The following is a 55,352-nucleotide window of genomic DNA, read 5'->3' as shown; positions in this document are numbered from 1 at the left end:
AGTTCGCCGGAGTCGCCAGAATGGTAGAAGCGCGGCGCCAGGTTAGGCTCCCCCGAGCAGCCACGGAAATGCGGCACCGCGCCCGACCAGCCGCGGCGCGAGATTTCCGCCATCAGCGCACGCGCGTAATGGCTGTCGGACGACCCTTCCAGTCCGTGGAACAGCACCACAAAGGGCTGGCCCGGGCGGCCGTCGACGAAATCGACATCGATGAAATCCGCATCCGGCGTCTGCCAGCGTTCACGCCGGAAACCGACGTCGGGCTTGGCGATGCAGGTCGCCGGATAGATGGTCTGTAAGTGGCCGCTTGGCAGCCAGAAAGGGGCGATGTAGTTCATGGCGCGGCTGGGATCGTCCCAGCGGGCACGATCCCCCTTTTTTTAGTGCAGAATTTGAGCGCGCGGATCGACGGGAACGGCTCCCGGCGCTACAGAGACATGATGCAACACAATGCGCCAACCCTTCGGTGTCTTAACGTACACATTGGTCGCAATCAGGTGCGCCGGCTCGCCGCTCGCTGCAGTGACGCCCTCGATGACAGTATGCACCGAACTCATCAGGTTGTGTGTCTCGTGCAGCTGGGAAGGACGGATTTGCAGGCCGCCATGTTCCAAAAGTGCAGCCCAGGAGGCACGGATCGCCGCATGGCCGATCAGGCGCGGCCCGCCAGGGTGGACGCAGACGATTTCTTCATCATCGGCCCACAGCGCCATCAAGGCTTCCAGGTCGGCCCGGTTCAAGGCATCGTAAAAGGCTGCTTCGACTTCTGCCGCACTGCCATTCTGGTGTTTACGCGCTGCCATCCGGGCTCCGGGTGTGATTAATGGTGGCCGACTTCGGTACCAGGCTTCAGTTTGTACTGGGTGCCGCAGTAGGGGCACTTCGCTTCGCCATGCTTAAAGTCCAGGAACACGCGCGGGTGCGAAGACCACAGCGGCATGGCCGGATTAGGGCAGTAGGCCGGCAGGTCTTTACCATCGAGTTCGACTGGCTGGGTGGCGTTGCTCATCTTATAACACTCCGCGATATCAAAAACCAAGATTTTAATCCATCCGCGCAATGATAAGAATTCACCGGTAAAATGTCGGGTTTCCGACATGGCAGCCAGCGAAGCCGTGGCATATACACCACATGAGTCATCCCGATAGCGAGCCCGATGTAGCGGCCCACCACGAACCCTCCTGGCGAGCAGGATTGAAAGACGGCACCCCGACCCTGTTCGGGATTGGCGCCTGGGGGCTGGTGGTCGGCGTCGCCATGGTCAAATCCGGCCTCACCGTGATGCAGGCGCTGGGCATGACCCTGGTTGTCTTCGCAGGTTCCGCGCAACTCGCCTCGCTGCCGCTGATTGCTGCGGCCGCCCCGATCTGGGTGATTTTCCTGACCGCCGTGGTGGTTAATCTGCGCTTCGTGATTTTTGCCGCGCTGCTGGCGCCGCATTTTGCCAAGCTGCCCGTGCTGCGCCGCTTCCTGCTTGGCTACGGCGCCGGCGATATGACCACCGCCATGTTCCTGCAACGCTATCCGAGTGAAAAGCCGGCAGAGGGCAAAGTGTCCTACCTGCGTGGCCTGCTGTATCCCAACTGGTTTGCCTGGCAGGCGGGTTCGATTGCCGGCATTTTCCTCGGCAGCGCGGTGCCGGCCGAATGGGGGCTGGGTTTTGCCGGCACGCTGGCGATTGTCTGCATCACCGTACCGATGGTCGCTACCCGCCCGGCGCTGGTGGGCGCCCTGGTCGCCGCCGGCACCGCCGTCCTCGCGCACGAACTGCCATACAAGCTGGGCCTGCTGGCCGCCGTGATTGTCGGCATGGTCACCGCCATGGTGATTGAAGAGCAAATCGAACGACGGAAGGCCGCCAATGTCTGATCTTGAAATCTGGCTGACGATTCTCGCCCTGGCCATCGCCACCGCCATCACCCGCTCCTCGTTCTGGGTAATCGGCGAGCACGTCTCGATCCCGACCCGCGTGCAGGAGATGCTGCGCTACGCGCCCTCGTGCGCCTTGGCCGCCATCATCGGCCCCGACCTGCTGCTTGGCGCGCAAGGCACGATCGAGTTTGGCTTCCATAACTACAAGCTAATCGCCGGCATTGCCGCCATTGCCTACTACCTGGCCCGCCGCAACATGCTCGAGACGATCATTTTCGGCATGGCCTGCTTTACCGCGCTCCGCCTGCTTTTGCCCGTTTGACAGACCTGGCACCGACTTTCCAGTCTGACAACTAAATATCGGCTTTACCCGAGGTTAACAAGCGGGTAACGGGGCGCGGCTTAAGGTAAAATAGCGGTCTTTCCAATTATGACCCTTGAGTAACCAATGCTGAAATTCAACCGTCTGGAAGACCTGGTGGCGCACAATGCGCTGCAAGGCAAGCGCGTCTTTATCCGTGCAGATCTGAACGTGCCGCAAGATGATGCGGGCAATATCACCGAAGATACCCGCATCCGTGCTTCGATTCCGGCGATTAAGGCAGCCTTGGGCGCTGGCGCCAAGGTCATGGTGACCTCCCACCTGGGCCGTCCGACCGAGGGCGAGTTCAAGGCCGAAGACAGCCTGGCGCCGATCGCCAAGCGTATGTCCGAGCTGCTGGGCCAGCCGGTAGAGCTGAAGCAGAACTGGGTCGATGGCGTGGAAGTCGCCGCCGGCCAGGTGGTGCTGCTGGAAAACTGCCGCGTCAACAAGGGCGAAAAGAAGAACTCCGATGAGTTGGCCGAGAAAATGGCCAAGCTGTGCGACGTGTACGTGAACGATGCTTTCGGCACTGCACACCGCGCCGAAGCCACCACCCACGGTATCGCCAAGTTCGCACCGATCGCTTGCGCCGGTCCGCTGCTGGCCGCTGAGCTGGATGCGCTGGGCAAGGCCCTGGGCGCGCCAGCCCGTCCGCTGCTGGCCATCGTGGCCGGTTCCAAAGTATCGACCAAGCTGTCGATCCTGAAATCGCTGGCCGACAAGGTGGACAACCTGATCGTCGGCGGCGGCATCGCCAACACCTTCATGCTGGCTGCCGGCCTGAAGATCGGCAAGTCGCTGGCGGAAGCGGACCTGGTCGCTGAAGCCAAGGCCATCATCGACATCATGGCCGCCCGCGGCGCGCAGGTGCCGATTCCGGAAGACGTGGTGTGCGCGAAGGAATTCTCGCCAACCGCAGCTGCTACCGTAAAGGCCGTGGCTGATGTGGCCGACGACGACATGATCCTGGACATCGGTCCCAAGACCGCCGCCAAGCTGGCCGCGCAAATCGCGGAAGCCGGCACCATTGTCTGGAACGGTCCGGTCGGCGTGTTCGAGTTCGACCAGTTCGGCGAAGGCACCAAGACCCTGGCCATGGCCATCGCCAACTCCAAGGGCTTCTCGATTGCCGGTGGTGGCGACACCCTGGCAGCGATTGCGAAATACGCGATCACCGACAAGATCGGCTATATCTCCACCGGCGGCGGCGCCTTCCTGGAATTCCTGGAAGGCAAGACCCTGCCGGCAGTGGAAATCCTGGCGCAACGCGCGCAGTAACATGGTAAAAGGCGCCCGCAAGGCGCCTTTTGAACTTTTTCAAGCTCAACACGAAGGAAACCTTCATGGCACGTGGTACCAAGATCGTCGCAACTATCGGCCCAGCATCGACCGACCTGAATATCCTGATCCAGATGATCAAGGCAGGCGTGGACGTGGTCCGCTTGAACTTCTCGCATGGCAAGGCGCAGGACCATATCGACCGCGCCAAGCTGGTGCGCCAGGCGGCTGCCGAGTGCGGCAAGGAAGTGGCGATCATGGCCGACATGCAGGGTCCGAAGATCCGTGTGGGCAAGTTTGAAAACGGCAAGATCGAACTGGCCAAGGGCGACAAGTTCATCCTCGATTCGAAGTGGGGCGAGAACGGCGAACTGGGCAACCAGGAGCGCGTCGGCCTGGACTACAAGAACCTGCCGACCGACGTCAAGCCGAACGATGTACTGCTGCTGAACGACGGCCTGATCGTGCTGACCGTGGACAAGATCAACGGCAGCGAAATCCACACCACCGTGAAGATCGGCGGCGAGCTGTCCAACAACAAGGGCATCAACCGCCAGGGCGGCGGCCTGACCGCGCCAGCCCTGACCGCCAAGGACATGGAAGACATCAAGACTGCGATGTCGTTCCAGGCAGATTACCTGGCGATCTCCTTCCCGAAAAACGCCACCGACATGGAAATGGCGCGCCAGCTGGCCAATATCGCCGGCGAGCCGTTTGGCTTCAAGCCGATGATGATCGCCAAGATCGAGCGCGCGGAAGCCATCCCTGCGCTGCAGGAAATCCTGAACGCTTCCGACGGCATCATGGTGGCCCGTGGCGACCTGGCTGTTGAGGTAGGCAACGCCGCCGTGCCGGCGCTGCAAAAGCGCATGATCCGTATGGCGCGCGAGTCGAACAAGATTGCGATCACCGCGACCCAGATGATGGAGTCGATGATCTTCAACGCCGTGCCGACCCGCGCCGAAGTGTCGGACGTGGCCAACGCGGTGCTGGACGGTACCGATGCGGTGATGGCCTCGGCCGAAACCGCTTCCGGCAAATACCCGGTGGAAACCGTGGAAATGATGGCGGCCATCTGTACCGAAGCCGAAAGTTCCGAATACAACAAGCAGGAAGCGGACTTCCTGAACGCCCGCTTCACCCGTATCGACCAGTCGATCGCCTACGGCGCCCTGTTCACCGCGCACCACCTGCGCGTGAAGGCGATTGTGGCCCTGACCGAATCCGGCTCCACCGCGCTGTGGATGAGCCGCCACAACATCGACACCCCGATTATTGCGCTCACGCCGAGCACCATTACCCAGCGTAAGCTGGCCTTGTACCGTAACGTACGCACCCACCAGCTGATGCAGGACGCGCCGACCGACGTCGTGTTGCGCGCCGCTGAAGACCTCCTGGTAAAACAGGGTATCGCCGAGAAGGGCGATATGATTGTGGTTACCTGGGGTGCGCCGATGGGCAAGGTGGGCGGCACGAACGCACTGCGTATCGTGAAAGTAGGTGAGTTTACTCACCGCGCCGATTCGGCTCGATAACGAACGCTAACGATTTCTTTATTGTTTGGAGTACTACCATGTCCCTCGTATCCATGCGTCAACTGCTGGACCACGCCGCTGAACACGGCTATGGCATCCCGGCTTTCAACGTCAACAACCTGGAGCAAGTGCAGGCCATCATGGCCGCTGCCGACGCGGTCAACGCGCCGGTGATCATGCAAGCTTCCGCCGGCGCGCGTAAGTACGCTGGTGAAGCCTTCCTGCGTCACCTGATCGACGCAGCGATCGAAGCCTACCCGCACATCCCTGTCGTCATGCACCAGGACCACGGCCAGTCGCCGGCAGTCTGCATGGCTGCAATCCGCTCCGGCTTCTCGTCGGTGATGATGGACGGCTCGCTGATGGCTGACGGCAAGTCCGTGGCTTCCTACGAGTACAACGTCGACGTGTCGCGCGAAGTGGTGAAGTTCTCCCACTCCATCGGCGTGACCGTGGAAGCGGAACTGGGCGTACTGGGTTCCCTGGAAACCATGAAGGGCGACAAGGAAGACGGCCACGGCGCGGAAGGCACCATGACCCGCGAACAGCTGCTGACCGACGTGGCGCAAGCTGCCGACTTCGTGCAGAAGACCCAGTGCGATGCGCTGGCCATCGCGATCGGCACCTCGCACGGCGCCTACAAGTTCACCCGCAAGCCAACCGGCGACATCCTGGCGATCGACCGCATCAAGGAAATCCACGCACGCATTCCTAACACCCACCTGGTGATGCACGGTTCGTCGTCGGTTCCTCAGGAACTGCTGGCGATCATCCGCGAATTCGGCGGTGATATGAAGGAAACCTACGGCGTGCCGGTGGAAGAGATCCAGGAAGGTATCCGTCACGGCGTGCGCAAGATCAATATCGACACCGATATCCGTCTGGCCATGACCGCCGCTGTGCGTAAGTACATGTTCGAGAACCCATCGAAGTTCGACCCGCGCGACTTCCTGAAGCCAGCCCGCGCTGCTGCGGAAGAAGTGGTGAAGGCGCGCTTCCTGTCGTTCGGCTGCGAAGGCCGTGCGTCGCTGATCAAGCCAATTCCATTGGAGAAGATGGCTGAGCGTTACAAGGCCGGTGAGCTGGCCCAGATCGTTAAGTAATTTAAACCGGTAAGGCAGGGTCAGACCCAAGGGTCTGACCCAGACACGCAGCCGCCGCCGGTCGGGTCTGACCCTTGGGTCAGACCCAGGTTTACCGGTTCAAAAATCTCAAGATAGCCCCCGCCATGAACAGCCTGTACAAATCCTCCATCAAATCCCTCCCTCTGCTCGGCCACGGTAAAGTGCGCGACAACTACGCCGTTGGCGACGACAAGATCCTGATTGTCACCACCGACCGCCTGTCCGCCTTCGACGTTGTGATGAACGAACCGATCCCTGGTAAAGGCATGGTCCTGAACCAGATGTCCGACTTCTGGTTCGAGAAGCTGGGCCACATCGTCCCCAACCACCTGACCGGCGTAAGCCCTGAGTCCGTAGTGGCAGCCGACGAAGTAGACCAGGTGAAAGGCCGCGCAGTCGTCGCGAAGCGCCTGAAGCCAATCCTGGTGGAAGCAGTGGTACGTGGCTACATCATCGGCTCCGGCTGGAAAGACTACCAGGCGACTGGCAGCATCTGCGGCATCAAGCTGCCGGAAGGCCTGCAGCAAGCCGACAAGCTGCCAGCCCCGATCTTCACCCCGGCCGCCAAAGCCGACCTGGGCGAACACGACGAAAACATCTCCTTCGAAGAGATGGAAAAGAAAATCGGCGCCGAACTGGCCGCCAAGATCCGCGACGTTGCGATCAAGCTGTACACCACCGCTGCCGACTACGCCGCCACCAAGGGCATCATCATCGCCGACACCAAGTTCGAATTCGGCCTGGACGACAACGGCGTGCTGCACCTGATGGACGAAGTGCTGACCGCCGACTCCTCGCGTTTCTGGCCGGCCGACTCCTACCGTCCAGGCATCTCGCCACCGTCCTACGACAAGCAGTTCGTGCGCGACTACCTGGAAACCCTGAAAGACTGGAACAAGGCTCCGCCGGCGCCAGCCCTGCCAGCGGAAGTGATCGAAAAGACCCAGGCCAAGTACTTCGAAGCCATCGAACGCCTGACCGGCGAGAAGCTGAAGGTATAAGCCATGTCGGACAACAAACCATTGGTCGGCATCATCATGGGCTCGTCCTCGGACTGGGACGTGATGAAGAACGCCGTCGACATGCTGAAACAGTTCGGCGTGCCGTATGAAGCGCAAGTGATCTCCGCCCACCGCATGCCGGACGAGATGTATGCCTACGCCAAGAGCGCGCGCGAGCGCGGCCTGCGTGCCATCATCGCCGGCGCCGGCGGCGCGGCCCACCTGCCAGGCATGGTCGCTGCAATGACCATCGTGCCGGTGCTGGGCGTGCCGGTGCCGTCCAAGTACCTGCGCGGCGAAGACTCGCTGCTGTCCATCGTGCAGATGCCGAAGGGCGTGCCGGTATCGACCTTCGCCATCGGCGAAGCGGGCGCCGCCAACGCGGCCCTGACTGCCGTGGCGATCATCGCCACCACCGACGACGCGCTGGCCGGCAAGCTGGAAGAGTTCCGTGTGGCGCAAACCAACGTCGCCAAAGCAATGACCCTGCCGTTATGAGTAATGTGAAGAACCCTCCGTCGTGGCTTGGTGTGATGGGCGGCGGCCAGCTTGGCCGCATGTTCGCGCACGCCGCGCAGAGCATGGGCTACAACGTGGCCGTGCTGGAGCCGGCATCTGACTGCCCTGCGGGGCAGGCCGCCAACCGCCTGATCAACGCCGGCTACAGCGATGCCGCCGGCCTGGATGCACTGGCTGCGCAATGCGTGGCCGTCACCACCGAGTTCGAGAACGTACCGGCCGACAGCCTGTCGCGCCTGGCGCAATCGGTCTTCGTGGCGCCGAATGCGCACGGCGTGTCCGTGGCGCAGGACCGTATCGCGGAGAAGAGCTTCTTCGTCGCCAGCGCCGCCAAATCGGGCGTGATGCCTGCGCCGCACAAGGTGATCGCCACCGATGCCGACATCGACGCCATCAGTGAAGACCTGCTGCCAGGCATCCTGAAAACCGTGCGCATGGGCTACGACGGCAAAGGCCAGGTGCGTGTGAAGTCGCGCGACGACGTGCGCGCCGCCTTCGAAGGCATGGGCAAGGTCACCTGCCTGCTGGAGAAGATGCTGCCGCTGGCGTATGAAGTGTCGGTGCTGACCGCGCGCGGCGCCGACGGCAAGTCGGTGGTCTATCCGATCGCCGAAAACGTCCACCGCGACGGCATCCTGTTCACCACCACCGTGCCGGGCCCGAACATCACCGCCGACTGCGCTGCCAAGGCGCAGCATGCAGCGCAGGCGCTGGTGGCGGAGCTGGGTTACGTGGGCGTGCTGTGCATCGAGTTCTTCGTGCTGGCGGATGGCTCGCTGGTCGTGAACGAGATGGCGCCGCGTCCGCACAACAGCGGCCACTACACCATCGACGCCTGCGTCACCAGCCAGTTCGCACAGCAAGTGCGCGCCATGGCCGGCCTGCCGCTGGGCGATGTGCGCCAGCATTCGCCGGCCGTGATGCTGAACATCCTGGGCGATATCTGGTACGACGGCGACACCGTGCGCGAACCGGCGTGGGACAAGGTGCTGGCGCTGCCAGGCGCCAACCTGCACCTGTACGGCAAGGAAGAACCGCGCCGCGCCCGCAAGATGGGCCACCTGACCTTCGTCGCACCGACGCTGGCGCAAGCGCAGCAGCAGCACACCGCTGCCTGCGCCATCCTGGGTATCGAGCCATGAGCGACGCCGCATCCCGCGACATCTCCAGCGCAGCTGCCGCACTGGAGGCTGGCGACCTGGTGGCGTTCCCCACCGAGACCGTGTACGGCCTCGGTGCGGATGCCGAAAACCCGGAAGCCGTTGCCAAGATCTACGCCGCCAAAGGCCGCCCGCAAGACCATCCGGTGATCGTGCACGTCGCCCCCGGCGCCGATCTTGATTACTGGACCACCGATGTACCGGACGAAGCGCGCGAGCTGGTAAAGCATTTCTGGCCTGGCCCGCTGACCCTGATCCTGAAGCGCAACGCCCACATTCCTGACGCCGTTTCCGGCGGCCAGGATACGGTCGGCATCCGCTGCCCATCGCACCCGGTGGCGATGGAGCTGCTGAAAGCCTTCAAGGGCGGCAAGGGCGGCGTCGCTGCGCCGTCGGCCAACAAGTTCGGCAACGTCAGCCCGACCACCGCGCAGCATGTGCGCGATGAGTTTGGCGATGACCCGCGCCTGGCCGCCATCCTCGATGGCGGTTCAAGCCAGGTCGGCATCGAGTCCACCATCCTCGACCTGTCGCGCCTGGGCACGCATGGTCCGGTGCTGCTGCGCCCCGGCCACATTACCGCGATGCAAATCGCCACCGTGATCGGCATCCTGGTGGCCCAGCCCGACCAGGCCGCACCGCGCGCTTCCGGCACGCTGGAATCGCATTACGCACCGAAGGCGCCGGTGGCGCTGTTGCCAACCGGCGACATCGAAAAAACCCTTGCAGAACTCAAGCTGCGTGGGCGTAGTGCCGCGCTGATCCACTACACGCCGTTCCCGGACGCTCAGCCAAATGTGGCGCTGCCTGCCGAGCCAAAGGGGTATGCTTATGGTGTGTATGCCGCGTTGCGCGCCATGGACCAGCAGCAAGTTGATCTGATCCTGGTGGAAGCACCGCCGACCGATGATGCCTGGCTGGGCGTCAACGATCGTCTGCGCCGTGCCGCCTTCGGCTCGACCGGCATCATCGAACGTTTCCTGAAAACGTAACCGCAACGGGGCAGCCCGCCTCCTGCGCAAGTGAGGAGGCTGCCATGTCCCGCATCGCCTTTGCCCTGCTGGTTGCTGTCGCTGCGGCTGCGCCTGCGTTCGCCGCAGAGTCCTCATCCGGCGCCCGCAGCATGCTCGTCTTCGAGCGCGGCACGCTGTTGTCCGGTCCCACGCTGTCGCGCATCGAGACCGGCGTCTTCACCACCTCCAAGCGTATCGATCCGGCCATGCTGTCCGAAGTGCTGGAAAAAGCCGGCGACGCCCTGGCCGACGTGGCCGGCAAGCCGCGCTGCACCATCACCACCTATAGCCTGCGTTATTCAACCGTTGGCGGCAGCGGCGAACCGACCGACGCCAGCACGGCGTTGATGCTGCCATCCGGCAAAGACCCGGCCTGCCAGGGCCCGCGCCCGGTGCTGCTGTACGCCCACGGCACCTCGCCCCTCAAGGACCACAATATGGCCAGCCTGCGTGGCGAAGCGAAGCTGGTGGCGGCCTTGTTCACGGCGCAGGGCTATATCGTCGTCGCGCCCAATTACGCGGGTTACGAGGGCTCCTCGCTGTCCTACCATCCCTACCTGAACGCCGAGCAGCAGGCGGCCGACATGATCGACGCCCTGCGCGCCGCCCGCACTGCGATGGTGAAGCTGAAAGCCCAGTCTGGACCCCAGCTGTTCCTGACCGGCTACTCGCAAGGCGGCTATGTTGCGCTGGCCACCCAGCGCGCCATGCAGCACGGCAGCGAATTCAAGGTCACCGCCGCCGCCGGCCTGTCCGGCCCCTACGCCATGGCGCGTTTTGCGGACATGGTGTTTGGCGGCGCACCGAGTGCCGGCATCACGCTGTACCTGCCGCTGATCGCCACTTCCGCCCAGCGCGCCGGCGCCGCCATCTACAGCAAGCCGGACGAGCTGTACGAAAGCCAGTACGCCAACGGCATCGAATCGCTGCTGCCCAGCCGCCTGAAACCGCGGGAGCTGGTCAAGCAGGGCAAGCTGCCCAAGCGCGCCCTGTTCGCGCGCGATGCGCAGCCGCACCTGGTGCGCACCAGCTACCGCGAAGCTTACCTGCAGGATGTGGCTGCCAATCCCTGCGATGGCAGTGAATGCATGCCAGCCAACAACCTGCGCAAGTGGATGCTGAAGAATGATCTGCGCAACTATGTCCCGCAAAGCCCGCTGCTGCTATGCGGCGGCAGCAAGGACCCGTCGGTACCGTTCTTCAACGCCACGGCAGCGGCCGAATACTTCAGCCAGCATGGCGCACCGCCGACCGTGGTGGATCTGGAGGAGCAGGATGCGCCCGACGACTTCCGCTTGTCCCGGCTGGCGTTCGGCCTGATCCGTGACGAAGTCGCGCAGCGGGCGAAGGAGGAGGCGGCCAAATCCGGCCGCAGCGTGCAGGAGCTGCTGATGGAGAACTACCACACACGCATGGCCGGCGCGCCCTGCCTGCTGGCGGCACGCAGCTACTTCAATTCCCTGTTGCGGCAGGATGCTTTAGTAGCGCATTGACCAGCGCCTGGCGGTCGAACGGATCGTCGGCCAGCACGATATCCGGCTGCACCAGCGCCGGCTCGCGTTTGCCGGAAGGGCGGTCGAGCACAAAGCGCGGCACCACCACTTCCAGCCCGGTGTGGGGCAGGAGGTGCTGTTTCTGGATGCCACCCGTCTGGCGCACATAGGCATAACCGCCAGCGCCCACCAGCTTGGCAAAGCCGTGGTCCTGCACCGTATTGCTGAACAGGATGGCGGATGAGTAGGTCATGTCGCCCACCAGCACGAACACCTTGCCATTGAAGTGCAGCGGGTGCGCCGGTTCCGGCTGCACCCAGCTGTCGACCTGGCCCGTCACCACATCGCCGACTTTTTCACCGGGACCGGCGCGGCCCGCGATCACCTTCTTGATGTAGCTGGAGCCGTTGCGATAAGGCTTGTCCGCGATATAGCGCAGGATGCCGGTCTTCCACATATCGTCATCGCCGCCCGTGTTCTCGCGCACATCGATCAGCAGGGTCTGCGCGCCGGCCTCGCGCAGCGTAGTGAAGGCGCGCTCGGTAAAGGCGTAGAACAGCTTCTTGTCCGGCCAGCTGAAATCGTTGACGGTCAGCAGGCCAACGCCACCGGGCAGCAGGCGGAACTGGAAGGTCTGTTCGAACGACGTGTCGCGCGCCATCACGGCCGGCGTCGCCGACGCCGCAGGCATGCTAAGCGACTTGCCGCCAATGCCCAGAGTGAATTGCCCCACTGCGCCATAGCGTTTCCAGTAATACAGCCACAGGCGCCGCTCCAGTATCTTGTTGCGGAAGGCAGGCGTGTCGCCATGCACCAGCGCTCCCAGTTCGGCCAGCACCCGTGCGGCAGGGACGCCGTTGATGCTGTCCACCTGCCGGCCCGCCAGCGCACTGGCGCCGCCGCCCAGCGCGGCCGTGATCACCAGCCGGCCCAGACCGTCAATGGCGACTTCGAACGGGAACAAGCGGCCGCCCGCCGCCAGGTATGCGCGCGTCTCCGAGCGCCAGTCAGGAAAGACCACACCCATGTGGGCATCGCTGAAGACCGGGTTCATGGCCGCCAGCGCGCGCCACGCCTCGTCGCGCGACAGCGGCTGCTGCAGCCGCGCCTGGGCCGCCTTGAAGGCTTGCTCATAGACCGCCCGGCCCGAACGCAAAGCTGGATCAGGATGGGTGTTTTCAATGGCTTGCCGCAGGAATTGCAGATCCTGCTGCAGTTGTGCGGGCGAGAAGCTCGCCGTGCCGGCATGCAGCGGTGCGGCGTACCAGACGCCGAGGGCGAAGAGCAGGTGATGGATTTTCATTGCCAGAATTCTAATGGTTGAAATATAGTTCGTGCTTAAGCTTTCCTGATAGTTGATTTAAGCAAGGACTTAATGCTCTCCACTGACGACCTGCGCTTTTTCTATGCGCTTGCCAGCCAGCCCTCGCTGTCCGCCACGGCGCGCCTGCTGGACGTCACGCCGCCCTCGGTTACCCAGCGCCTGCAAGCCATTGAAGACAAATTGCAGCTCAAGCTGGTCAACCGGCACGGGCGCGGCATGGCGCTGACGGAAGAAGGGCAATTGCTGGCCGAGCGCGCCCACGCCATCCTGGCCGAAGTGGAAGCTTTGCACATCGCCCTGCACGAACAGCGCCATGAGCTGGCCGGCCGGCTGCGTGTGCTGGCGCCGATGGGTTTCGGCAGCGCGCACATCGCGCCGCTGGCAGCGGAGTTCCGCACCCGCCATCCCGGCCTGTCGGTGGAGCTGGAATTATCGGACCGGCCCAACCAGCGCCTGCATGAAGGATGGGATGTGGTGGTCCACATCGGCGCATTGCGCGACTCCAGCTTGCGGCAGCAAGTGCTGGCCCGTAATCGGCGCTTCCTGTGCGCGGCGCCGGCCTACCTGGCGCGGCATGGCACGCCGCGCAGCATGGAAGAACTGGCCCGCCACGCTTGCCTGGCCCTGCGTGAAAACGATGAAGATGCGACGCGCTGGAAGCTGCTGCCGCCGGGCGCCAGCCAATACCGTACCTTGCGTATCGATCCACCGCTGGCCAGCAACGACGGCCGCATCATCAAGCAATGGGTGCTGGATGGCTACGGCATCATGCTGCGTTCGGAATGGGATGTGGCTGCGGAGCTGCGCAGCGGGGCGCTGCGCCAGGTACTGCCGGACCATATGCTGGCGGAGGCGGACATCGTGGCGCTGATGCCGGCGCACGCGCAGCAGCGGCCCTTGCGCACGCGGCGCTTCATTGATTTCCTGAAGCAGGAATTTACTGCGCCGCCGTGGTTGCTGCGGGGCTGCGACAATCACGCGCCACGATAGTGCACCGGGGAGCGCTACCAAGGCTAGCCGGTATACGGCCCCTTCACCTCGCCCCAGCCCCATTTGGGCATGGGCTGGGCGGGGTCGACGCTCGCGCCGGGCTGTGAATTGATCACGGCCAGGCGCGAGCCCCATTCCAGATAGCCCACCAGGGCAGAGCGGAATTCCGGATCGTCCGGCATGCCCAGTTCATCCGCCGTTTCCAGCAGCAGCGCTACCCAGCGGCGGCGCTTCTCCTGCGTCAGATGCCGGCCCAGGTGCTGCTGCACCATATGCGCGTGGCCGCCATGCGCCTCCGAATAGGCGGGCGGCCCGCCCAGCACTTCACCGAGGAAGGCCGCCACGTGCGCCGGGTGTTCCTCATTCATGTGGGCGAAGACTTCGCCCAGCAAGGCATCGGCCTTTACATGCTGGTAGAAACGGGTGGTGAGCTTGTTCAGCGCATCGCTGCCGCCAAGCCATTCGTACAAGGTTGGAACGCTATCCTGGGGCATGCTGTCACTCCACAAAGTCGAGGGATCGGCAAGCATGCTAGCACGCATAAAAAAGCCCCGCTCGAGGCGGGGCTGGTACGGAAACGTGTTACGTCCCTGTTTTGCTTACTGGAAGGCTTGGATGCCGGTCATCGCGCGGCCCAGGATCAGGGCGTGGATGTCGTGCGTGCCTTCGTAGGTGTTGACCACTTCCAGGTTCACCATGTGGCGGATGATGCCGAACTCGTCGGAGATGCCATTACCACCCAGCATGTCGCGCGCCACGCGGGCGATGTCCAGCGACTTGCCGCAGGAGTTGCGCTTCATGATCGAGGTGATTTCGACGGCGGCGGTGCCTTCGTCTTTCATGCGGCCCAGGCGCAGGCAGCCCTGCAGGCCGAGCGTGATTTCGGTCTGCATGTCGGCCAGCTTCTTCTGCACCAGCTGGTTGGCGGCCAGAGGGCGGCCGAACTGCTTGCGGTCCAGGGTGTACTGGCGGGCGGTGTGCCAGCAGGCTTCCGCTGCGCCCAGCGCGCCCCAGGCGATGCCGTAGCGTGCCGAGTTCAGGCAGGTGAACGGGCCCTTCAGGCCGCGCACATCCGGGAAGGCGTTTTCTTCCGGGCAGAACACTTCGTCCATCACGATCTCGCCGGTGATCGAGGCGCGCAGGCCGAACTTGCCGTGGATCGCTGGTGCGGACAGGCCCTTCATGCCCTTGTCCAGGATGAAGCCGCGGATCGCGCCTTCGTCATCCTTCGCCCATACGACGAACACGTCGGCGACCGGGGAGTTGGTGATCCACATCTTGGAGCCGGTCAGCGAGTAGCCGCCTGGCACCTTCTTGGCGCGGGTGATCATCGAGCCCGGATCGGAACCGTGGTTAGGCTCGGTCAGGCCAAAGCAGCCGATCCACTCGCCGGTGGCCAGCTTCGGCAGGTATTTCTGTTTCTGTGCTTCGGTACCGAATTCATAGATCGGCACCATCACCAGCGAGGATTGCACCGACATCATCGAGCGGTAGCCGGAATCGACGCGCTCCACTTCGCGCGCGATCAGGCCGTAGGCCACGTAGTTCAGGCCAGGACCGCCGTATTGTTCGGGAATGGTCGGACCCAGCAGGCCCAGTTCGCCCATTTCGCGGAAGATGGAGGTGTCCATCTGCTCGTGGCGGAAAGCTTCCAGGATGCGCGGCTGCAGCTTGTCCTGGCAATAAGCCGCGGCGGCATCGCGCACCATGCGCTCATCGTCGGTCAGCTGGTCGTTCAGCAGCAGGGGATCGTCCCAGTGGAATGCGGCTTTGGTCATTTCGTCTCTCTTTATAAAAAATCAATCATTTCAACAGGTCGCGGAACTGGCCGCCGTGGAACACCAGCGGCGCGTTCCCGGCAAACTCGCAGTGCTCGACCTCGCCCACGAAAATCACGTGGTCGCCTTCCGGGTAGCGGCTACGGTTGTGGCATTCAAACCACGCCGTGGCGCCCTTCAGGATCGGCTGGCCGGTGCGCGACAGCTCGAATTCGACCGTGCCGAAAGGGTCTTCGGTTCGGGTCGAAAACAGCTTGGCCAGGTGGGCCTGGTCGGCGCTCAGCACATTGATCACATAGTGCGAATTGCCGCTGAAAATGGGCAGGCTATTGGCGCCATTGCCCAGGCTCCACAGCACCAATGGCGGGTCGAGCGAGACGGAATTGAAGGAACTGGCCGTCAAACCTCGGAAACTGCCATCAGCCAACCGCGTGGTAATCACGGTCACACCTGTGGCAAATTGCGATAGTGCCTGGCGAAAGTGGGCACTGTCGAATTCACGCTCGGTGGCGCGTGGGGAGCTGGTATTCATGCGGGACCTGTTTGTTTCAAAGAGATTATGCCAAAGAACGATAGTCTAACCTTTGGCGAAAGCGACGGGGATTTTAGCTAAGGCGGCACTTTTTGAGCAGGGGGCGCAGTTTTGCGCTACAGTAATACTTCCGGTACGTGAGGAGGGCGATATGGCTGAAGTGGCAATCCTGGGCGGTGGATGCTTCTGGTGCACCGAGGCGGTGTATCTGGAGGTGCGCGGTGTAACCAAGGTTGAGTCCGGTTACACAGGCGGAGCACAGCCCAATCCGACGTACGAACAGGTTTGCACCGGGGAAACCGGGCATGCCGAAGTGGTCAGGCTGGAATTCGACCCGGAGCAGGTCAGTTTCCGCGACCTGCTGGAGATTTTCTTCACCATCCACGACCCGACCACCCTGAACCGCCAGGGTAATGATGTCGGCACGCAGTACCGTTCCTCGATCTTCTACCAGTCACCCGAGCAGGAAGCTATCGCCCGGCAAGTCATTGCCGAGATGGCGCACGTATGGGATGCCCCCATCGTGACCGAGCTGGCGCCGGCCGCGCCGTTCTACAAAGCCGAGGATTACCACCAGAATTATTTCGCCCAGCATCCGCTGCAGGGCTATTGCGCCTTCATCGTCGCGCCCAAAGTCGCCAAGTTCCGCAAGACCTACGCCAACAAGCTGCGCTAAAGCGGCTGGTAGAACTGCAGGCTGTTCCGGCCTGGATCCCAAACATGGAATTCACGCGTGCCCCAGGGCGTATTGGCCGGCGAGGCCCACGGGCTGCCTTGGGTGGTGGCGCTGCTTACGCCGCCGCTCGCGGTGAACTCCCGGTACAGCGCGTCCACGTTGCTCACTACAAAGCGGTAGGCTGGCCGGTCGGTGGGGTAGGTCCATTGTCCTGCATCGGCCCATTGCAGGTGGATTTCAACGCCGTCGCGCTGCATGCCCGCGTATTTCGGGTCGGCTGGGTTGTCCACGAAGGCAAGCGTGAAGCCCAGTTGCTGGTAGAAGCTTACCGACGCCATGACATCGCGCGCCGCCAGTACCGGGTGGACTTGCGTGATGCTCGCTTTCATGATGCGCGCGGACGGTGGCCGGTGCCTTCACCGGGAGTGATGAACAGTACCTTGGCCTCACGTGCGACGTTCGCGGTATGCCAGACGCCGCGCGGGACGAGCAGGAATTGGCCAGGCTCGGCCAGCGGGACTTTCCGCTCGCCGCCGTCGACTTCCAGCACGAACTCCAACGCGCCGGAAATCAGCACCACCACTTCTTCGCCTGCCGGGTGCATTTCCCAGCTGGGCCAATCGGCGGCGAAGTCGTAAGTCGATACCAGCCGTCCTGGGCCGAGGTGGTCGAAACCGCCGGTGCTGAGCTTTTCCCAGAACGATTCGTTGACCGCCAGCGGAACCGAAGTCCCTTCGGGGCCAAGGTGCAGATAGGTTTCAACGGCTTGGAATGGGCCAATCGCTTTGTGCATGGTTGATCTCCCTGAGAGGGCGCCACATATGGATTTTTGCCTTGAAGCCGTCGGCCGTGCGCATCGCCATCGGCTCCACGCCGAAGCTGCGGAAGCCGGCTGCTTCGTACAAGGCGATGGCCGCGGCATTACCTTCCGTGACGGTGAGCGTCACCACCTCGACGCCAGGCCGCTGCCGGGCATGATCGAGTGCCAGCTCCACCAGTTGTCGCGCCAGGCCCTTGCCGCGCCAGGCATCGTGCATATACATGCCGACCAGGAGCGCCTTATGGCTGGTCTTTGGCCGGCGCGAAAACTCCAGCGCTACACCGCCAACCAGTTGCCCATCCCCGAAGGCGCCGAAACCAAAGGAGTCCTGCGACGGAGCGGCAATACGCTGCTCCCACCAGGACAATGGCAACGCGGCCCGCTCGTCCGCCGCGGCCGTGAAGGCGTCCGGTTCCTGATCGTAGCCGTACAACATGAGTGCCCGATACTGCGCGGCGTGTTCTTGGTTCAGTGCCTGGACGAATGTGTTCATGGCTGGTCCGCCGGCAAGGTAAGCGGTGGTGGCGGGACGTTTGGCCTTCCATCCGGGCCGAGCGTGATCGGGGCGCGGGCCGGTTCGTCAGTTTTGGCCGGGATCGACTTCGGCAGCGCTGCGGCCAGGGCGATCAGCTGCGGCTTGAGCTGCAGGCGCGCAGCGTTCTTGTCCAGCCACAGCTCGTAATAGCGGCGGCCCTCCTGCCAGCTCAATACCGACACCGCCTCGCCGGAGCCAGCCTCCAGCACGACGAGACGTGCGGCCATGCCGTTGATGCGTTCCGGTTCATCCGCTGGCGCGCGGTAGGCAAGGGTGCCATCGGCCGACATATCGTGTTCGAACAAGGTGAGGACGTGTCCTTGCGGCGTGCGGAAGCCTCGATAAAGGCGCGATGGCACGCCGCTGACCGTTTCCATCATGCCGCCCAGCGCCTGGTACTGCGCCAAAGGCGTCGCAGCCAGGTCGACCGGCTTGAACGCCAGCTTCTCAGTGGCACGCTGCAGTGGGACGAAATCCGATGACACATCGTAGCGTTCCAGGTTGGCCTTGCAGACGCGCTCAAAGCCGTTGCGTTTGTTCTCTTCCGCCCGGCGCGCATTGTGTTCGGCAAAGCCTGGCGCATCCGGCGCCGGCCCCAAACCGCACGGCTCGTCGGGGCTGGATTGGCAGCCAGCCAAGGCTGCGGAAATCAGGAGAAGAAGTACAGGCGAGGTAATACGCATAGTGGCGCAAATGTTATCATCATTGCACACCTATGCGCCGGTGCGCATGATGCCGGGCGATTCCGGCACAGCGTAATCCGGTTGTCTGCTTCTGGCGACGCTTCAATTGAACTCCTCTTGAGGTAGCCCAGCAATTCCGAAATACTCATTCCTTGCAGTAGTTGTACTTCAATAACCTTTCAAATAAGAAGGCACGAATGACTACGCATATCCCCTTGAAGCTCGCGCTCGTGAGCGCCCTGGTCCTCAGTGCAGTAAATTCCCTGGCAGCAGACAACAACAGCAAACGCAACATCCCGGTGCAGGCAAGCGGCGCCTACTGGCGCGATGCGGGCGAGGCCGATGTGCAGCGCGCTCATGGCAAGAGCGCCGCCGCGCCGGCCCTGCCACGCCGCTATCACGCCGCAACGCTTGACCGGGCCGGCATGGCGCAGTTGCTGGCGCATGCGCCGCATGAACGCTCGCAATCGGCCAAGCACAGCGACATGATCATCTCGCTGCCGCATCCAGGCGGCGGCTACCAGCGCTTCCGCGTCGTCGATTCGCCGGTGATGGAGCCAGGGCTGGCGGCAAAGCATCCCGAGATCCGGACCTTCGCGGGGCGCGGCATCGACGACCCTTCCGCCACCTTGCGCATGGACCTGTCGCCGCTGGGCCTGCGCGCCTCGGTGCGCTCGCCCAATGGCGCCTGGTATGTGGATCCGGCGCATCATCTGGACGACAGCGTCTACACCAGCTACAGCTCGCGCGACCTGCCAAACCGCCACGGCCCTTTCAAGGAAGGTGAAATCAAGGCGCCGCAAGTGATCCTGACCCGCAGCTTCGTGCATGCGGGCGATGAGGTCGAAGTGCGCGGCGCTGGCTTCGCACCTGGCGCCACGGTCACCCTGAGCGTGCGCAGTGAAGGCTCGTCGTTCGGACCGGTGCACAGCATCGTGGTCGCTGCCGACAAGGATGGCGTGATATCGGCAAGCTTTGCCGCCGACCCGTCGCGCGGCCTCGGCGCCTATACCGTCACCGCCTCCGACGGTGCGACGGAAACGGTCAGCTCCTACCACGTGGTCGCCGATAACGTCAGCGCCGCCGCCGCAGCCGGCACGCAACTGCGCACCTACCGGCTGGCGTTGCTGACCGATCCCTCCTACGCCAACTACTTCGGCGGCAGCGCCAATGTCACGGCGGCCAAGGTGAGCCTGATCAACCGTGTGACCCAGGTCTACGAAGACGAGACCTCGATCCGCCTGGTCTTGATCAATAACACGGATGCCCTGAACCTGGACACCGATGCGCAAATGACCGGTGCCAATGGCCCATGCGGCGCAGCGGCCTGCTTCACGCCCGACCAGGCTTCCGGCTGCAGCGGCGCAACGCTGACGCGCAACCGCACCGTGGTCGGCCTGCTGGCCGGCGCCGGCAATTTCGATGTCGGCCATATCGCACTTGGCCTGAACGGCGGCGGCATCGCCAGCCTGGGCGTGGTGGGTGGCAGCTACAAGGCGCAGGGCTGCACCGGCATACCAACGCCGGTGGGCGACTTCTACGCGGTCGATTATGTGGCGCATGAACTGGGCCACCAGTTCGCCGGCAACCACACCTTCAACGGCACCAACGGTAGCTGCGCCGGCGGCAACCGCAATGCCACCACTTCGGTGGAACCTGGCAGCGGCTCGTCCATCATGGCTTATGCCGGCATCTGCGGCACGGACAACCTGCAGACGCATAGCGATGCCTATTGGTCGCAACGCAGCTTCGACGAAATCACCGCCTATACGTCGGGCGCGGAATCGAACCTGACTTCGGTGCAAATGGGAGTGCTGCGCAACTTCACAGCCAACGGACAGCAATTCACCTTGTCCTACAACGGCAATGCATCGGCGCCGATTGTTCGCGGCAGTAACTACACGGCGACCGGCATCAAGTCTGCGATCCAGGCCATTCCCGGCTGGCCGTCGGGAGCGACGGTCTCCGTCAGCTCCATCAGCGATGCGGGCTTCACCGTCACCTTCGGCGGCTCGCTGGCAGGTGTGGTCACGGGCATTCTGCAATTAGGGAATTGCACGGCGGGCTGCAGCGGCCATGTGAACGAGATCGTCGCAGGCGGTCCGACCCGCAAGCGCGGCGAAGTGGCGCAGACCGGACGCAGCACGCCGGTCGTCAGCGTGGCGCCAAGCTACACGATTCCGATCCGTACCCCATTCGCATTGACCGGCAGCGCAAGCAATGCGGAAGGCGACCAGATGACCTATATGTGGGAGCAGAGCGACCGTGCCGGCAACAGCGGCACCGCCCTCATGAGCAATGCCAAGGCCAATGGCCCGCTGTTCCGGCAATTCGGCATGCAGGCGGTGGTCAGCGACAGCGATACGCTGCTATACGGCTCGCCGGGCGAGAATATGGTGAGTACCGACCCGACGCGCGTGTTCCCGGATATGGCGCAGATCCTGGCCAATAACACCAATGCGGAAACGGGCAGCTGCCCGGCAGCCGCATCGCCGCCGACGGGCGCCAACATCGCCTGCTATTCGGAGTTCCTGCCGACTGCCAGCTATACCGGCTACAGCAAGGTGAACGCACGGCCTGCAACGCTGAACTTCCGCCTGACTGCGCGCGACGGTTACGGCGGCGTTGGCAGCGCGGCCACTGCACTGGTGCTGGCGACAGGCGCAGGACCATTCCTGGTGACAGCGCCCAATACGGCGGTGACGGTGGCACGCGGCTCGCAGATGAACGTGACCTGGAACGTGGCCAACACGTCCGCTGCACCGGTCAGCACGGCCAACGTCAAGATCAGCCTGTCGACCGACGGCGGCCTGACCTTCCCGCATGTCCTGGCGGCCAGCACGCCGAACAGCGGCAGCAAGACGGTGACGCTGCCGGCAGTGGCAACGACAGCGGCACGCATCAAGGTCGAGGCGGTTGGCAACGTGTTCTTTGACGTTTCAAACGCTAATTTCACCATCAATTAGACGATCCAATGTGCCGGGGCAGTTCGCTGGCCCGGCTTATGCCGAAACAAGCTGGTATGTTTGAGGTTTAATTGACTGGAGCGTTTGCTCAAGAGCTGGCACTAGTACTAGTAGTGATTCCAATTTCAGGTTTTTGTCCAGCGTGACGAAAGCGTCGAATTCACTTGCCGCGAACGCTAGGAGTTCTCCATTCCTTAATCCGGACCACCCCATGCTGACGACCGTCTGGACTTGATGGCATGTCAAGGCGTGTTGGAACTTGATTGGTATCGATTCATCAAGTAGCAGACGCATTGGCTGAAAGGTTCTCTTTGGACGTCTCAAGAACGGCTATTGCCATTTCCCGAGATACCGTTGGAAAGTCTCCGAGGAAGTCGTCTAAAGTGGCTCCGGCTTCCAAATAGTCGAAAAGACTCTTAACAAGCACGCGGGTTCCCATGAAGCATAGCGCTCCACTCATTATCTGTGGATCTCGACTGATAAAGGGCGCGTTCATGCATATAGTCTACTCGCAATTGCAGGCGGACTAAGTTTTGTACATATAGCGGCGCGACCAGGGGAGGGCGGCGGGGTGGCGGCCGGCTTTGGCGCAGACGATCTGGTACAGGCTGATCAAGTCCTGGTCGAAGGCGTAGGCGCAGCCGGCCAGGTAGACGTGCCAGATGCGGAAGCGCTTGTCGCCGCCCAGCTCGCGCACCTTCTCCTCGTGCGCTTCGAAATTCTCGGTCCAGATGGCGCAGGTGCGGGCGTAGTGGCGGCGCAGGTTTTCCACGTCATAGGCTTCCAGCTGGCCCTGCTGCATGGCGCGCAGCACTTCGCTGATGTGGGCCAGTTCGCCATGCGGGAACACGTACTTTTCAATGAACTCGCCGCCGCCATAAGGTGTTTCGCCATTGTCCGGGTCGGTGGTGGTGATGCCGTGGTTCATGGCCAGGCCGTCCTCGGCCAGCAGCCTGTTGATAATTGCGAAGTACTCCACAAGGTGTTTCACGCCCACGTGTTCAAACATGCCGACGCTGGTGATGCGGTCGAATGTGCCCTGCACGTCCCGATAATCCTGCAGGCGGATTTCAACGCGGTCGCCCACGCCGGCGGCTTGCACGCGCTGCTGCGCCAGGGCGAACTGGTTTTCGGACAGCGTGATGCCAACGCAGCGTGCGCCATGCTTCTGCGCGGCGCGGATCACCAGCGCGCCCCAGCCGCAGCCGATATCGAGCAGCGTCTGCCCCGGCTGCAGCTGGATCTTGGCCAGGATGTGGTCGATTTTCTTGAGCTGCGCGGTGGCCAGGTCCTCGTCGCCGTTTTCGAAATAGGCGCAGGAATAGACCATGTTCGGGTCAAGGAACTGCTGGTAGAACTCGTTGGAAACGTCATAGTGGTAGCGGATCGCTTCCGCATCGTGTTTGCGGCTGTGGTGGAAGGTGCGCACGATGCGGCCCAGGCTCCCGGTCTGGCGCAGCGAGCTGCGCGCGAGGGCGTTGACCACCTTGATCATGTCGGCCGCGCGGCCTTTGACTTCGATGAAGCCCTCGACATAAGCCGTGCCGAGGTTGGCCAGGGAAGGGGACAGCAGGTAGCGCGCCGCCGACGGGCTGGGCACCCGGATCGTCACGCGCGGCGCTTCGGGCGAGAAATCGAAGCTGCGCCCATTCCACAGCTCGATCCTCAAGGGCAGGGAAATTTGCGGGGCGACGCTGCTGATCCAGCTGTTGATGCGGTTCTGTAGGAACATGCGCCAGCCCCTTCCCTGTAGAGGGCGGATCAGGGCTGGATGCGTTCCTTGCTCCAGCTGCCATCCGCCTGCAGCGAGTACACGATCCGGTCATGGAAGCGCGAGGCGCGCCCCTGCCAGAACTCCACCCGTTCCGGCACCAGGCGGTAACCGCCCCAATGCTCGGGCCGATGCGGCTGCTCGCCGCTGGCCGCTTCCACAGCGGCATAGTTCTGCTCCATCTGCTCGCGGCTGGCGACCGGGCGGCTTTGCTGCGACGCGATCGCCGCCAACTGGCTCTTCACCGGACGGCTGTAGAAGTATTTGTCGCTTTCTTCCGCCGCCGTCTTCTGTACCCGGCCTTCGATCCTCACCTGGCGTTCGAGCTCGGGCCAGAAGAAGAGGATTGCCGCGTGCGGGTTTTCCGCGAGTTGCTGGCCTTTCTGGCTCTGGTAATTGGTGTACCAGGTGAAGCCGCGCTCGTCGTACTGCTTGATCAGGACGATGCGCGAGCTGGGCCGGCCATCGGAGCCGACCGTTGCCACGCTCATCGCGTTGGGCTCGTTCACCTGCGCCTTCATGGCTTCGTTAAACCATTTGGCAAACTGCGCAACCGGATCGGCCAGGGTGTCGGCTTCCGACAGGCTGGCGCGGCCGTAGTCCATCCGCAGGTCGGCCAGGGCGATCCCGCCGGCAATGGCAGCAGGCAAAATGCCACGGCGTTGCTGCATAGCCTCGCCCAGAATGGTCATCTGGGCGGGACTGAGAATCCGTTTGGCCATGGGGGCAATGTACGCCTCTTCCTTAGCCATGTGCGCGCTGTAGGCTTGTACGAAGCGATCGACATCGCTGGCATCCAGGGCGGCACTAGATCCATTGGCAATCTTATCAAGTTGTGCATTGAGTATAGTCCAGTCCTGATCCATTTGCTGGTGCTGTGCGAGGATCTCCGGGCCCAGTTTGGCCAGCAGTGCCGCGTCTTCGCCCTGCGCGGTGGCGGTCAGCAGCGGGAACAGGTCCAGCTCCTCATCCGCATGGTGCAGGTGGGCGGCCTTGTTGAAATATTTCTGCACCGCTTGCGCCGCCTGCTGGGCAGCGGCGTCGGCGCCATGCTGGGGCAGGTGGGACAGCAGGTTCTGCAGGGTTTGCAGCTGTTTGCGGATCTTGTCGTGGCAATGCTTGAGGACGGCGATCGGCTGGTCATAGCCGGGAGCGGTGTCGATCAGGGAGGTACTCATGGTCTTTAGGAACTTTGCAAGAGAAAACATTGTAGCCCGTGTCCGGTAAAATGACGGGATGAATTCCCCGCAAATAGTTGATCCAGTTCTGGAAGATATCGATTTTGACCGCCGCTTCGGCGGTATTGCCCGCCTGTACGGCGAAAAAGCCCTCGCACGTTTCCGTGGAGCACATGTGTGCGTGATCGGTGTGGGCGGCGTTGGCTCGTGGATCGTGGAAGCGCTGGCGCGCTCGGCGATCGGCAAGCTGACCCTGATCGACCTCGACAATGTGGCCGAGTCGAATATCAACCGCCAGATCCAGGCGCTGAGCGGCACCATCGGCATGGCCAAGATTACTGCGCTGGCCGAGCGCATTACCCAGATCAACCCGTTTTGCGAAGTGGTGCAGGTGGAAGACTTCATCACGCCGGATAACCTGGATGAGATGGTGGGCGCGCACAACTTCGATTACGTGGTGGATGCGATCGATTCGGCCAAGTCGAAGACGGCGCTGATCCATTATTGCCGCAGCAAGCAGATCCCGCTGATCGTGATCGGCAGCGCGGGCGGCCAGACCGACCCGACCCGGATCGAGGTGCGCGACCTGTCCAAGACCGAGCAGGAGCCGCTGCTGAAGAAGGTGCGGCGCCGCCTGCGCAGCCAGTTCAACTATCCGCCGAATTCCAAGAACAAGCTGGGCGTGGATGCGGTGTTCTCGATGGAGCCGCTGAAGTTTCCCGAAACGGGCGAAGTGTGCACGGTGGACGGCGACGAGCGTGCGCCGCAGCAGGGCGTAACGGGCATCAACTGCGCCGGCTTTGGCTCGGCGATGGTGGTGACGGCGACGTTTGGCATGGTGGCGGCGGGCCACCTGCTGCGCAAGCTGGCCGATCAGGTGGAAACCGGTGAACCTGTGTCAGGCACCAGTGCCTGACACTGACACGCGGCCGCCGCCGGCAAGTGTCTGACACTGGTTTACCGGTTTTCTGCGAGCGGAACGTAAGCGCCATTCGGCATGGACTCGACCAGCGCGAGTCCCGATACATTCCACACCACCGGCGCCGCGCTGAACTCGGCCGGCGCTTCCTTCGCCTCGCGCGCCAGCGTGATGTGCGGCTTGAACTCGCCGTGCGTCGCAGCGCTGAAACCGGCTGCCTCCAGCCGCTCCATCAAGTCAGCTTGCGCGTCCAGCAGGGCTTGCGGCGGCGCGCTCGGTCCGGCCCAGGCGATATGCGGGCGCTTGAAATAACCGTAGCAGTCAATGGTGAGCGCCAGCGCAGGCATCGTGCTGGCCGCAAGGATGCCGAGCAGGACTGGCAGCGCCTCGGCCGGCTGCTGGCCCAGGAAGGCCATGGTCAGGTGCAGTTTTTCCGGCGGGATCAGGCGTCCCCGCACCGGCTGTTGCAGGCGCACCAACGCTTGCCGCGCCGTTTCGTCCGGCCACAGCGCAAAAAACAGTTTGTGCGCGGGTTGTTTTGCTATCATGGCAGCCGCCTTAACATTTAGCAAAAAGAATACACGATGAAACGCACTTCGATTCTGTTCGCCATCCTGTGCGCAGCCGCCAGCCTGGCGCATGCACAGCAGCCAACCCAGGACACCACCCCGGCCCAGCCGGCAGCCCAGGCCGCGCCAGCCCAGGAAGGCCCGATTGTTCCTGGTTCCGCCCAGCCGGGCCCGGCCGCCGAGCAACTGATCATCACCGATACCAAGATCGGCAAGGGCGCTGAAGCGAATCTCGGCGCAACCGTCTACATGCACTACACCGGCTGGCTATACCGCCCGCTGGCCAAGAACCAGCGCGGCCGCCAGTTCGACAGCTCGCACAGCCGTGGCGAACCGCTGGACTTCAAGATTGGCACCGGCCGCGTGATCAAGGGCTGGGACCAGGGCATCATCGGCATGAAGGTGGGCGGCAAGCGCACCCTGATCATCCCGGCCGAACTGGCCTACGGCCCGCGTTCGGTGGCAGGCATTCCACCGAACTCCGCGCTGATCTTTGACGTGGAACTGATGGACGTCAAATAAGTTCAGTGGGCGTGGCCATGGTCGTGACCGTGGCCATGCTTGTGGTCATGACCATGGTCGTGGTCATGATCGTGCTCCGCGCCGCCGTGCCCATGCAGGCTGCACTCATGCTGCGTCGTACCCTGTTCGGTTTGCAGCGTGGTGTGGTGGATGCCGAACTGCTCCTTCAAGCCGCGCGCAATCTCATCGATCGCCACGTCGCCCGGGTAGCCACCCGGCATCACCAGGTGGCAGGTCAGCGCCACATCGGTCGTACTCATCGACCAGATATGCAGGTCATGTACGCCCGTCACGCCGGGGCGCGCCAGCAGATAGTTCTCCACTGCCAGCGCGTCCACGTTGCCCGGCACCGCGCCCAGCGTCATATCCAGCGCCTCGCGCAGCAGCCACCAGGTGCTGCGCATGATCAGCACCACGATCACCAGGCTGACCGCCGGGTCAAGCCATGCCCAGCCCGTGTACATCACCAGCAAGCCGGCGATCAGCACACCCAGCGAAATCGCCGCATCGGCCGCCAGGTGCAGGTAGGCGCCACGGATGTTCAGGTCATCCTTGCTGCCTTTCACGAACAACCAGGCCGAGATGCCATTCACCGCGATACCGATGCCGGCCACGATGGACACGGTCAGGCCCTGCACCGGGCGCGGATCCATCAATTGCTCGACCGCGCCCCAGGCAATGGCCCCGGTCGCAGCCATCAGCAGCATGCCGTTGAACAGCGCCGCCAGGATCGAACTGCTGCGCAGGCCGTAGGTATAGCGGCCGGACGGCTCGCGCTTGGCCAGGATCGCCGCGCCCCAGGCCAGGATCAGGCTCAGGACGTCGGAAAGATTGTGGCCGGCATCTGCCATCAGCGCGGTGGAGTTGGCCAGGAAGCCGTAGAAGAACTCAATCGCGACAAACAGCGCATTCAGCGTAATCGCGATGGCGAAGGCGCGGCCGTGGCCCGGATCGCCGTGGTGGTGGTGATGGTGGCCATGGTCGTGGCCATGACCGTGATGGTGATGATGGGCGCTCATGGCTCATTCCCGGCAGAAGGTTCGGCGATATGTTCCAGCATATCGCGCAGGACACCGCTGATGTGGGCATCGGCGGTGGAATAGAAGACCTGCTTGCCCTGGCGCTCCGACTTCACGATACGGGCGGCCCGCAGCAAGCGCAGATGGTGGCTCACCAGCGAGGAGCTGAGCTGAAGCGAACCCGCGATATCGCTGACCGCAATCGGCTGCTCCAGGCAAGCCAGCACGATACGCAGCCGGGTCGGATCCCCCAGCAAATGGAACAAATCCGCCAGCTCCGCCACGGAAGCGTCGTTATCAGGATAGATAGCCATAGCAAACAAATGAATAGGTATTCATATGTTAGCAGAAAGTCGGGGTCATGTCTGACATTCGGACACGGACTCAGCCGCATGGCGGCTGAGTCCGTGTCCGAATGTCAGACATGACCCCGACTTTATTTGGCGAGCTCGGCTTCGAAGGCGGTGCGGGATTTGGCGTCGAGGGTTTGCAGGGCGCGCTCGAGCTTGGCTGGCGGGATGCCGGCCGGTTTGCTGAAGATGGCCTGGCCGATCAGCACCAGGGCGGCGGTCAGTACGGCGACGCCGGCAGCGGCACCCAGCAGGCGCAGTTCGCGCCGGGAAAACGGTTCGTGCGAGGTGGGGATGGGGCGGGCGCCGGGTGGCGGGACGTAGGCGGCGCCGTGCGCGGCGGGGGCCGGGGCGTGCACGCCTTCCAGCCGCGCCAGGTGGCGCTCGACCGCTTCTTCCAGCACGGCTTCGTTCAGGGCCACCAGGGCGAAGATGGGGTCGTCCACGTCGACCTTGATGCCGGTCTTCTCAAATACGTGCAGGCGCAGCTTGTGCGGGTCGAGGGCCATTACCAGTTCACCAGGTCGAGTTGTTCGAACAGGTCGCGGAACACGACCTTGATGCGCTGCTTTTCCATCACATTGAATTTGTCGCTGGCTTTGACTTCGTCGATCGTCAGGCGGCCGGTGTTCATCTTCTTCACGTCGGCGCCGAAGGTGTCGGCATTGCGTGCGCTGAGCACGATGCGGCCGCGTACGCGCTGCGAGTTGTCCGAGTAGGTCTGCGATTCGAGGAAGGATTTGCCGCTGGCCGATTGCAGCAGGCCGAAATGCTCGTTCTCCCACAGCACCAGCGGCACCTGGGTCGACTTGGCCGTGGTGACGAAGCCCATCGCGGTGTCGTGCAGCGTGTCGCCGCCGCCGACGATGGTGTGGATGTACACCTTGCGCCCCGATTCTTCCAGCAGGTTGAAGCAGTCGTTCTCAATCAGGTAGGCCATCAGCGGCGAGAAGGTGTTGGCGCCGTTGTCGACCACGCAGTTGCCGTCCTGCTCCAGGATGTCGATCATCAGGGCGTCGAAGCGCTTGGGGTCGATGGTGCGCGACTCGGTCATCACCGGCACGTGCTTCACGTCCAGCGCCTTGTAGCGCGAGAAGGTGGTGTTTTCCTGGTCGGTGTCGAAACACCGCAGCGGGATGTCGCTCTTGGTCTTCAGCCATTGCGCGAGGATGGTCGATACATACGTCTTGCCGATACCGCCCTTGCCTTGCAGGACGAAGTGAACCGTGTTTTGCATTGATGCTCCTGTTATCAGTGGCAGTTGGCCGCGCCGCTGTCGCTGGCTTCCTGCTGCGGGTGTTCCGGCTGCGTCTTCAGTTCAACCGGCTGGAACTCCCATTCGTAGCTGTTCTCTTTCAAAACCAATTTCAGCACACCGGTGCGCCAGTTGATGCGCGCCTCGCTCTGGTCGTGGATCCAGAGATAAGGCGTGAGGTAGGCGCCGCCGGTGCCGACCACGAACTGGCGCACGCCGCGTGCGGCGTCGGGCTGCTCGTCGGCGTCCATCGGCGCCAGGCGTTCGTAGTCGTGGTCATGCCCGGACAGTACCAGCTCGGCGCCGGCGCCATGCAATGCGCGCCAGACGTCCTGCATCTTCTTCGACGGGGTGTGCCCGCCAGAACTATACATGGGTGCGTGCCAGTAGGCGAGGGTGCAGCGTGCCTTGCTGGCGGCCAGGTCGTCTTTCAGCCACATTAGCTGGCGCTGGTGGTCGGCCGGGTTCAGGTGGCTGTTCAAGGAGATGAAGTGCCAGCCGCCCTTGTCGAAACTGTAATAGCCGCGGCCGCGCGGGCCGGCCAGCTCGCCAAAGTAGTCGTAATAGGCGGTGGCCTGGCCGGTGCCGTATTCGTGGTTGCCCAGGGTGGGGCGGGTGCGCTCCCTGAACTGGCCCCAGGTGGGGGCGTAGCAGTCGCGGAATTCTGCGGCCGTGCCATTGGGGTAGGTGTGGTCGCCGAGGGAGAGCACCAGGGCGCTGGCGTCGCCTTTGGCGATGATGGCGGCGGTTTCGGCGGCGCCGGAGTAGGCGGCGCGGCTAAAGCGGCAGTCGGCGATGTCGCCGGCGGCGTACACCACCAGCGGGCGGGCGGCGCCAGGCGCGGCGGGCGCCAGGACGGGCGCGCAGGCTGCGAGGGCCAGCCAAGGTAGAATGCGTCTTTTCATTGGCACCATTGAACAGGCATGCGAGTTTCACCATCCAGCGAGCAGGAAGCGATCCTGAAATCCCGCGCCCAGACCTTGATGATCGAGGCGCGCGCCGGGACTGGCAAGACTACCACGCTGGCCATGCTGGCGGCACAGGAACCGGGAGTTGTCCTGGGTTTGTGCTTTTCGGAAGGTGCGCGCCTGCGCTTCTACGAAAAGCTGGCGCTGGAATGCCCCGGCCGCAAGGTGCAGGTGCTGACGGTGGAGGCCCTGGCGCGTTCCCAGCTGACCCGTATCGCGGAACATGGCAACTGGCTCGACCTGCCGGAGCGCTGGTCCAGCCTGGAGCAGATGCGGCCGATGCTGATCGCCGCCGCCAACGCGGTGTGGCAGCGCCACGAGGGCCGCTACACGGAATTCGATTTCGACTTCGAGCGCAGCACGCAGCGGGTGGAAATGATGCTGCAATTGCTGGCGCAGATGAAGGCGACCCTGGCCACCTTGCGCTTCGAGGACGAAGTCTTCGACGATTTCACCTTCGATGAATTGTGCAGCCAGTTCGAGCTGGACGACCGCGAGATCGTGGAAATCTTCCACGAGTTCGAACGCCGCCGCCAGCCGCAGGCGGGCCATATCCTGTGGCAGGCGCCGGTCGATTATGCGACCGACTTGGTGTCCATCCTGCGCCGCTTCCCCGAGGCGGTGCACGATATGCCGCAGGCCAACCTGCTGCTGGTGGATGAATGGCATGACGTGAACGCGGCCGAATTCGAGCTGCTGCAAATGTTCCGCCGCAATGCGCGGCTGGTGGTGGTGGGCGACCGCCACCAGGTCATCAACGCCGAACGCGGCGCCGATCCGCGCTTCTCGGGCGGCGGCTTCGAGCTGGCCTTCCCCGATGCCGAACGCCTGCCGCTGTCGCAGTCGCGCCGCTGCGGCGTGTCGCTGAAAAAGCTGCTGGAGCGCGCGCTGCCCAAGTGCGGCTTCGAGTCGCACCCGGACACCTACTCCGAAGTGCGCCACGTGGAATACGATCCCGCCGACGCGCAGGCCTGCGCCCGCGCCGTGGTCGAGCGCGCGCAGCAGCTGGCCAAAGGGCCGGACCTGGCCATCATCCTGCGCGAGGTGGACCAGAGCGTGGAAATTGAAAACGCGCTGCTGGACGCCGGCCTGCCCTACCAGTGCGACGGTTTCGACTCCTACCTGAAGCGCCCGGAAATCATGGCCCTGCGCGCCTTGCTGCACGTGGCCAGCGGCGACTACAGCACGCTGAAGGCCGACAAGGAAAGCTGCGAGCTGATGGTCGATGGCCTGCAAACCTATTTCGCCGTTTCCGGCGAGCGCCGCGACTATGAGTCCAGCCACGACCTGTACGGCTCGGGCGACGCCTATAAACAACAGAAAGAAGCCGTGGTGCGCGACCCGGAAACGCTGGAATTCATGTTCAGCGGCCTGCTATGCGCGGAGCAGTCCTACGACAACGGCGCCACGCGGCGCTGGAAGCAGCGCCTGGCCGCCGTGCTGGCGGAAATGAAGGCGCAGGCGCCAACGGCCAGCGCCGCGCAGCTGCTGCAACTGGCCAGCACCGGCCTGGACCTGCCGGCCGCCACCCGCCGCACCTTCGTCAACCGCGCCCATGCCGATTCGGTGCTGCGCACCCTGCGTGCCTTCCTCGACTTCGCCCAGCGCCAGGGCGATGCCAAGGCGCCGGCCTTCCTCGAGGAGCTGCGCCGCCGCCAGGTGGCGACGCGCGGCAAGAGCAGCGCACGCGGCGCCAGCAAGGCGCTGGCGCTGGCGACCGTGCAATCGGCCAAGGGCAGGGAATGGCAGCAGGTGCTGCTGCCGTATATGGAAGAAGGCCAGTTCCCGCGCGTGACGCGCAATGCGGAGGAATTCGCCGAGGAGCGGCGCTACCTGTACGTGGCGATCAGCCGCGCCATCGCGGGGCTGACCCTGTTCGAGCCGGACGCTGCGCACGCGGCGCAGCGCAGCCGCCTGCTTAATTAATAAAGCGCAGCAGGCCTTTCAGCGCGTGTTCGATGGTCTGCTGGCGCACCGCGTGGCGGTCGCCCGAGAACACCAGGCGCTCGGTGTGCACGGTGTCCGCATTGGCCCAGCCAAAACAGACGGTGCCGACCGGCTTGCCCGGCACCGCGCCGGTAGGGCCGGCGATGCCGGTCACGGAAATCGCCACATGGGCGTTGCTGCCGCCGACGGCGCCCTGCGCCATGGCGGCCGCCACTTCTTCGCTGACGGAGCCGAATTGCGCCATCATGGCGGCCGACACGTCCAGCATCTCGGTCTTGGAGGCGTTCGAATAGCACACGAAGCCGCAATCGAACCAGCCGGTGGAGCCTGCGATCTCGGTGATGGCGGTGGAGATGCCGCCACCGGTGCATGATTCTGCGGTTGCCAACAGCAAGCCTTTGTCCTGCAGGGCCTTACCCACCTGGGTGGCCAATTCGTTGATATCGGTACTCACTTGTGGCTCCTTTTGCAAACAAAAGCGGTTGACCCCATTCTAGCGCGCTGCTGTGCCAATTGACCACGCTGCAGCGCAATAATGTGGCATCACAATTAACTTGCAAGCCGGGGAGGGCTTGCGTGGTGCGGTAAATCAAGAATTGCGCCACTTTTTTCGGCTCAGCGATAGAATTGCCCAAGTCCCCTGTTCGCGAGGCATGGTGGTGAGGACTCTCCAAGGAAGATGTCCCGGTATCTGGCTGGTAGTGCTGCTGGCAGCGCTATGGCCCCTGTTTGCCCAGGCCCAGTCCAACAGCACGCTGGAGCGCCAGGTCAAGGCGGCCTACCTGTATAAATTCGCCGGCTTTGTGGAATGGCCGGAAGGCAGCTTCACCCGTCCCGATAGCGCGGTGGTGATCGGCGTGGCCGGCGCTGACGCGCTGGCCGAGCAGCTGGAACAGACCGTGGCGGGACATACCGCCAACGGCCGCCCGCTGCAGGTGCGGCGCATCCGCAAGGGCGACAGCCTGGCCGGGGTGCATATGCTGTTCGTGGCCTCGCAGGATAAGGGGCTGGCGCAGGAGCTGCTGGCCGCCAGCCGCGGCCAGCCGGTGCTGACCGTGACGGATGCCGATGAAACCTTCGGCCTTGGCAGCATGATCAATTTCGTCATTGCCGATGAACGGCTGCGCTTCGAGGTGTCCCTCAAGCCTGCCGCGGTATCGCGCCTGAAGATCAGCGCGCGCATGCTGTCGGCGGCGTACCGCGTGCAGCAGGTGGCAGGATGAATACCCGGCGCCGCTCCCTGCCGCAAAAACTGCTTGGCGTAGTCATGCTGGTCACGCTGGCGGCGCTGCTGGTGTCGCTGGGCACCATCCTGGCCTACGACTTGCGCGCCTACCACCAGTCGCTCAATTCCGACATGACCACCCAGGCCGAGCTGCTGGGGCATATGAGCGCACCGGCGCTGACCTTCGACGACCCGCGCCTGGCCAAGGAAAACCTGGCGCTGCTGCGCCTGCGGCCCAAGGTCAATGCCGGCGCGATCTATAACGCGCGCGGCCAGCTGTTCGCCACTTATGTGGCGCCGGGCCTGGATATCAATGTGCCGCGCACGCCAATGGCCGATGGCGTGGTGTTCGCTGACGGGAAAATGCTGCTGTTCCGGCGCATCCGCGATAACGGCGAGCTGCTGGGCACCGTCTACCTGCAGGCTGAGTACGAAATCCTCAGCCGTTTCGCCGACTATGTGCTGATCGGGATCATCGCCACCTTCCTGGCGATGGGCATCGCCTACCTGCTGATGCGGCCTCTGAACAAGGTGGTGACGCAGCCGGTGCTGGCCATTGCCGACGTGGCGCGCGAGGTGGTGGAGACGGGCGACTATTCGCGCCGTGCGGCCGGCACCAGCAACGACGAAGTGGCGGAGCTGGCGACCTCCTTCAACAAAATGCTGAGCGTGATCGAGAGCCGCACGCGCGAGCTGGAAACCTCCAACAGCGAGATTGCGCGCGAATCCGAACAGCGCAGCAAGGCGCAGCAGGAAGTCATGCGCCTGAACGAGGAGCTGGAAGAGCGCGTGCATGAACGCACCCTGCAGCTGGAGCAGGCCAACAGCGAGCTGGCCATGGCGATGGAGGAGGCCAAGAGCGCCAATCAGGCCAAGTCGGCCTTCCTGTCTTCCATGAGCCACGAGCTGCGCACGCCGCTCAACGCCATCCTCGGCTTCGCGCAAATCCTGACCTCCGAGAAGCTGCCGTCGACGCTGGTGCAAAAGCGCGAGTTCGCCAACCATATCCTGAAGTCGGGCCGCCACCTGCTTACCCTGATCAACGAGATCCTCGACTTGGCCAAGATCGAGTCGGGCGCGGTGGCGCTGTCGCTGGAACCGGTGGCGCTCAATGAAATCCTGCAGGAGTGCGAAAGCATGGTGGCGCCGCTGGCCGGCAACCGCGGCATCCGCCTGCTGTTCCCCGACAACTGCGCGGCCCATGTCACGGCCGACCGCACGCGCCTGAAGCAGATCCTGCTTAACCTGCTGTCCAATGCCATCAAGTACAACCGCGACGGTGGCGCCGTGGTGGTCGATTGCAGCCCGAGCGGCCCAGGCCTGGTGCGGGCATCGGTGCAGGACACCGGCATGGGCCTGAAGCCGGAGCAGATCAAGCAGCTGTTCCAGCCGTTTAACCGGCTGGGGCAGGAAAGCGGCGCGGAAGAGGGCACCGGTATCGGCCTGGTGGTGACCAAGCGCCTGGTGGAGCTGATGGGCGGCACCATCGGCGTCACCAGCAGCCAGGGCGTGGGCAGCATGTTCTGGATCGAACTGCAATCGACCGAGCCGACGCCGTCGCGCATCAGCCCGAACACCGAGCGCCCGGCCGAGCGCCACCACCATGTGGCGGGCGAGCCGGCCACCGTGCTGTATGTGGAAGACAACCCGGCCAACCTGAAGCTGGTGGAAGAGATCATCAGTTTCCGCCCCGACCTGAAGCTGATTTCGGCGCCGGACGGCCACCTCGGCATCGAGCTGGCGCGCGCCCACCAGCCGGACATCATCCTGATGGACATCAACCTGCCGGGATTGAACGGCATCGACGCGGTCAAGCTGCTGCACACCGATCCGCGCACCGCCCACATCCCGGTTATCGCCCTGACCGCCAACGCCATGCCGCGCGATGTTGAAAAAGGCCTGGCGGCCGGCTTCTTCCGCTACCTGATCAAGCCCATCAACATCGATGAGTTTACGGAAGCGATCAACAGCACCATGGCCTTCCTGGCGCGCAGGGAGGAGGAAGGGAGTACGTCCAAGTGATCAGCAAAGACGATATCCTGAACGCCAACATCCTGATCGTGGATGACCAGCCGGTCAATGTGCAGCTGCTGGAATACCTGCTGCAAACCAGCGGCTATGTGCAGGTCAGCTCCACCACGGATCCGCGCGTGGTGGCGCCCTGGCACGAAGAACACCGCTATGACCTGATCATCCTCGACCTGCACATGCCGGGCATGAGCGGCTTCGATGTGATGGAGGCCTTGAAGCCGCTGGAGCCGGAATATCTGCCGGTGCTGGTGGTGACGGCGCAGCCGGACCAGAAGCTGTCGGCGCTGGACGCCGGCGCGCGCGACTTTGTCAGCAAGCCCTTCGATCCGGTGGAAGTGCTGACGCGCATCCACAATATGCTGGAAGTGCGGCTGCTGCACCGCCAGGCGCGCGACTACAACGAGGTGCTGGAGGCCACCGTGCGTGCCCGCACCGCAGACCTGCAGCGCTTTCGCAGCGCGATGGACGCCACCGCCGACGCCATCTTCCTGATCGACACCGACACCCTGGCCCTGGTCGATGCCAGCGAGGGCGCCGGCCGCATGCTGGGCTACCCGCGCGCGCAGCTGCTGGCGCAGGAGCCGGCCCACCTTGGCCTGGGCGGGCGCGACGCCCTGGCGCAGCAGGCCGACCTGGCCGGACGGGCTGCCTCATCGCCGCACCGCGCGCCGGAACTGGACGAATCGGAACTGCTGCGCAGCGATGGCGCGGCGGTGCCGGTGGAGGTCTACTGGCAGCTGCAAAGCGAAGGCGAGTCGGCGCACCGCACCCTGATCTGCGTGGCGCGCGACATCTCCGAGCGCCGGCAGGCGGAGGAGCGCATGCGCCACATGGCGCACTACGACGCGCTGACCGGGCTGCCCAACCGTACGCTGTTCTTCCAGACGCTGGGCGAATCGATCGAACTGGCGCAGGACAAGGAATGGCGCATCGTGGTGCTGTTCATCGGCCTGGACCGCTTCCGCAAGGTGAACGATTCCATGGGCGCGGCCATGGGCGATCGCCTGCTGCATGAATTCAGCAACCGCCTGGTGCAGTGCGTGCGCCTGCGCGATACGGTGGGGCGGCTGGGCGGCGACGAGTTCGCGCTGATCCTGACCATGACGCGCGACCAGCAGGATGCCGTACTGGTGGCGAACGAGGTGCGCGAAGCCTTGCGCAATCCCTTCGAGCTGGAAGACCACCAGGCCACGCTGACCGCTTCCATCGGCATCGCCATGTACCCGGATGACGCCAACGACCCGGAAACCCTGGTCAAGTATGCCAATACCGCGATGGAGCGCGCCAAGGAGGCCGGCGGCGACGGCTACCGCTTCTTCACCGCCGGCATGAACGTGCAGGTGCTGGCGCGGCTGGACCTGGAAATGGCGCTGCGCCGCGCGCTGGAAAACAATGAGCTGGAACTGCACTACCAGCCCAAGGTCAACCTGACCACCGGCCGCATCAGCGGCGCCGAGGCGCTGCTGCGCTGGAACCGGCCGGGCTACGGGCTGGTGTATCCGGCCGAATTTGTCGGCGTGCTGGAAGATACCGGCCTGATTGTGCGGGTCGGCAGCTGGATCATCGAGACCGCTTGCCGCCAGATCGCGGCGTGGCTGCGCACCTCGGTGGGCGGGGTGCACGTGGCGGTCAACGTCTCCAGCCGCCAGTTCGTCGAGGGCGACCTGGAAAATGAGGTCAAGCAGGCGCTGGAACGGCACAAGGTGCCGCCGGAATTACTGGAGCTGGAGCTGACGGAAACGGCCCTGATGTCGAATGCCGAGCGCACCATCCAGGTGCTGACGGCATTGAAGGAGCTTGGCATCAAGGTGGCGATCGACGATTTCGGCACCGGCTATTCTTCGCTGGCTTATTTGCAGCGCTTCCCGATCGACAAGCTGAAGATCGACATCGCCTTCGTGCGCGACATCACCACCAATCCCAACGACGCGGCGATTGCGCTGGCCATCATCAGCATGGCGCACAGCCTCAAGCTGCGCGTGATTGCCGAGGGCGTCGAGACGCGGCCGCAGCTGGAATACCTGCGGCGCAACCGCTGCGATGAAATCCAGGGCTACTTCTTCTCGCGTCCGCTGGCTGCGGCCGAAATGGGCGCGCTGGCCGAATCGGGCAAGGCGCTGCCGCCCGACCCGAACGTCGCCGCCGAACCGCCGCAAACCTTGCTGCTGGTGGATGACGACGTCAATGTGCTGTCGTCGCTGCACCGGCTGTTCCGGCGCGACGGCTACCGGATATTGACGGCGGTGTCGCCGGCTGAAGGCTTCGACCTGCTGGCGCTGTATCCGGTGCAGGTGATCGTGTGCGACCAGCGCATGCCTATCCTATCCGGCACCGAGTTCCTGTCCAAGGTGAAGGAGATGTATCCGGACACCATCCGCATCATCCTGTCCGGCTATACGGGGCTGGAGGCGGTGCTGGACTCGATCAACCGCGGCGCGATCTACCGCTTCTACACCAAGCCCTGGGACGACACCCAGCTGCGCGACAACATCCGCCTGGCCTTCCACCACTACTGGCTGATGCACGGCAGCGGCCGCCGCGCCGGCGAACCGGGCGAAGACCACACCGCCCTGACCGGTTAAAAAAAAAGCCGCCCACGCGCAGAGGGGGGCGGCATAAGGCATTCATTGGGAGTTGGTAATGAATGTGGGACAGGGCGCATCATAGATGGCCCTTGTTACCGCCTGATGACATCATTTGGCCGCTGCGGGCAGGCTGTAGCTGAAGGTGTAGCGGTGCTGGCCGCCGGTGATGTCGATGCTCATCGTGCCTTGCAGGCCGGTGAGCTCGCCGCTGGCGGAGTCGGGCACCACGGTGACGGTCAGCGTCGGCGTGCCTTTATCCATCAGGCCTGAGTGTTGCAGGAAGAAGCTGCCGCTGCGGCCTTCCAGCGTGGCTTTGACTTTTTCCAGCGCGACGTAGCCGGCGGAGCCTTTTACCGCCGTGCGGACGGCGAGCATTTCGCCGCGGCTGGTGCCTTGCAGCGCGCCGTGGAATGTCTTCTCGATGCTGTGCCGGCCCCAGGGCTGGCCTTCCACCGCTGGCTGCGGCGTCAGTTTGACGTCGAAGCTGCCTTCGATTTTCATGGGTTTGTCTCCTGCGTGCGCCGCGGTTGCGGCCAGCGCAAATAATAATGGGATCAGTGTTTTCATGTTGTCCATTGTGTTAGATTTCCGGGCCTGATGATTGGAAAAACGCGACAAATTGACGCCGCTCCGCGCGGTATCCTGGTGCCAGCCTTCGCTGCCGGCGCTTTCCATCATGAGCGGATTGCGCCGTGCGCGGCGCTCGCTGGGCTGGTGGAGCATTACTGGTTCGTGGGATGGGATATGCAGGGGCAAGCGCCGCAGCTGCAGGAGACCTTGCCGCACCCGAATGTGCATCTGGTGGTTGAGCAGGATACGGATGGGGTGTATGGCGTCCATACGGCGCGCTATACGAAGGTGCTGGCGGGGCAGGGTTTTGCATTTGGGGTCAAGTTCCGCCCGGGCGGCTTCCGGCCCTTCCTCGGGCGCGCTGTCGCCGGGATCGCGGACCAGCGGGTGGCGCTGACGGAGCTGTTCGGCGCGGCGGGGGAGGATCTGGTGCGCCAGTTGCGTGCGTGCGGGGGCGCGCCGGCCACGCGGCCGGGGGCGCTGGCGGCAGTGGCGGAGGCCTTCCTGCTGGCGCGGCTGCCGCAGCCGGATGCGGAGGCGGAACGGGCGGCGGCGCTAGTGGCGGCGATTGCGGGCGATCCGGCGCTGCTGACAGTGGAGGCGCTGGCGGCGCAATCGGGCATGAATAAGCGCGCCTTGCAGCGGCTATTCCAGCAATATGTGGGCGTGGGTCCGAAATGGGTCATCAAGCGCTACCGCATGCACGAAGCGGTGGCGCAGCTGCAAGCCGGCGCTGCGCCGGAGCTGGCGCAACTGGCGCTGGGCCTGGGCTACTTCGACCAGGCCCATTTCATCCGCGAATTCACCGCGCTGGTCGGCAAGCCGCCCGGCGAGTACCGGCGCGGCCTTACTGGCTGAAGTGGTCGAAGCTCGCCAGGTCGAGCGCAAGCGGGGCGCCCTGGGCATCGGTCCAGCGCAGGCCCGCCTCGGCATCGATCCGGCCGATGCGGGTGACTGGCGTGCCGCTTTCAGCCGCCGCTGCGCGGATCGCAGCGTGGGCGGCGGCCGGCGCGGTGAAGCAGATTTCATAATCGTCGCCACCGGCAGCGGTGAAGGCGCGGCGCAGCGCGAGCGGCTGGGTGGCCAGCACCGGGCCGGCCGGCAGCGCGTCCACATCCAGCGTGGCACCGACGCCCGAACGCGCCAGAATGTGGCCCAGATCGCCCACCAGGCCGTCGGAAATGTCGATGGCGGCGTGGGCCAGGCCGCGCTCGGCCAGCAGCACGCCCAGCGCCACGCGCGGCGTCGGCATATGCATGCGGGTGCCGGCGGCAGCCAGTTCGGCGGCGCCCAGCGGCGTGCGCAGCGCAGGTTCGTGAAGGTAGCCAGCCAGCGCCAGGCGCGCATCGCCCAGCGTGCCGGACACCCATACCTCATCGCCCGCGCGGGCAGCGCTGCGGCGCAGGGCGCGGCCGGGAGCGACTTCGCCAAACACGGTGATGCAGATATTCAGCGGGCCCTTGGTGGTGTCGCCTCCGATCAGCTCGCAGCCATGCGCATCGGCCAGCGCGAACAGCCCGCGCGAAAAGCCTTCGAGCCAGGCGCGGTCGGCGGCCGGCAAAGCCAGTGCCAGCGTAAAAGCCACCGGGCGCGCGCCCATGGCGGCCAGGTCGGACAGGTTGACGGCGAGGCTCTTGTGCCCGAGGCGCTGGGCATCTTCGCCAGCAAAGAAGTGCCGGCCCTCGACCAGCATGTCGGAAGAAATGGCAGTCTGCATCCCCGGAGACGGGGTCAGCAAGGCGCAGTCGTCGCCGATGCCAAGGGTCGCGCGGCCCGGAACGGGGCGCACGAAGTATTGTTTGATCAGGTCGAATTCGGAAAGCATCCCGCCATTCTAGCGGGGCCGGCCGGGATCGACCTTATTCGTGATTGCGCAGGTAGACCCAGGTGCCGCCGGAAGCCAGCGCCGCCATGGCAAGCATGACAACGTAGCTGGAGTCTTGCGGGGTGAAGAACAGTGCGGCGACGCTCGCGGGGAACAGGACGCCGGACATGCGGGACCAGGAGTGCCAGAGTGCGTGGCGCATGGTATTTTCCTTCCGTAAAGTACCAATAAACTCAGTCTAGGAACAGAAATGCTATATGTAAAGTTGTTATCGACGAATATTCCAACTATTTGAGGTTTGGCGCAACAAGATTTTATGGTTTCGTGCCGCAAGTCAGCATTGTCGTCCCGGTGACAGAGTGTGGCGGTGGAAAATTGCGTTTCTGTAGGGCAATTGATGCTCCCCCGGAAGCCCGGCACACCGACGAAAATTCGGCATTCGTGAAAATACCTAGGTTTGCGTATGCTTTTCGTCTGCTAGAATCGAAGGCTTACGGACAGCACAAGAGAAGGGGCAGTACAGCATGGATTCCGGATCCGACAAGAAAGAAGAACTTCGCCAACAACTCCGCGCCGCAGCACTTGAGTACCATGAGTGCCCTAAACCCGGCAAAATCAGCGTCACCCCCACCAAGCAACTGACCAACCAGCGCGACCTGGCCCTGGCCTACTCGCCGGGCGTGGCTGCACCATGCGAAGAGATCGTCGTCGATCCCGCCAACTCTTATAAGTACACTGCACGCGGCAACCTGGTCGCCGTGATCTCCAACGGCACCGCCGTCCTCGGCCTCGGCAATATCGGCGCGCTGGCGTCCAAGCCGGTGATGGAAGGCAAGGGCGTGCTGTTCAAGAAATTCGCCGGCGTCGACGTGTTCGACATCGAAATCAACGAGAACGACCCGGACAAGCTGGTCGACATCATCGCTTCCCTGGAACCGACTTTCGGCGGCATCAACCTGGAAGACATCAAGGCCCCTGAGTGCTTCTACATCGAGCGCAAGCTGCGCGAGAAGATGAAGATCCCGGTCTTCCACGACGACCAGCACGGCACCGCGATCATCGTCGGCGCGGCCATCCTGAACGGCCTGAAATACATCGGCAAGGACATCAAGAACGTCAAGCTGGTGGTGTCCGGCGCGGGCGCGGCGGCGCTGGCCTGCCTGGACCTGATCGTCGACCTCGGCTTCCCGATCGAAAACATCCTGGTCACCGACCTGGCCGGCGTGGTCTACAAGGGCCGCACCGAGCTGATGGACCCGGACAAGGAGCGCTTCGCGCGCGACACCCCGCACCGCACCCTGAACGAATGCATCGACGGCGCCGACATCTTCCTCGGCCTGTCGGCCGGCGGCGTGCTGAAGCAGGACATGGTCAAGCGCATGGCGCCCAACCCGCTGATCCTGGCGCTGGCCAACCCGAACCCGGAGATCCTGCCGGAAGACGTGAAAGCCGTGCGCGGCGACGCCATCATCTGCACCGGCCGTTCGGACTACCCGAACCAGGTCAACAACGTGCTGTGCTTCCCGTACATCTTCCGCGGCGCGCTCGACAGCGGCGCCTCCACCATCACGCGTGAAATGGAAATCGCCGTGGTGCACGCGATTGCCGACCTGGCGCACGCCGAACAGTCGGACATCGTCGCCACCACCTACGGCATCGCCAACCTGGCCTTCGGCCCGGAATACCTGATCCCGATGCCGTTCGACCCGCGCCTCTTGACCAAGATCGCGCCGGCCGTGGCCAAAGCGGCGGAAGACTCCGGCGTGGCCACCCGTCCGATCAAGGACCTGGAAGCCTACGCCGACAGCCTGCAGCAATTCGTCTACCGTTCCGGCACCTTCATGAAGCCGGTGTTCTCGGTGGCCAAGAAGACTCCGCCGGAAATGAAGCGCATCGTCTACGCCGAAGGCGAAGAAGAGCGCGTACTGCGCGCGGTGCAGGTGGTGGTCGACGAGAAGCTGGCGCGCCCGATCCTGGTCGGCCGTCCGGCCGTGCTGGATGCGCGCGTGCAGAAATTCGGCCTGCGCCTGAAGCAGGGCGTCGACTACGACGTGATCAACCCGGACTTCGACGAGCGTTACCGCGAGTACTGGCACGCCTACTACGAGCTGACCGCACGCAAGGGCGTGACGCAGGAATACGCCAAGCTGGAAATGCGCCGCCGCCATTCGCTGATCGGCGCCATGATGATCAAGAAGGGCGATGCCGACGGCATGATCTGCGGCACCTTCGGCACCACCGACCTGCACCTGAAGTACATCGACCAGGTGCTGGGCCGGCGCCCGGGCGCCTGCGTCTACGCCGCCATGAATATCCTGGTGCTGCCTGAGCGCCAGCTGGCCATGGTCGACACCCACGTCAACGAAAACCCGAACGCCAACGAAGTCGCAGCCATCACCATCATGGCGGCGGAAGAGATGAAGCGTTTCGGCCTGGTGCCGCGTGCGGCCCTGCTGTCGCATTCGAACTTCGGTTCCTCCAACAGCGAATCGGCGCAGAAGATGCGCGCCGCGCTGGAGCTGGTGCGCCAGCGCGCGCCCGACCTGGAAGTGGACGGCGAAATGCACGGCGACACCGCGCTGGACTCCAAGTTCCGCAACAAGCTGATGCCGGGCACCACCCTGAAGCAGGACGCCAACCTGCTGGTGATGCCGAACATCGACGCCGCCAACATCGCCTACAACCTGGTCAAGACCGCGGCCGGCAACGGCATCGCGATCGGCCCGATCCTGCTGGGCTGCGCCGCACCGGTGCACATCCTGACCCCGTCCGCCACCGTGCGCCGCATCGTCAACATGACGGCGCTGTGCGTGGTGGATGCCGTGTCGGAACGCGCGTAAGGGGAGGCCGGCCATGGTCGACCTGCTGCTCGCGTACCTGCATCACCTGCTGGCCTTCGGCATGGCCGCCGCCATCACCGCCCAGCTGGTGCTGGTGCGGCCGGGCATGCAGCCGCCGGCCGTGCAACTGGCCGCCAAATACGATATCGCGCTGGGCATCATGGCCATGTCGCTGCTGGCGATCGGCTTCCTGCGCGTGTTCTTCGGCGCCAAGGGCTCGGAATACTACTTCCATAACCATGTGTTCTGGACCAAGGTGGTGCTGTACGGCGCCATCGGCCTGCTGTCGGTCAAGCCGACCCGCGCCTTCCTGCGCTGGCGCAAGGCGCAGGCGGCCGACGCCGGCTTCGCCCCGGAAGAGGTGGAAGTGCGCGCCATCCGCAAGGCGCTGATGATCGAAATCCACGTCTTCGCCCTGCTGCCGCTGGCCGCCGCCGCCATGGCGCGCGGCTACGGCTACGTCTAAAAAGTTTCCACGTAACAAGATGTAACACATGTAATGCCCCTGCTGCCCGAAGCGGGCGGCAGGGGCCCCTCTGTTACAATACTTCGTTTGAAAAATGATGCTGTTTGGATAAGACAATGCAAACCACGAAACGCGCCCTGATCACGGGCATCACCGGCCAGGACGGCGCCTATCTTGCACAGCTGCTGCTGGAAAAGGGTTACCAAGTCACCGGCACCTTCCGCCGTACCAGCTCCGTCAATTTCTGGCGCATCGAAGAACTGGGCATCCAGAACCACCCGAACCTGAAGCTGGTCGAGTTCGACCTGACCGACCTGGGCTGCATCCTGCGCCTGCTCCAGCAGGGCAACTTCGACGAGGTCTACAACCTGGCGGCGCAATCGTTCGTCGGCGTGTCCTTCGAGCAGCCGGTCACCACCGGCGAGATCACCGGCATCGGCGTGACCAACCTGCTGGAAGCGATCCGCATCGTCAATCCCAAGATCCGCTTCTACCAGGCCTCCACTTCCGAAATGTTCGGCAAGGTGCAAGCCATCCCGCAGCAGGAAGACACCCCGTTCTACCCGCGCAGCCCGTACGGCGTGGCCAAGCTGTACGCGCACTGGATGACCGTCAACTACCGCGAGTCCTACGGCATGTTTGCCTCCTCCGGCATCCTGTTCAACCACGAGTCCCCGCTGCGCGGCCGCGAATTCGTGACCCGCAAGATCACCGACTCCGTCGCCAAGATCAAGCTGGGCAAGCTGGACGTGCTGGAACTGGGCAATATGGACGCCAAGCGCGACTGGGGCTTCGCCAAGGAATACGTGGAAGGCATGTGGCGCATGCTGCAGGCCGATAAGCCGGACACCTATGTGCTGGCCACCAACCGTACCGAAACCGTGCGCGATTTCGTCACCATGGCCTTCAAGGCCGCCGGCATCGCCATCGAATGGCAGGGCAGCGCCGAGAACGAGACCGGCCACGACGCCGCTTCCGGCAAGGTGCTGGTGCGCGTATCGCCGAAGTTCTACCGTCCGGCCGAAGTGGACCTGCTGATCGGCAACCCGGCCAAGGCCCTGAAGGACCTGGGCTGGGAGCCTAAGACCTCGCTGGAAGAACTGTGCCAGATGATGGTCGAAGCCGATATGCGCCGCAACACCGCCGGCGTTTCGCTCTGATGGCGCATAGCCTGGCATTGCTGTCGCCGGTCCGCGAAGGCGCGGGCAAGCGCGCGCTGGTGACGGGCCTGCACGGCTTCACCGGCCATTACGTGCTGGCCGAGCTGTCGGCGGCCGGCTACGAGGTGGTCGGCACCGCAGCGCCGGGCCACGCGCATGCCATGGCGGGCGCGCGCACCATCGAAGTCGACCTGACCGACCGGATGGCCGTCGCCGCCGCCGTGCGCGAGGTGCAGCCGGACGTGGTGGTGCACCTGGCGGCCATCGCCTTCGTGCAGCACAGCGATGTCGAGCAAATCTACAAAGTGAACGTGGTGGCCACGCGCCACCTGCTGGAAGCCCTGGCCGCGCTGGAGAAGAAACCGTCCGCCGTGCTGCTGGCCTCCAGCGCGAATATCTACGGCAATTCCGAGCTCGAAGTGCTGCACGAAGACGTGCCGCCGGCGCCGGCCAACGACTACGCCGTCTCCAAGCTGGCCATGGAATACGCGGCGCGGCTGTGGATGGACAAGCTGCCCATCATCATGGTGCGCCCGTTCAACTACACCGGCGTCGGCCAGGCCGAGAACTTCCTGCTGCCGAAGATCGTGTCGCACTTCCGCCGCCGGGCCAAGGACATCGAGCTGGGCAACCTGCACGTGTGGCGCGATTTTTCCGACGTGCGCGTGGTGGCTGCGGCCTACCGCCAGCTGCTGGCGGCGGCGCCGGCCGGCGGCGTGTTCAACGTCAGCTCCGGCAAGGCTTACTCGCTGGGCGAGGCGCTGCGCATGATGGAGGAAATCGCCGGCTACCAGATCAATGTCCACGTCAACCCGGCCTTCGTGCGCGCCAATGAAGTGGTGCGCCTGACCGGCGACAACCGCCGCCTGGCCGGCGTGGTGGGCGCCATCGACCCGCTCCCCCTGGAGCAGACCTTGCGGTGGATGTACGAGGCGTGAGCGCGCTGCGCGTTGGCCTGTCCACCACGACGACTGAACCCGGACTGACCGGCGGCCGCCTGGATGGAATCGGCGTCTACAGCAAAGCCCTGCTGGGCGCCCTGCCCAGCGCGGGCGTGGCGGTGCAGCCTTACTCCTTCGGCGCGGCCAGCGCGCTGAGCGTCGGCCGGCGCATGCCGCTGCCCTTCCCCCTGTCCACGCTGCGCGACCTGGCCACGCCGGGTTTCGTGCGGCAGGGCATGGATGTGGATATCTTCCACGCCACCGACTACCGCATCATCCGCATGGACAAGCCGGTGGTCGCCACGCTGCACGACGCGCTGCCGATCGCCTATCCGCAGTGGTGCAACCCGAAACAGCGCCAGTTGAAGAACTGGCTGCAGGTCAAGGCGGCGCGCAAGGCCGACCATGTGATCGCCGTCTCGCAATTCGCGGTGGCGGAGCTGGTGCAGTGCTTCGGCGTCGACGAGCGCCGCATCAGCGTGGTGCACAACGGGGTCGACGAGGAATGGCTGCAGCCGCCCGCGCCGGACGCCATGGCCGCCACGCTGGCGCGCCACGGCCTGCGCCAGGGCTATTATCTGTTTGTCGGCACGCTGCAGCCGCGCAAGAACGTCGAGCGCATCCTGCAGGCCTACCTCGGCCTGCCCGCCGTGATCCGCGCCGCGCGCCAGCTGGCGGTGGTCGGCGCGCCGGGCTGGCGCAGCGAAGACTTGCAGCGCCAGTTGCGCGCCGCCGCCGAACGCGGCGAGAACGTGCGCTGGCTGGACCGCCTGACCGACGAGGAGGAACTGCGCCAGCTGTACGCCGGCGCCGGCGCCCTGGTCTTCCCTTCGCTGTACGAAGGCTTCGGCATCCCCATCGTGGAAGCTTTTGCCTCGCGCGTGCCGGTCATCGCCGGCAACGCCACCTCGCTGCCGGAAGTGTGCGGCGGCGCGGCGCTGGAAGTCGACCCGCTGTCGGTGCAGGACATCGGCGCCGCCATGCTCGACATCGTGCGCGACGACGCCCTGCGTGCGCGCTGCATCGCCGCCGGCGAACGGCGCGCCGTGCAGCTGACCTGGCGCGAAACGGCGCGCAAGACCGCCGCCGTGTATAAAACCATTTTGAAGCAGTAGATCCACCATGCGCGTGCTCCATTTTTACAAGACTTACTACCCGGATTCCTGGGGCGGCATCGAACAGGTGATCCGCCAGATGTGCGTGGGCACCGGGCGCCTGGGCGTAACCAATGAAGTGCTGACCCTGACCCGCAGCGGTGGCGCAGCCACCATCGAGATCGAGGGCCACACCGTGCACCGCGTGCCGCTGGACTTCGAGATCGCCTCCAACGCCTTCTCGTTCTCCGCCATCCGCAAGCTGGCGCGCCTGGCGCGCGAGGCGGACGTGATCCACTACCACTTCCCGTGGCCGTTCATGGACCTGGCGCATTTCATGGCGCGCGTGGACAAGCCGAGCGTGGTGACCTACCACTCCGACATCGTGCGCCAAAAGGCCCTGCTGCGCGTGTACACCCCGCTCAAGCGCCGCTTCCTGCGCGACGTCGACGCCATCGTGGCCACCTCGCCCAACTATTTCGCCTCGTCCGAAGTGCTGGGCCGCTACCGCGACAAGGTCAGCACCATCCCCTTCGGCCTGGACCGCTCGACCTATATCGAGCCGCGCGCGGAAGTGATGGAGAAATGGCGCGCGCGCACCAACGGCGAGCGCTTCTTCCTGTTCGTCGGCGTGCTGCGCTACTACAAGGGCCTGCACATCCTGCTCGACGCCGTGGCCAAGACCGACTACCCGGTGGTGATCGTCGGCGCCGGCCCGATCGAGCAGGAGCTGAAAGCCCACGCCGAGCGCCTCGGCCTGCACCATGTGCAGTTTGTCGGCGCGGTGGACGAGGAAGACAAGGTGGCCCTGCTCAAGCTGTGCTACGCCATGGCGTTCCCCTCGCACCTGCGTTCGGAAGCTTTCGGCATCTCGCTGCTGGAAGGGGCCATGTACGGCAAGCCGATGATCTCGAGCGAGATCGGCACCGGCACCACCTACATCAATATCGACAACGAAACCGGCCTGGTGGTGCCGCCCAGCGATCCGGACGCTTTTGAACAAGCCATGCGCACGCTGTGGGACAACCCGCAGCTGGCGGCCGACATGGGCCGCCGCGCCGAAGCGCGCTACTGGGAGCTGTTCACGGCCGAGAAAATGGCCGAGAACTACGCCGCCCTGTACCGCAAGCTGCTGGCCTGAGGCTCAAGACTTCTTCTGCAGGATGAACTGCGCGCGCAGGTCGCGCACGATGCGCCGCACGTCGGCCTGCGCGCCGTTGAAATCGTCCACCGTGCAGCTTGGGCCGCCGGCCTTTTCCAGCTTCAGGCTGCGCGTGATGCGGATGCCGCTATCGCGCCGCTCGTAGCGCGCGCGGTAGTGCAGCAGGGGACCGTCGATGGTCACATCGTCCGGCATCGCCAGCAGGGTCGCACCGCTCGGGAAGCGGTAGTCGGCCTGCTCTTCGAAATCGGCGCGGTGGCAGACGAAGGGCTGGGTGCGTTTGTTTTCCGCCGCAAAGCCCCACAGGCCGCCGCCGATCACCGTTTCCAGGCCGGTCACGGCGGTAATGCCCACCGTGCCGGGCAGGTAGGTCAGGTTTTCCGCCTTGCCGGAATAGGAGTAGCTGTATTCGGGCGCGCTGCCATCCAGCTGGCCCAGCTCGATGCTGCCGCTGCCTTGCATGCCGGCGCCCTTCAGTAATTCCTCGATGATGCGCTTGCGGTCTTCTTCGCGCCAGCGCGCGTGGTTGTAGCGGACCGGCTCGGCGTACGAGCCGAGGTCGCGCCGGGTGAAGGTGAAGCTGGCGCCGCCGTCGGCGTCGATCGTCACCTGGTAGCGGTTGCGGACGCCGTTGTGCTGGCTGGCCGGGGTGCGCGCCAGGACGCCGCTGCGCGTCAGCAGCACCTGCTTGCCCAGCTCATTGTCCGGCAGGAAGCCGCCGGCCACGCTGTCGGCGGTGGAGTCGAGGTACAGGTCCAGGCTCGGGATGTAGTTGATGGCGTGGTTGAAGACGCCCAGGCTGGCCACCGGCGACAGGCGGAAGGCCTGGTTGGCCGGGATCAGCACCGGGGTCGACTCGATGCCCACCGCGCGCAGCAGGGCTTCCATCAGGGCGGTGTGGTCCTTGCAGTCGCCGTAGCGGTTGGCCAGCACGCTGTCGGCGCTGTGCGGCACCACGCCGCCGTTGCCGATGTAGACCGCGACGTAGCGGATATTCTTGCGCACCCACTCGTTGATGGCGATGGCGCGCGCCCGTTCGTCCTCGATGCCGGCGGTGATGTCCTGCGCCTTGGCGCTGATTTCCGGCGTCACCACGGCGGCCGGCGCGGCCTTGCTGTCGTAGGCCTTGGCCAGCGTGGCGTAATCCTTCATGGTCGACACCACCAGGTGGCGGCCGTAATCCCAGTAGGCCACGGAGCCGGCTTCGGGACGGGCGTTGGGCGAGGGCGTGTAGTCCCAGCGGTACACCGTGCGCCCGCCGGCGCTGTGCGGCGCCCGGGCCGCGAAGCCGTCCGCCTCCACATACAGCGGCATGTCCTGCGGCAGGTCGTAGGTCAGCGTGAATTCCTCGGTCGGCATGAAGTAGGGCGAGCTGACGTCGGCGAAGTGGCCCTCGAACAGCGCGGTCTTGCGGGTGCGGCGCGTCTTGACATACAGCTTGTCGCCGATGCCGGTGTCGGAAAAGATCACCACCTTGACCTGCATGTCCTGGAACATGGGCGCGCCGCGGTAGGCCGGTTCCTGCTGCAGCTTGATCTGCTCCGGCGTGACCGCGATGCGGCGGCCGTCCGGCTTCTCGGTGTAGGCTTCGACGATGTCGAGCAGCTCGTGGGTGGCGTTGAAGCTGTAGCTGCGCTGGCCTGACGACTGCAGCGCGCGCTGGTCGTTGAGGCGGGTCAGGTGTTCGGTGGTGGCGACAAAGCTGCCGTCCTTTTGCACCACGATGTGCTGTGCTTCGCGCAGCAGGGTGATCGAGCGGTCGGTGCCGTCGTCGTTGGCGCGGGCGGGCCCGTGCAGCAGGGCGCCGAGCAGCAGGGCAAGCAGGGTGGGGCGCATTGTCGTTGGGAAAAATAGTGATTCTCCGCTTTTGCTTGTATATTTGTCAATGCTGGTTCCACGCCACATTTTCCGCACAGTTATCGCTTTTTTAATTTCCACACGGTAAAATTCTGGGCGGCTGCTGCCTGTTAACCGGGCAGCGGCTTTTATTATTTAAGTTACGTGAGGAATCGATCATGGGGCAGCAACAGGCGGTGATTATTGGCGCAGGTCCGGCCGGGTTGACGGCAGCGCTTGAGCTGATCCGCACCACCAACATCCGCCCCATCGTGCTGGAAGCCAGCAGCGAGGTCGGCGGTATTTCGCGCACGGTGTGCCACAACGGCAACCGCATGGACCTGGGCGGCCACCGCTTCTTTTCCAAGTCCGACTGGGTCATGAACTGGTGGCAGGAAATCCTGCCGATCGATGCCGCCGCCGAGTCCTCGCTCAAGCTGACCTACCAGAACAAGCAGACCTCGGTGCAGGTGGCGGGCAATGCGCTGGAAAGCGACGACGACCGCCGCATGCTGGTGCGTTCGCGCCTGTCGCGCATTTTCTTCCTGCGCCGCTTCTTCGATTACCCGATCAAGATGAATGCCGCCACCGCCAGCAAGCTGGGGCTGTGGCGCCTGACCAAGGTGGCGCTGACCTACGGCTGGATCACGCTGTTCCCGCGCACCCCGGAGAAGAACCTGGAAGACTTCATGATCAACCGCTTCGGCCGCGAGTTGTATGAAACCTTCTTCAAGGATTACACCCACAAGGTGTGGGGCATCCCGTGCGACCAGATCAGCGCCGACTGGGGCGCCCAGCGCATCAAGGGCCTGAACATCAGCAAGGCGCTGTGGCACGCGCTCAAGCAAGTCTTCAAGAGCAAGGGCGGGGTGGCGCAAAAGGGCACCGAGACCAGCCTGATCGAACAGTTCCTGTATCCGAAATTCGGCCCCGGCCAGATGTGGCAGGAAGTGGCGCGCATGGTGACCGAGGGCGGCGGCGAAATCCGCTACCAGCAGGCGGTGACGGGCGTCGAGACCCGCGACGGCAAGGTGGTGGCGGTGCGCGGCACCGACCACGCCAGCGGCCAGCCGTTCCGCCTGGAATGCAGCCATGCCATCTCGACCATGCCGGTGCGTGAGCTGATCAAGGGCATGGACCAGGTGCCGCCGGAAGTGCGCCAGGTGGCCGACGGCCTGATGTACCGCGACTTCCTGACCGTGGGCCTGCTGGTGCGCAAGGCCGACGTGCTGAGCACCGGCGGCCAGGCCCTGCCCGACAACTGGATCTACATCCAGGAAAAGGATGTGCGCATCGGCCGCCTGCAGATCTTCAACAACTGGAGCCCGCACCTGGTGCAGGACGAGGACACCATGTGGCTGGGCCTGGAGTACTTCTGCAACGAGGACGACGACCTGTGGCGCATGGACGATGCGGCCATGATCGCGTTCGGCGCCGCCGAGCTGCACAAGATCGGCATGCTGAACAACACCAATGTGCTGGACGGCACGGTGGTGCGCGTGCCGAAAGCCTACCCGGCCTACTTCGGCAGCTACGCGCAGTTCGACGTGGTGCGCCGCTACACCGACACCATCAGCAACCTGTTCCTGGTGGGCCGCAACGGCATGCACCGCTACAACAACCAGGACCATTCGATGCTGACCGCCAAGCTGGCGGTGGAGGCGATCGCCAGCGGCGCCACCTCCAAGGACCAGCTGTGGGACGTCAACATCGATGACGAGTACCACGAAGAGAAGAAATAAATGACGCAGACGCTCGCCCGCCAGCCGCAAGCGGCGCCGCCGCCGGCGCCGCACGCCTGGGACCACCGCCTGCCCTGGCTGCTGCTGTTGCTGGTCGGCGCCTGGCTGCTGTCCAAGCCGTGGATCGGCCTGCGCGGCGACGCCGCGCTGTACGCCGTGCAGGCGCTGCAGCTGCTGCACCCGGAGGCGTATAAGAAGGACCTGTTTTTCCTGTTCGGCTCGCAGAGCTCGTTCACCCTGTTCAGCCCGCTGTATGCCAAGGCCATCGCGGCCCTGGGCCTGGAACGCGCCGCCATCCTGGTGCAGGTGCTGGGCAACCTGCTGTGGCTGGCGGGCGCCGCCGCCCTGTTGCGCTGCTGCCTGCGCGGCTACCATTTCTGGCTCGGCCTGCTCCTGCTGGTGATGCTGCCGTCCGACTACGGCCCCACGCCGCAAGTGTTCATGCTGGCCGACGGCTTGCCGACGCCGCGCCTGCTGGCCGAGGGGCTGTCGATGGGGGCGCTGGCGCTGGCCCTGCGCGGCCGCTGGGCCTGGGGCGGCGCGCTGCTGCTGCTGGCCGGCCTGCTGCATCCGCTGATGGCGCACGGCGCCTTGCTGGTGGGCGTGCTGTACCTGGCCTGGGGCCGCTGGCGCCTGGCGGCGGCCCTGGCCGTGGCCGGCGCGGCGCTGCTGCTGCTGGCGGCGCTGCGCGGCATCGCGCCGTTCCACGGCCTGCTGCAGACGATGGACGCGGCCTGGCTGGACAAGCTGGCGTGGATGGCGCCGATGGTGAGCTGGGACGCCTGGCATGCCGGCGAATGGGTGGGCCGCACGCTGATGGCGCTGACCCTGGTGCTGGCCGCCGCCGGCCTGGCCGACGGCGCCCGCACGCGCTTCTTCGGCAGCGTGGCGCTGGCCGCGGTGCTGGGCGTGCTGGCCAGCTGGATCGGCAGCGGCCTGCTGCACAATGTGCTGCTGATCCAGGTCCAGCCCTGGCGCGTGCTGTGGCTGATGCATCTGGCCGCCGCCGTGGCGCTGGCCTGGCTGCTGGCGGCCTTCTGGCAGCGCGGCCGGGTGTTCCGCCTGCTGCTGGTGGCGCTGATGGTCGCGCAGCTGAACCGCGATACGTTTGGCGGCTTCCTGGCGCCGCTGGCGGCCTGGGGCCTGTACTGGCAAGTGCGCCGCCCACGCCCGCTGGACCTGCCGCTGCGCACCTACCGCCTGGCGCTGGGCGGCCTGGCTGCGATCGGCAGCATCTGGCTGCTGCAGTGGCTGGACGAGGCGGTGCGCAGCTATGCCGGCCCCTATGGCTCCGAACTGGGCCTGCATATCTGGCTGGCGCTGCGCGCCGGCTGGGGCGCCGCGCTGGGCGCCGGGGTGCTGTGGTGCCTGTGGCGCTGGAGCGCCCGCCCGCAGCGCGCGGCGCGCGTGCTGGCGGCCGGCCTGGTGCTGGCCATGCTGCTGGCCAGCCTGCTGTGGTTCACGCAGCGCGCCGCCGCCTCCCGCCATTTGTCGCCGGCCATGCAGCAGGCGGTGCAGCAGCACTTCGGGCCGCTGGTGCCGGAATCGGCCGTGGTCTATTGGGGCAACGACGTGCGCGCCAGCTGGTTTGTCCTGGGGCGTTCCAACTACGCCTCGTCGGCCCAGGTCTCGGGCGCCGTCTTCAACCGCGGCACGGCGCTGGAAGGCGCACGCCGCCTGGCCCTGCTGCGCCAGCTGGGCATGGCCGACGGCGTGCGCGAGCACGACGATACGCGCCGGCGCCTGCAGCTGGCGCGCCTGCCGCAAGCGGGCGCGGCCGGGCTGGCGGCGCTGTGCGCCGACCGCGCGCTGGATTTTGTCGTGCTGGCCGAGCCGTTCGGCAGCGGCGTGGTGGCGCAGCTGACCGACAGCGAACGCGACGTTACCTTCTACCTGCACGATTGCGCGCTGCAGCGGGCCAGCCTGGCGTCGCATTGAGGAAAGCCCCATGTTCAAGACACTCCTGGGTACCCAGCAAAGTTCCAGCGGCGCGGTGCAGTTCATCCGCTACGTCTTCGTCGGCGGCGCCGCGTTCGGCGTCGACTACCTGGCGCTGTTCCTGCTCGCGCATTTCCTTGGCCTGCATTACCTGCTGGCGGCCAGCCTGTCCTACCTGCTCGGCATGGTGGTCAATTACCTGATCTCGGTGCGCTGGGTGTTTGATTTCCGCCGCGTGCGGCAATGGGAGCGCGAGTTCGCCATCTTCTTCCTGATCGGGATCGCCGGCCTGATCCTCAACGGCCTGGCCATCTCGCTGCTGGTGGAAGCGGCCGGCGCGCCGTATATGGTGGCCAAGCTGATCGCGGCGACCGCCATCCTGTTCTTCAATTTCGGTGCGCGCAAGGCCCTGCTGTTCTCGGCCGCCCGCCGCGGGGCCTGAGCATGCGCCTGCGCGCGGCCGCGGCCAGCCTGGTGCTGCTGGCGCTCTGGCTGCTGACCCACCCGTGGGAAGGACTGTGGCACGACGCCCGCCTGTATGCGGTGCAAGCCTTGCGCCGCCTGGCGCCGGCCCAGTTCGCCGGCGACCTGTTCTTCCTGTACGGTTCGCAGGACGCGTTCACGCTCTTCAGTCCGCTGTATGCCGCCGCCATCCAGGCCATGGGCCTGGAGCGCGCCGCCGTGCTGCTGCAGGGCATGGGCAGCCTGCTGTGGGTTGGCGGCGCCGCCTTCCTGCTGGCGGCGTTCCTGCGCGGGCTGCCGCTGTGGCTGGGCCTGGCGCTGGTGATGGCGCTGCCGGCCGACTACGGGCCGCTGCCGGCCATGTTCCAGATCGGCGAGCCGTTCCTGACGCCGCGCCTGTTTGCCGAAGCGCTGGGCATGCTGGCCATGCGCTACGCGCTGCGCGGACGCTGGCTGCCGGCGGCGCTGGCGCTGCTGCTGGCGGCCGCCATGCATCCGCTGATGGCGGCCGGGGTGGCGCTGTTCTGCTTGCTATGCCTGGCCGAGGGCCGGCGCCGCGCCATGCTGCTGGCGCTGCTGCTGGCGGGCAGCGCGGCCGTGCTGGCGCTGGCCTGGCGCGGCATCGCGCCGTTCAGCCGCCTGCTGCTGGCCATGGACGATGCCTGGTTCGCGCAAGTGGTGGCGATGACGCCGGTGGTGACCTGGGACGGCTGGCGCCTGGCAGAATGGGGCGGCCGCGCGGCGCAGGCGTTCAGCCTGGTGGGCGTGGCCGCCGTGCTGGCCAGCGGCACGGCGGCGCGCCTGTTCCGTGGCGCGGCGCTGGCCGCCGCGCTCGGATTGCTGGCCACCTGGGCCGGCACCGGCCTGCTGCACAACCAGCTGCTGATGCAGGCGCAGCCGTGGCGCGCCTGGTGGCTGCTGCAGCTGGCCACGGCGCCGGCGCTGGTCTGGCTGTGGCGCGCGTACTGGCCGCGCGGGCGCGTGTTCCGCCTGCTGCTGCTGGCCCTGTGCGTCGCCATCCTGACCCGCAATAGCTTTGGCGGCCCGCTGGCGATGCTGGCCGCAGCGCTGCTGTGGCAGCAGGCGCGCTGCGCGCAGCCGTTCGAGCTGGCGCCGCGCGCCTACCGCCTGGCGCTGGGCTTGCTGGCCGTGCTGACCCTGGGGGTGGCGCGCGAAATCGAAGGCGGACCGGCCCTGACCGGCATCTTCCTGCCGGATGTGCCGCTGGCCAGCGGCGACACCTTGTGGCTCTTCATCTGGCTCAAGCGCGGCGTCGCCGATGGAAACCGTGGCCCCCAGCGCCGACAGGCCGCT

At 64.7% G+C, this 55,352-nt stretch carries 56 protein-coding genes (1 of these 56 running past the window's edge); 30 read left to right on the top strand and 26 right to left on the bottom strand.

Annotated elements, in window-relative coordinates; translation table 11 throughout:
• The 3 genes in view from AAHE99_RS13870 to AAHE99_RS13860 are tightly spaced (at most 42 nt apart) and all read right to left on the bottom strand, a layout consistent with a single transcriptional unit that may run on beyond the window.
• Positions 1-338: the 5' end (the start) of a YheT family hydrolase gene (locus AAHE99_RS13870; RefSeq protein ID WP_342117938.1), read on the bottom strand. It extends 616 nt beyond the left edge of the window; 338 of the gene's 954 nt are visible here — the first part of the coding sequence; its start codon is at positions 336-338; the stop codon falls past the left edge of the window.
• Positions 339-380: 42 nt separating this feature from the next.
• Complete coding sequence (locus AAHE99_RS13865) at positions 381-803, bottom strand: YybH family protein (RefSeq protein ID WP_342117937.1); 423 nt, start codon at positions 801-803, stop codon at positions 381-383.
• Positions 804-820: 17 nt separating this feature from the next.
• Positions 821-1,009: a zinc-finger domain-containing protein gene (locus AAHE99_RS13860; RefSeq protein ID WP_155454666.1), complete on the bottom strand. Its 189-nt coding sequence runs from the start codon at positions 1,007-1,009 to the stop codon at positions 821-823.
• Between the two features lie 122 nt (positions 1,010-1,131).
• On the opposite strand from AAHE99_RS13860, the gene AAHE99_RS13855 reads away from it, so the two are divergent.
• The 10 genes from AAHE99_RS13855 to AAHE99_RS13810 all read left to right on the top strand — a co-directional run bounded on the left by AAHE99_RS13855 (position 1,132) and on the right by AAHE99_RS13810 (position 11,359).
• Positions 1,132-1,869: an AzlC family ABC transporter permease gene (locus AAHE99_RS13855; RefSeq protein WP_342117936.1), complete on the top strand. Its 738-nt coding sequence runs from the start codon at positions 1,132-1,134 to the stop codon at positions 1,867-1,869.
• Complete coding sequence (locus AAHE99_RS13850) at positions 1,862-2,194, top strand: AzlD domain-containing protein (RefSeq protein ID WP_342117935.1); 333 nt, start codon at positions 1,862-1,864, stop codon at positions 2,192-2,194. The genes AAHE99_RS13855 and AAHE99_RS13850 overlap by 8 nt, the downstream gene beginning before the upstream one ends.
• A 126-nt stretch (positions 2,195-2,320) precedes the next feature.
• Positions 2,321-3,514: a phosphoglycerate kinase gene (locus AAHE99_RS13845; protein WP_342117934.1), complete on the top strand. Its 1,194-nt coding sequence runs from the start codon at positions 2,321-2,323 to the stop codon at positions 3,512-3,514.
• 65 nt (positions 3,515-3,579) lie between these two features.
• On the top strand, positions 3,580-5,049 hold the full coding sequence (gene pyk, locus AAHE99_RS13840) for a pyruvate kinase (RefSeq protein ID WP_342117933.1): 1,470 nt from the start codon (positions 3,580-3,582) through the stop codon (positions 5,047-5,049).
• Positions 5,050-5,087: 38 nt separating this feature from the next.
• Positions 5,088-6,152: a class II fructose-bisphosphate aldolase gene (fba, locus tag AAHE99_RS13835; RefSeq protein WP_342117932.1), complete on the top strand. Its 1,065-nt coding sequence runs from the start codon at positions 5,088-5,090 to the stop codon at positions 6,150-6,152.
• A gap of 125 nt (positions 6,153-6,277) precedes the next feature.
• Positions 6,278-7,174, top strand: a complete 897-nt coding sequence (locus AAHE99_RS13830) for a phosphoribosylaminoimidazolesuccinocarboxamide synthase (protein WP_342117931.1) — start codon at positions 6,278-6,280, stop codon at positions 7,172-7,174.
• Positions 7,175-7,177: 3 nt separating this feature from the next.
• Positions 7,178-7,672, top strand: a complete 495-nt coding sequence (purE, locus tag AAHE99_RS13825) for a 5-(carboxyamino)imidazole ribonucleotide mutase (RefSeq protein WP_342117930.1) — start codon at positions 7,178-7,180, stop codon at positions 7,670-7,672.
• Entirely contained in the window at positions 7,669-8,835 is a 1,167-nt protein-coding gene (locus AAHE99_RS13820; RefSeq protein WP_342117929.1) for a 5-(carboxyamino)imidazole ribonucleotide synthase, read from the top strand. Before purE ends, AAHE99_RS13820 begins: the two co-directional genes overlap by 4 nt.
• The gene (locus tag AAHE99_RS13815) at positions 8,832-9,845 is read left to right on the top strand and encodes an L-threonylcarbamoyladenylate synthase (protein WP_342117928.1); all 1,014 of its coding nucleotides are present in this window, start codon (positions 8,832-8,834) and stop codon (positions 9,843-9,845) included. Before AAHE99_RS13820 ends, AAHE99_RS13815 begins: the two co-directional genes overlap by 4 nt.
• A gap of 44 nt (positions 9,846-9,889) precedes the next feature.
• Complete coding sequence (locus AAHE99_RS13810) at positions 9,890-11,359, top strand: alpha/beta hydrolase family protein (RefSeq protein ID WP_342117927.1); 1,470 nt, start codon at positions 9,890-9,892, stop codon at positions 11,357-11,359.
• Here the strand turns inward: AAHE99_RS13810 and AAHE99_RS13805 are convergent.
• Positions 11,319-12,662, bottom strand: a complete 1,344-nt coding sequence (locus AAHE99_RS13805) for a S41 family peptidase (RefSeq protein ID WP_342117926.1) — start codon at positions 12,660-12,662, stop codon at positions 11,319-11,321. The two genes, AAHE99_RS13810 and AAHE99_RS13805, sit on opposite strands and share 41 nt — an antisense overlap.
• Before the next feature lie 72 nt (positions 12,663-12,734).
• Here AAHE99_RS13805 and AAHE99_RS13800 point away from each other — a divergent pair, with 72 nt between their 5' ends.
• Positions 12,735-13,673: a LysR family transcriptional regulator gene (locus tag AAHE99_RS13800; RefSeq protein WP_342117925.1), complete on the top strand. Its 939-nt coding sequence runs from the start codon at positions 12,735-12,737 to the stop codon at positions 13,671-13,673.
• A gap of 23 nt (positions 13,674-13,696) precedes the next feature.
• On the opposite strand, the gene AAHE99_RS13795 is transcribed toward AAHE99_RS13800, so the two are convergent.
• The 3 genes from AAHE99_RS13795 to AAHE99_RS13785 all read right to left on the bottom strand — a co-directional run bounded on the left by AAHE99_RS13795 (position 13,697) and on the right by AAHE99_RS13785 (position 15,983).
• Entirely contained in the window at positions 13,697-14,167 is a 471-nt protein-coding gene (locus AAHE99_RS13795) for a group II truncated hemoglobin (protein WP_342117924.1), read from the bottom strand.
• 105 nt (positions 14,168-14,272) lie between these two features.
• The gene (locus AAHE99_RS13790) at positions 14,273-15,451 is read right to left on the bottom strand and encodes an acyl-CoA dehydrogenase (RefSeq protein ID WP_342117923.1); all 1,179 of its coding nucleotides are present in this window, start codon (positions 15,449-15,451) and stop codon (positions 14,273-14,275) included.
• Positions 15,452-15,476: 25 nt separating this feature from the next.
• Positions 15,477-15,983 carry a flavin reductase family protein gene (locus AAHE99_RS13785; RefSeq protein WP_342117922.1) on the bottom strand — a complete coding sequence of 169 codons (507 nt, stop codon included), beginning with the start codon at positions 15,981-15,983 and terminating at the stop codon, positions 15,477-15,479.
• Between the two features lie 151 nt (positions 15,984-16,134).
• Between AAHE99_RS13785 and msrA the strand changes: the two genes are divergently transcribed.
• Positions 16,135-16,659 carry a peptide-methionine (S)-S-oxide reductase MsrA gene (msrA, locus tag AAHE99_RS13780; RefSeq protein ID WP_342117921.1) on the top strand — a complete coding sequence of 175 codons (525 nt, stop codon included), beginning with the start codon at positions 16,135-16,137 and terminating at the stop codon, positions 16,657-16,659.
• Here msrA and AAHE99_RS13775 read toward each other — a convergent pair.
• Genes AAHE99_RS13775 through AAHE99_RS13760 form a run of 4 tightly spaced genes read right to left on the bottom strand, consistent with a single transcriptional unit; the run spans position 16,656 to position 18,697 of the window.
• Positions 16,656-17,048 (bottom strand): bleomycin resistance protein, encoded by a 393-nt coding sequence (locus AAHE99_RS13775; protein ID WP_342117920.1) that lies wholly within the window; start codon positions 17,046-17,048, stop codon positions 16,656-16,658. The two genes, msrA and AAHE99_RS13775, sit on opposite strands and share 4 nt — an antisense overlap.
• The gene (locus AAHE99_RS13770; RefSeq protein ID WP_342117919.1) at positions 17,045-17,452 is read right to left on the bottom strand and encodes a cupin domain-containing protein; all 408 of its coding nucleotides are present in this window, start codon (positions 17,450-17,452) and stop codon (positions 17,045-17,047) included. The genes AAHE99_RS13775 and AAHE99_RS13770 overlap by 4 nt, the downstream gene beginning before the upstream one ends.
• Positions 17,418-17,972: a GNAT family N-acetyltransferase gene (locus AAHE99_RS13765; RefSeq protein ID WP_342117918.1), complete on the bottom strand. Its 555-nt coding sequence runs from the start codon at positions 17,970-17,972 to the stop codon at positions 17,418-17,420. The genes AAHE99_RS13770 and AAHE99_RS13765 overlap by 35 nt, the downstream gene beginning before the upstream one ends.
• Positions 17,969-18,697 carry a hypothetical protein gene (locus tag AAHE99_RS13760; protein WP_342117917.1) on the bottom strand — a complete coding sequence of 243 codons (729 nt, stop codon included), beginning with the start codon at positions 18,695-18,697 and terminating at the stop codon, positions 17,969-17,971. Before AAHE99_RS13760 ends, AAHE99_RS13765 begins: the two co-directional genes overlap by 4 nt.
• Positions 18,698-18,894: 197 nt before the next feature.
• Between AAHE99_RS13760 and AAHE99_RS13755 the strand changes: the two genes are divergently transcribed.
• Positions 18,895-21,663, top strand: coding sequence for a M12 family metallo-peptidase (locus tag AAHE99_RS13755; RefSeq protein WP_342117916.1), 2,769 nt, complete (start codon positions 18,895-18,897; stop codon positions 21,661-21,663).
• Between the two features lie 36 nt (positions 21,664-21,699).
• Here AAHE99_RS13755 and AAHE99_RS26800 read toward each other — a convergent pair whose 3' ends face one another.
• Genes AAHE99_RS26800 through pdxH form a run of 4 tightly spaced genes read right to left on the bottom strand, consistent with a single transcriptional unit; the run spans position 21,700 to position 24,612 of the window.
• Positions 21,700-21,957 (bottom strand): DUF5615 family PIN-like protein, encoded by a 258-nt coding sequence (locus tag AAHE99_RS26800; RefSeq protein ID WP_446728923.1) that lies wholly within the window; start codon positions 21,955-21,957, stop codon positions 21,700-21,702.
• Positions 21,941-22,159, bottom strand: a complete 219-nt coding sequence (locus AAHE99_RS13750) for a DUF433 domain-containing protein (RefSeq protein ID WP_342117915.1) — start codon at positions 22,157-22,159, stop codon at positions 21,941-21,943. The genes AAHE99_RS26800 and AAHE99_RS13750 overlap by 17 nt, the downstream gene beginning before the upstream one ends.
• A gap of 30 nt (positions 22,160-22,189) precedes the next feature.
• Positions 22,190-23,395, bottom strand: a complete 1,206-nt coding sequence (locus AAHE99_RS13745) for a cyclopropane-fatty-acyl-phospholipid synthase family protein (protein ID WP_342117914.1) — start codon at positions 23,393-23,395, stop codon at positions 22,190-22,192.
• A 29-nt stretch (positions 23,396-23,424) separates the two neighbouring features.
• Positions 23,425-24,612 carry a pyridoxamine 5'-phosphate oxidase gene (gene pdxH / locus AAHE99_RS13740; protein WP_342117913.1) on the bottom strand — a complete coding sequence of 396 codons (1,188 nt, stop codon included), beginning with the start codon at positions 24,610-24,612 and terminating at the stop codon, positions 23,425-23,427.
• Positions 24,613-24,670: 58 nt separating this feature from the next.
• Here pdxH and tcdA point away from each other — a divergent pair, with 58 nt between their 5' ends.
• Positions 24,671-25,528 carry a tRNA cyclic N6-threonylcarbamoyladenosine(37) synthase TcdA gene (tcdA, locus tag AAHE99_RS13735; RefSeq protein WP_342117912.1) on the top strand — a complete coding sequence of 286 codons (858 nt, stop codon included), beginning with the start codon at positions 24,671-24,673 and terminating at the stop codon, positions 25,526-25,528.
• Between the two features lie 41 nt (positions 25,529-25,569).
• Here tcdA and thpR read toward each other — a convergent pair whose 3' ends face one another.
• Entirely contained in the window at positions 25,570-26,079 is a 510-nt protein-coding gene (gene thpR / locus AAHE99_RS13730; RefSeq protein ID WP_342117911.1) for an RNA 2',3'-cyclic phosphodiesterase, read from the bottom strand.
• 36 nt (positions 26,080-26,115) lie between these two features.
• Between thpR and AAHE99_RS13725 the strand changes: the two genes are divergently transcribed.
• Complete coding sequence (locus AAHE99_RS13725) at positions 26,116-26,622, top strand: FKBP-type peptidyl-prolyl cis-trans isomerase (protein ID WP_342117910.1); 507 nt, start codon at positions 26,116-26,118, stop codon at positions 26,620-26,622.
• A gap of 2 nt (positions 26,623-26,624) precedes the next feature.
• On the opposite strand, the gene AAHE99_RS13720 is transcribed toward AAHE99_RS13725, so the two are convergent.
• The 5 genes from AAHE99_RS13720 to AAHE99_RS13700 form a co-directional block, all read right to left on the bottom strand.
• Positions 26,625-27,641: a cation diffusion facilitator family transporter gene (locus tag AAHE99_RS13720; protein ID WP_342117909.1), complete on the bottom strand. Its 1,017-nt coding sequence runs from the start codon at positions 27,639-27,641 to the stop codon at positions 26,625-26,627.
• Positions 27,638-27,955 carry an ArsR/SmtB family transcription factor gene (locus tag AAHE99_RS13715; protein WP_342117908.1) on the bottom strand — a complete coding sequence of 106 codons (318 nt, stop codon included), beginning with the start codon at positions 27,953-27,955 and terminating at the stop codon, positions 27,638-27,640. The genes AAHE99_RS13720 and AAHE99_RS13715 overlap by 4 nt, the downstream gene beginning before the upstream one ends.
• A 122-nt stretch (positions 27,956-28,077) precedes the next feature.
• Complete coding sequence (locus tag AAHE99_RS13710) at positions 28,078-28,500, bottom strand: hypothetical protein (RefSeq protein WP_342117907.1); 423 nt, start codon at positions 28,498-28,500, stop codon at positions 28,078-28,080.
• Positions 28,500-29,228: a hypothetical protein gene (locus tag AAHE99_RS13705; RefSeq protein ID WP_342117906.1), complete on the bottom strand. Its 729-nt coding sequence runs from the start codon at positions 29,226-29,228 to the stop codon at positions 28,500-28,502. Before AAHE99_RS13705 ends, AAHE99_RS13710 begins: the two co-directional genes overlap by 1 nt.
• A 14-nt stretch (positions 29,229-29,242) precedes the next feature.
• A complete protein-coding gene (locus tag AAHE99_RS13700; protein ID WP_342117905.1) occupies positions 29,243-30,151 on the bottom strand; it encodes a metallophosphoesterase family protein in 909 nt (302 codons plus the stop codon).
• An 18-nt stretch (positions 30,152-30,169) separates the two neighbouring features.
• On the opposite strand from AAHE99_RS13700, the gene AAHE99_RS13695 reads away from it, so the two are divergent.
• The gene (locus AAHE99_RS13695; RefSeq protein WP_342117904.1) at positions 30,170-32,140 is read left to right on the top strand and encodes an ATP-dependent helicase; all 1,971 of its coding nucleotides are present in this window, start codon (positions 30,170-30,172) and stop codon (positions 32,138-32,140) included.
• On the opposite strand, the gene AAHE99_RS13690 is transcribed toward AAHE99_RS13695, so the two are convergent.
• Complete coding sequence (locus tag AAHE99_RS13690; protein ID WP_342117902.1) at positions 32,133-32,615, bottom strand: CinA family protein; 483 nt, start codon at positions 32,613-32,615, stop codon at positions 32,133-32,135. The genes AAHE99_RS13695 and AAHE99_RS13690 overlap by 8 nt on opposite strands.
• A 205-nt stretch (positions 32,616-32,820) precedes the next feature.
• Here AAHE99_RS13690 and AAHE99_RS13685 point away from each other — a divergent pair, with 205 nt between their 5' ends.
• The 3 genes from AAHE99_RS13685 to AAHE99_RS13675 are packed head-to-tail and all read left to right on the top strand — an operon-like array spanning position 32,821 to position 37,999.
• The gene (locus AAHE99_RS13685) at positions 32,821-33,384 is read left to right on the top strand and encodes a YfiR family protein (protein ID WP_342117901.1); all 564 of its coding nucleotides are present in this window, start codon (positions 32,821-32,823) and stop codon (positions 33,382-33,384) included.
• A complete protein-coding gene (locus tag AAHE99_RS13680; protein WP_342117900.1) occupies positions 33,381-35,408 on the top strand; it encodes an ATP-binding protein in 2,028 nt (675 codons plus the stop codon). Before AAHE99_RS13685 ends, AAHE99_RS13680 begins: the two co-directional genes overlap by 4 nt.
• Positions 35,405-37,999, top strand: a complete 2,595-nt coding sequence (locus tag AAHE99_RS13675; protein ID WP_342117899.1) for an EAL domain-containing protein — start codon at positions 35,405-35,407, stop codon at positions 37,997-37,999. Before AAHE99_RS13680 ends, AAHE99_RS13675 begins: the two co-directional genes overlap by 4 nt.
• A gap of 111 nt (positions 38,000-38,110) precedes the next feature.
• Here the strand turns inward: AAHE99_RS13675 and AAHE99_RS13670 are convergent, their stop codons facing one another.
• Positions 38,111-38,503, bottom strand: coding sequence for a DUF3224 domain-containing protein (locus tag AAHE99_RS13670; RefSeq protein WP_342117898.1), 393 nt, complete (start codon positions 38,501-38,503; stop codon positions 38,111-38,113).
• Positions 38,504-38,599: 96 nt separating this feature from the next.
• On the opposite strand from AAHE99_RS13670, the gene AAHE99_RS13665 reads away from it, so the two are divergent.
• The gene (locus AAHE99_RS13665) at positions 38,600-39,430 is read left to right on the top strand and encodes an AraC family transcriptional regulator (protein WP_342117897.1); all 831 of its coding nucleotides are present in this window, start codon (positions 38,600-38,602) and stop codon (positions 39,428-39,430) included.
• Here the strand turns inward: AAHE99_RS13665 and thiL are convergent.
• Entirely contained in the window at positions 39,420-40,397 is a 978-nt protein-coding gene (thiL, locus tag AAHE99_RS13660; RefSeq protein ID WP_342117896.1) for a thiamine-phosphate kinase, read from the bottom strand. The genes AAHE99_RS13665 and thiL overlap by 11 nt on opposite strands.
• Positions 40,398-40,431: 34 nt before the next feature.
• A complete protein-coding gene (locus AAHE99_RS13655; RefSeq protein WP_342117895.1) occupies positions 40,432-40,599 on the bottom strand; it encodes a hypothetical protein in 168 nt (55 codons plus the stop codon).
• A gap of 322 nt (positions 40,600-40,921) precedes the next feature.
• On the opposite strand from AAHE99_RS13655, the gene AAHE99_RS13650 reads away from it, so the two are divergent.
• The 6 genes from AAHE99_RS13650 (at position 40,922) to AAHE99_RS13625 (ending at position 48,039) form a co-directional block, all read left to right on the top strand.
• Positions 40,922-43,237, top strand: coding sequence for an NADP-dependent malic enzyme (locus tag AAHE99_RS13650; RefSeq protein WP_342117894.1), 2,316 nt, complete (start codon positions 40,922-40,924; stop codon positions 43,235-43,237).
• A 13-nt stretch (positions 43,238-43,250) separates the two neighbouring features.
• Positions 43,251-43,703, top strand: coding sequence for a DUF2214 family protein (locus AAHE99_RS13645; protein WP_342117893.1), 453 nt, complete (start codon positions 43,251-43,253; stop codon positions 43,701-43,703).
• A gap of 116 nt (positions 43,704-43,819) precedes the next feature.
• Complete coding sequence (gene gmd, locus AAHE99_RS13640) at positions 43,820-44,863, top strand: GDP-mannose 4,6-dehydratase (protein ID WP_342117892.1); 1,044 nt, start codon at positions 43,820-43,822, stop codon at positions 44,861-44,863.
• Positions 44,863-45,801 (top strand): NAD-dependent epimerase/dehydratase family protein, encoded by a 939-nt coding sequence (locus AAHE99_RS13635; RefSeq protein WP_342117891.1) that lies wholly within the window; start codon positions 44,863-44,865, stop codon positions 45,799-45,801. Before gmd ends, AAHE99_RS13635 begins: the two co-directional genes overlap by 1 nt.
• Positions 45,798-46,919: a glycosyltransferase family 4 protein gene (locus tag AAHE99_RS13630; RefSeq protein WP_342117890.1), complete on the top strand. Its 1,122-nt coding sequence runs from the start codon at positions 45,798-45,800 to the stop codon at positions 46,917-46,919. The genes AAHE99_RS13635 and AAHE99_RS13630 overlap by 4 nt, the downstream gene beginning before the upstream one ends.
• 7 nt (positions 46,920-46,926) lie before the next feature.
• The gene (locus tag AAHE99_RS13625) at positions 46,927-48,039 is read left to right on the top strand and encodes a glycosyltransferase family 4 protein (RefSeq protein ID WP_342117889.1); all 1,113 of its coding nucleotides are present in this window, start codon (positions 46,927-46,929) and stop codon (positions 48,037-48,039) included.
• Between the two features lie 3 nt (positions 48,040-48,042).
• Here the strand turns inward: AAHE99_RS13625 and AAHE99_RS13620 are convergent, their stop codons facing one another.
• On the bottom strand, positions 48,043-49,896 hold the full coding sequence (locus AAHE99_RS13620; protein ID WP_342117888.1) for a DUF3857 domain-containing transglutaminase family protein: 1,854 nt from the start codon (positions 49,894-49,896) through the stop codon (positions 48,043-48,045).
• Positions 49,897-50,075: 179 nt separating this feature from the next.
• Between AAHE99_RS13620 and AAHE99_RS13615 the strand changes: the two genes are divergently transcribed.
• The 4 genes from AAHE99_RS13615 to AAHE99_RS13600 all read left to right on the top strand — a co-directional run.
• Positions 50,076-51,638: an NAD(P)/FAD-dependent oxidoreductase gene (locus AAHE99_RS13615; protein ID WP_342117887.1), complete on the top strand. Its 1,563-nt coding sequence runs from the start codon at positions 50,076-50,078 to the stop codon at positions 51,636-51,638.
• The gene (locus AAHE99_RS13610; RefSeq protein WP_342117886.1) at positions 51,639-53,576 is read left to right on the top strand and encodes a hypothetical protein; all 1,938 of its coding nucleotides are present in this window, start codon (positions 51,639-51,641) and stop codon (positions 53,574-53,576) included.
• Between the two features lie 10 nt (positions 53,577-53,586).
• A complete protein-coding gene (locus AAHE99_RS13605; protein ID WP_342117885.1) occupies positions 53,587-54,018 on the top strand; it encodes a GtrA family protein in 432 nt (143 codons plus the stop codon).
• A gap of 2 nt (positions 54,019-54,020) precedes the next feature.
• The coding region (locus AAHE99_RS13600; protein WP_342117884.1) for a hypothetical protein at positions 54,021-55,352 on the top strand (1,332 nt) is incomplete at its 3' end.

Source organism: Pseudoduganella sp. OTU4001 (assembly GCF_038440195.1).
Lineage (GTDB): Bacteria > Pseudomonadota > Gammaproteobacteria > Burkholderiales > Burkholderiaceae_D > Rugamonas.
Note: the sequence above shows the minus strand (reverse complement) of the source record. Positions and strands in the feature narration are given on the sequence as shown.

Coding starts and splice junctions, on each gene's coding strand:
- AAHE99_RS13865 (WP_342117937.1), bottom strand. CDS start 803: ATGGCAGCGCGTAAACACCAGAATGGCAGTGCGGCAGAAGTCGAAGCA.
- AAHE99_RS13860 (WP_155454666.1), bottom strand. CDS start 1,009: ATGAGCAACGCCACCCAGCCAGTCGAACTCGATGGTAAAGACCTGCCG.
- AAHE99_RS13855 (WP_342117936.1), top strand. CDS start 1,132: ATGAGTCATCCCGATAGCGAGCCCGATGTAGCGGCCCACCACGAACCC.
- AAHE99_RS13850 (WP_342117935.1), top strand. CDS start 1,862: ATGTCTGATCTTGAAATCTGGCTGACGATTCTCGCCCTGGCCATCGCC.
- AAHE99_RS13845 (WP_342117934.1), top strand. CDS start 2,321: ATGCTGAAATTCAACCGTCTGGAAGACCTGGTGGCGCACAATGCGCTG.
- pyk (WP_342117933.1), top strand. CDS start 3,580: ATGGCACGTGGTACCAAGATCGTCGCAACTATCGGCCCAGCATCGACC.
- fba (WP_342117932.1), top strand. CDS start 5,088: ATGTCCCTCGTATCCATGCGTCAACTGCTGGACCACGCCGCTGAACAC.
- AAHE99_RS13830 (WP_342117931.1), top strand. CDS start 6,278: ATGAACAGCCTGTACAAATCCTCCATCAAATCCCTCCCTCTGCTCGGC.
- purE (WP_342117930.1), top strand. CDS start 7,178: ATGTCGGACAACAAACCATTGGTCGGCATCATCATGGGCTCGTCCTCG.
- AAHE99_RS13820 (WP_342117929.1), top strand. CDS start 7,669: ATGAGTAATGTGAAGAACCCTCCGTCGTGGCTTGGTGTGATGGGCGGC.
- AAHE99_RS13815 (WP_342117928.1), top strand. CDS start 8,832: ATGAGCGACGCCGCATCCCGCGACATCTCCAGCGCAGCTGCCGCACTG.
- AAHE99_RS13810 (WP_342117927.1), top strand. CDS start 9,890: ATGTCCCGCATCGCCTTTGCCCTGCTGGTTGCTGTCGCTGCGGCTGCG.
- AAHE99_RS13805 (WP_342117926.1), bottom strand. CDS start 12,662: ATGAAAATCCATCACCTGCTCTTCGCCCTCGGCGTCTGGTACGCCGCA.
- AAHE99_RS13800 (WP_342117925.1), top strand. CDS start 12,735: ATGCTCTCCACTGACGACCTGCGCTTTTTCTATGCGCTTGCCAGCCAG.
- AAHE99_RS13795 (WP_342117924.1), bottom strand. CDS start 14,167: ATGCCCCAGGATAGCGTTCCAACCTTGTACGAATGGCTTGGCGGCAGC.
- AAHE99_RS13790 (WP_342117923.1), bottom strand. CDS start 15,451: ATGACCAAAGCCGCATTCCACTGGGACGATCCCCTGCTGCTGAACGAC.
- AAHE99_RS13785 (WP_342117922.1), bottom strand. CDS start 15,983: ATGAATACCAGCTCCCCACGCGCCACCGAGCGTGAATTCGACAGTGCC.
- msrA (WP_342117921.1), top strand. CDS start 16,135: ATGGCTGAAGTGGCAATCCTGGGCGGTGGATGCTTCTGGTGCACCGAG.
- AAHE99_RS13775 (WP_342117920.1), bottom strand. CDS start 17,048: ATGAAAGCGAGCATCACGCAAGTCCACCCGGTACTGGCGGCGCGCGAT.
- AAHE99_RS13770 (WP_342117919.1), bottom strand. CDS start 17,452: ATGCACAAAGCGATTGGCCCATTCCAAGCCGTTGAAACCTATCTGCAC.
- AAHE99_RS13765 (WP_342117918.1), bottom strand. CDS start 17,972: ATGAACACATTCGTCCAGGCACTGAACCAAGAACACGCCGCGCAGTAT.
- AAHE99_RS13760 (WP_342117917.1), bottom strand. CDS start 18,697: ATGCGTATTACCTCGCCTGTACTTCTTCTCCTGATTTCCGCAGCCTTG.
- AAHE99_RS13755 (WP_342117916.1), top strand. CDS start 18,895: ATGACTACGCATATCCCCTTGAAGCTCGCGCTCGTGAGCGCCCTGGTC.
- AAHE99_RS26800 (WP_446728923.1), bottom strand. CDS start 21,957: ATGCGTCTGCTACTTGATGAATCGATACCAATCAAGTTCCAACACGCC.
- AAHE99_RS13750 (WP_342117915.1), bottom strand. CDS start 22,159: ATGAACGCGCCCTTTATCAGTCGAGATCCACAGATAATGAGTGGAGCG.
- AAHE99_RS13745 (WP_342117914.1), bottom strand. CDS start 23,395: ATGTTCCTACAGAACCGCATCAACAGCTGGATCAGCAGCGTCGCCCCG.
- pdxH (WP_342117913.1), bottom strand. CDS start 24,612: ATGAGTACCTCCCTGATCGACACCGCTCCCGGCTATGACCAGCCGATC.
- tcdA (WP_342117912.1), top strand. CDS start 24,671: ATGAATTCCCCGCAAATAGTTGATCCAGTTCTGGAAGATATCGATTTT.
- thpR (WP_342117911.1), bottom strand. CDS start 26,079: ATGATAGCAAAACAACCCGCGCACAAACTGTTTTTTGCGCTGTGGCCG.
- AAHE99_RS13725 (WP_342117910.1), top strand. CDS start 26,116: ATGAAACGCACTTCGATTCTGTTCGCCATCCTGTGCGCAGCCGCCAGC.
- AAHE99_RS13720 (WP_342117909.1), bottom strand. CDS start 27,641: ATGAGCGCCCATCATCACCATCACGGTCATGGCCACGACCATGGCCAC.
- AAHE99_RS13715 (WP_342117908.1), bottom strand. CDS start 27,955: ATGGCTATCTATCCTGATAACGACGCTTCCGTGGCGGAGCTGGCGGAT.
- AAHE99_RS13710 (WP_342117907.1), bottom strand. CDS start 28,500: ATGGCCCTCGACCCGCACAAGCTGCGCCTGCACGTATTTGAGAAGACC.
- AAHE99_RS13705 (WP_342117906.1), bottom strand. CDS start 29,228: ATGCAAAACACGGTTCACTTCGTCCTGCAAGGCAAGGGCGGTATCGGC.
- AAHE99_RS13700 (WP_342117905.1), bottom strand. CDS start 30,151: ATGAAAAGACGCATTCTACCTTGGCTGGCCCTCGCAGCCTGCGCGCCC.
- AAHE99_RS13695 (WP_342117904.1), top strand. CDS start 30,170: ATGCGAGTTTCACCATCCAGCGAGCAGGAAGCGATCCTGAAATCCCGC.
- AAHE99_RS13680 (WP_342117900.1), top strand. CDS start 33,381: ATGAATACCCGGCGCCGCTCCCTGCCGCAAAAACTGCTTGGCGTAGTC.
- AAHE99_RS13670 (WP_342117898.1), bottom strand. CDS start 38,503: ATGAAAATCGAAGGCAGCTTCGACGTCAAACTGACGCCGCAGCCAGCG.
- AAHE99_RS13665 (WP_342117897.1), top strand. CDS start 38,600: ATGATTGGAAAAACGCGACAAATTGACGCCGCTCCGCGCGGTATCCTG.
- thiL (WP_342117896.1), bottom strand. CDS start 40,397: ATGCTTTCCGAATTCGACCTGATCAAACAATACTTCGTGCGCCCCGTT.
- AAHE99_RS13655 (WP_342117895.1), bottom strand. CDS start 40,599: ATGCGCCACGCACTCTGGCACTCCTGGTCCCGCATGTCCGGCGTCCTG.
- AAHE99_RS13650 (WP_342117894.1), top strand. CDS start 40,922: ATGGATTCCGGATCCGACAAGAAAGAAGAACTTCGCCAACAACTCCGC.
- AAHE99_RS13645 (WP_342117893.1), top strand. CDS start 43,251: ATGGTCGACCTGCTGCTCGCGTACCTGCATCACCTGCTGGCCTTCGGC.
- gmd (WP_342117892.1), top strand. CDS start 43,820: ATGCAAACCACGAAACGCGCCCTGATCACGGGCATCACCGGCCAGGAC.
- AAHE99_RS13635 (WP_342117891.1), top strand. CDS start 44,863: ATGGCGCATAGCCTGGCATTGCTGTCGCCGGTCCGCGAAGGCGCGGGC.
- AAHE99_RS13625 (WP_342117889.1), top strand. CDS start 46,927: ATGCGCGTGCTCCATTTTTACAAGACTTACTACCCGGATTCCTGGGGC.
- AAHE99_RS13620 (WP_342117888.1), bottom strand. CDS start 49,896: ATGCGCCCCACCCTGCTTGCCCTGCTGCTCGGCGCCCTGCTGCACGGG.
- AAHE99_RS13615 (WP_342117887.1), top strand. CDS start 50,076: ATGGGGCAGCAACAGGCGGTGATTATTGGCGCAGGTCCGGCCGGGTTG.
- AAHE99_RS13610 (WP_342117886.1), top strand. CDS start 51,639: ATGACGCAGACGCTCGCCCGCCAGCCGCAAGCGGCGCCGCCGCCGGCG.
- AAHE99_RS13605 (WP_342117885.1), top strand. CDS start 53,587: ATGTTCAAGACACTCCTGGGTACCCAGCAAAGTTCCAGCGGCGCGGTG.